The following is a 57,671-nucleotide window of genomic DNA, read 5'->3' on the forward strand; positions in this document are numbered from 1 at the left end:
ATTAGACCAAGACGACATCAACGACGCTCACGACGCAGCACCCAGCTTTGACGACGACAGCGAAGACTTCATGTCCTCACTAGGTGAACTCGGTGAAGCCGCCTCAATCATCACTCACGACGAACCAGAGACCGAATCATTTCCACAACCAGCACCAACAGAAGAAGCAGAGAGGAAGAAAACTATGGGTATACGCGAAAAACTCAAGGCCAAGAAAGACGGAACTTCTCACGACTCATCACCCGCACCAGCGAAAAAATCTTCAGCCAGAAGCGGGGGTGGCGGAATACTCACACCCTTGCTCCTGATTCTCTTATTGGGCGTTATGGCCTTCGGTGTCTGGAAGCTTCAACAATTGTCGGACACCCTCACTGCAATAATGCTCAGTTCAGGCAGCCCCGGAGCTTTCACAGGAACAGCGGAACCGGTCAATCCATCCTACGATTACGCAATAGACTTCATTCTGGACCCAAACATCACCGAACGCATGGCCGCAAGAGGACGTGAAGGCTGGCAGGTCGTCGGGTCAAGGCGCACTCAGGACAGCACTACGGGACAATACGGCTACGAGTTCATATTCATGCGCAGGACCCCGGGAAGGTGATTAGCAATGGCATTATTCGCAAAGTTACGTGAACGCCTAAAAGGTGTGCGAGAAAAATGGAGCGGAAGTATCGCTAGGTTATTCTCGTCCTCAAAGTTTGAGCCTGAGTTCTGGGACAACCTAGAGGAACAATTAATCATGGGTGATACCGGCCTCGATTTCGCTGAAGAGATTATTGACACCCTAAAGCGCGAGGCCAAGAACAAAGCCGTAAAGACTCCCGAACAATTACGGGAGATCTTCACCCGCAGGATTACCGACGAACTTAATTCTGTTCCGGGAATGGGGCAGGGCTTCTCACTCACTAACAAACCCCTAGTCCTCCTCATGATCGGCGTGAACGGCAGCGGCAAAACTACCAGTGCCGGAAAGCTCGCGATGATGTTCAAGCGTCAGGGGAAAAGCGTAATCCTCTCAGCCGCAGACACCTTCAGGGCCGCCGCAGTCGAACAGCTCAAGATTTGGGGAGAACGTTCGGGAGTCAGGGTAATAGCTCAGGGCCAGGGGAGCGACCCGGCCGCCGTAGCTTTCGATTCGTGGAAGGCCGCAGAGAGTTCACGCGCCGATGTCCTAATCGTTGACACAGCAGGAAGGCTCCACGACAAACATAATCTCATGGAGGAACTGCGAAAGATTCACAGGGTGCTGCTGCGTGAGACAGGAGAGGACAGACTCGAGACCGTGCTAGTTCTTGATTCTGTGCTCGGCCAAAACTCTATCGCTCAGGCGGAGACGTTCAACAGCATAATTCCCGTGTCGTCGATAATCCTCACCAAGTACGACAACACTGCCAAAGGCGGAGTAGTCATCTCGATTGCGCGGAAGCTGAGGATCCCCGTAAGGTACATAGGCTTGGGCGAAGGTGAAGATGACCTCGACACGTTCAGCCCGGAAGATTTCGCCAACGCTTTGATGAACAGTGAACAGTCCTGAGAATTTCCCGTCCCTCACACCAGAATCTACACTGCTCTACTTTCTGCGGACGCTTTTCGGTTCTACGGCTGAATATGCCGTGTACATCCCTGACTCCGGCGATGTGATTGTCCTCAACAAGGGGCAGCTGGTGTTTCTCGTTGAGAGGGGCTGTGCGGACGCGATGATAAAATCCCTGCCCCAGCTGGTACAGCGGAACATCGTTCAGCCCGTCAACCCCGAGACGCTGGATTACCCGCAGGAGTTACGGGCACTCTACGTCAGCAGCACAGGCTCATTCACCGCCAGCCTCGAGACCGCGCTGTACCCTGATGAGCCGCAGTATCCCGAGTGGTGGAATGCTCCCGTGCCGTTCGCGCTCTCCTCGAGGGGGCTGCTCCGCCTCAACGACACTGCCCGCGAAATGTTCGGCTCAGGCCTTGAGCACATGAACGCCTACGAGCTCCCTGACCGCGACGAATTTATCGTGAGGCTAGACGGTCTCAACGGCACGAGGTTCATCGCTTTCCGCAAGCTGAGGCCGAGCATCTTCACGGTCGACGACTGCACGGAGGATCTCACGGACGCGCAGGACATGACGTGGTGGGCGGCAGTGGGTCAGGCGTGGGTGAAGGAGATTGAGGCGCAGGGCGGAAAGTGGCAGAGGCTGAGCGAGCCGCCGGAGAAGGGGAAGACTTTTCGTGCGTGCGAGTGGCAGGGACAGCTTCAGGGTTATCTCAGCGTCGAAATGCCAAGCCGGAAACGCAGAAAGAAGCCCGAAGAACCTGCTCCTCCTCAGAAAGAAGAACCAGCACCTGAAGTTCCGCAAGAGCCTGAAGATTCCGCGCTGAAGAATCCTGATGACGTTATCGGGAGCATCGGCCCGCAGGCAATGGCACTCCTAGCCGCCGGACAAACCAGAGACAACGGAGGAACATACTTTCAGCTATGACACCTAAGGTTAAGAGGATAACGGGGATACTTTTTCCAAGTGATGAGCTTATGCGGTGGAGCATCGGCAGGCTCGCGGAGATTTGGGGAACGCCCGAGCTCGTGAGCAGTCCCGTGCCGTTCGACAAGACGGATTACTATCACGACATTGCTCCTGAACTGTCGAGAGTGTTCGTGTGTTTTCCCGGAATGCTGAACCCTGAAGGCCTCGCTGACTGGAAGCACCAAGCAATAGAGATTGAGGCGCAGAGCCGCCAGCCCATCAGAGCAGTGAACATTGACCCGGGATATATTGACGGAGCAAGGCTTGTTCTCGCTTCGACGAAAGACCACGCGCACAGGATTTATCTTCGGGACGGGATATTCGCGGAAGTTACGATGCGCTACAGGTTCGGCGGGTGGAAGAGCTTTGACTACACGTTCCCGGACTTCGCCAGCGGTGTCTATGATGAGTTTCTCTCAGGTGCAAGGAGGCTGTGGCTCAATGAACGCGATGCGTAAGGTGCTGGTGGTGGCGTTGGTGGCGATGTTGTCGTCGTGCGCGTGTGCTCTGGAACTTCCGGCAACTGTCGGTGAGTGGCGGTGCGTGAATGAACATGTCGTGCCGCTGGTTGCTGAGGCTGACGGGTCGGAGCTCGGGCGTGTGGTATACAGGGATTACGTGAGGGAAGCTCCTGCTGGAAGCCTTCAGGTGATTCTGACGGAGGGCACGGGGACAGGAAGCCTTTACGTGCCGGAGCAGAGACGCGGCGCAAAAGGAGTTATGCCAGCAGACGCAGGGTACAAGATTGTTGACATAGGAGGCCGCAAAGGTATACTCGAACAACCGCCCCATCTGCCGGCAGTACTGGCAGTCAGCTTCAGTGAAAGCACTGTCATCACGATTGAGGCCAGCGCGCTCGATGAAGAAGGCATCGCAGAATTTGCAGTGAATATAATCACAGTACTTCCTTAGCCCTCAGGATAATCTTGAAGACTATCTGACCCGTCAGAGCCTTCTGCGACACAGGAAGCCTGACATCAGTGAACATGTCGCTTCTCTTGAGGCCGTCTGTCATTGTGAGTATGGCCTTCTCACTTGAAGCCTTGCCGTCCAGTATCACCGTAACTCCAGTCATTGCGTTGCGCGAAAAGTCCGCCTCCTCGAGCTTCACTCCTACCGTAGTGTGAGACTCGATAGCGTTCATGATCTCAAGGACGGGAATATCACTCCTCAAGAAGTCCAGAATCTTCTCCGTGTCCCTCTTCTTGGACTCGAGGTCTGTGTTGGTTCTCTGAAGCCTGTCGCGCTGTGCAAGAAGGTCGCTGTTGGCGATGCGTTTGTCCTCAAGTGCCGTCTCGAGGTCAGCTATCCTCATCCACGCGAAGGAGATAGTTCCCGCCGACAGCATGATGAACCCCACCAGCAGTCCCCAGAACAGCAGCCTGTTCGGGTTGAAGGAATACCTCCGGCGTTCAAGCTCAACGTACTCTGAGGGTCTGAGGTCCAGCCTCTGCACGTCAGGTTCTCCCCTCAGCGCGAGACCCCGCGCCGCGAAAAACTCGTCAGTGATGTTGACGATCTCCATCCCAGAGTCGCTGCCTACCTGAAAGTTCAGTCCCTCGAGTATAAGCCTGCCCACCCTGTCGTGCCTGTACTGCGTCGCCATGAACTGCATCGTGTTAAGGATGTCCTGTGCTCCGTGAAGGTTGTTCGCCGCGCGGTAGAAGATTCCGTTTCCGTTGTAGAGCGCGACGATGCTTGAAGGGTCAGCGAAGAGGCTCAGACCCTCCCTAGCTTCCGGGATTGCGCGGAGCATCGAGAAATTCAGCGGTTCAAGCGCACCGGCAGGAAGACCGCACTTTCTGGCGACACCAAGCAGACGCTCGACCATCTCCCTCTTGGCCGAGACCGCCATAATTGTTATCTCCTCGCGCTCGTGAACATCCGCAGGGGTCATGACGCGTATTGTGTCGAAGACTGCATCAGGGCGCGGGTAGGGGAAATACTCCTCAAAGTTCAGGTCAATCGTTCCGCGAACGTCATCAATGCTCATGTTGGGCATGTTGAGGAGGCGTATTATCGTGTCTCCGCTGGGAAGGCCGATGACTACGGGCTCGCGCAGACGGCCTATGACCTTGTAGAGCTGGGCAAACGCAGTCTCGAGAATGCCGAAGTCCTTTATCGTGTTATTTATCACACAGCCTTCACCGAGCGGAACTGTCTCTTGGCGGAAGATTGTCTGCTCCTCGTCGATCTCGATGAAGCGCAGGCAGTCAGCGTGTATCGCCAGTCCTGCGGAGTTGCGCTGTATCGGGTTCTTCCTTATTGTCAGCGGCATGGCTCAATACCAGAACTCGTGAAATGACTTCACTTTTACGTCGGTGTCCGAACTGTGGACGAGCACCTGATACATCAGGGAGCGTCTGCCGTCATTCGCAGCATCCGTGTGGGGCTCGAAGACCCTGACGAGGTAGTACTTCCCATCGCTGGAAGCGGTCTTGACGGGCGGGAAAATCATCTTGTCGGGATTCTTGACGTTGTTGTCCCATTCTGTGCTGTGCTCCCTGCTTAAATCATCGTCGCTTAGCGTGTAAGCAAGATCGTAGATCACGGCCTTGATGTTGTGGGTGTACGTGGTGTTAGTTACGCTGCGCTTGTCCTCTGAAGCTATCCTCTGCTCGGCGAAAGATAAAACAACGCTGCTGACATTGCGGAAAGATGCCTCGTCCGACAAAACATCCAGCGGACGCAGTCCGTGCTTCTTAACGAGCTCCAGAGCATCACTCAGACGCTTGTCCATAGCAACACGCTGCTGAACTGCATCAACCTGCGCCGTGAGGTTGTCCTGCGAAGTCCGCGCGAAGAAAAACACCTGAGCCATTATCATCATCGCCGCAAGGAAGAACACCAGCACGTTTATCATCGACGCACCCGGCCTCTTCCTGAACTTCCCTGCCCAGTCAGCGGCACAGGTATCCTTGAACCTGCACACCTTGCACAAATCTTTATCCCTCAAAATTTCCGGCAGCCTCCTTAGTGTTATTGTGCTGAATGCCGAGTGAAACAGTCCCGGCAGTCCTGAACGTATCATGTCCTTCACGCTTGAAGGCGAGAACACGTCAGGTTCTTTGTCTCCGTCATCGAGGTAGATTATCTCGACGGAAGGAACAATGCCCGTTATTCTGGCTATCAGCCACGCGTAAACCAAACTCTGTGAGAGCGGAACAGCCAGGTCGCTCTTGCTGTAACCCTTGAACTCGAACAGCCGGGCTTCTGCCTTGTCGGGGTTGAACATCAGCGCGTCGTAGCACCCCCTAACTACGAGCCGGCCTTCTCCGGGAAAATCATACCAGCTTTGCAGCTTCGTTTCCGGCTGAAGGAATACCCTCCTCATGTTCTGTTCTGGGTTTCTGACTAATGAGGGTATCTCAGCAAAAAATTCTGCCATCGCTTTCACCCACACCGTTACGCCACGTGCCGCCGCCATTATCTGTTCTGCTGTGTAGTCCCCTGAGTGTTTCTCGACGAACGGCATGAAGATTTTTCCGCGCACGAACTCTTCAAGCTCTGCTCTGCCCCCCGCGACCGCACGGACTATTCCGGCGTGAAGTGGATTGCGGGAGTCCGAAGCGGCCTCGAAGAACATGCGGGCTATATTCTTGTGGAACATTGAGCCGTATGCGTGTCCGCTTCCCTTGATGCCGACCTTCCACGCGTCCTTCTCGCCCATGTGGATTTTGTAGCCCAGAAGGGCAGGGCATCTCTGGCACAATGCAAGGTCGCTGACGTTTATGCGTAACATCGTTTAGACCAGACCGATCATGATCTCGCCGCTCTTGGACGTGTAAGTCCTGAAACTGTCCCTGCTGTTCTTCAGGAAACCCATAAGCTCCGGGCGGGTTACGCGTATCTTTCTGCGTTCGAGGGCGTTAATAGCCTTGTCGGTTGTCAGCAGCTTCATCGGTGAAGACTTGATGATGCTCATCAGGTTGACCTTGAGGATGTCGGGCTCAATGACGGGCACTTGAGGCGGAACAGCAGGCTCTGTCTGCTTCGGCGCAACGTCGGAGAAGATGCCCGGCAGGAGCTCGAGGCTCGCGGCAAACTCATACAAATCATCAATAGTTGCCGCCCTGTTTCCCGACGACAGGTACAGATCCACATCACCGCCAGCTATCTGGTTCACCAACGCAGTAAGTGCGTACCAGTCAGCGCGTGTATTGTTGTCGAGGATCACGACTTTCCCGCCGAGAGGCTCGAAGATTTCTTGCTGCTCGACAAACTTCTTCCAGCTGGCTTTGTGCGTCCTTGACTCGGTGATGTAGAAGCATACTCCGTCGCTGTACTCCTTCAGGAACTGTACTCCCCTCTTTATCCCTGCCGCCGCAGTAGAATAGTTCTTGGCCGTTATGATGGGGAAGGCGTAGCGTTTGTCCATGAACGTACCTTTCAGCATGATGTATTTTCCGTCTCCAGGTGCCGTCTCGAAACCGTCGTGAGATTCCAGCCAAACCTTCAAGGCTGAAGCAAGGTGCACAGGGTTCGGAAGCCACGCAGCGGGCTTGTCGATGATTCTGGAACGTTCGGTGTCGTAGATGTTGCGAAGTGTCGAGATGATCTCTTCGTCGTCAGTAGTCGTGCCGGAGGTCATTATTATGTGGTCTGCCAGCTTTATGACCATTCGCGGAGAACAGTCGGACACGAGGACGTTATCCATGCGGCTCACAAGCCACTTGTACTTCTCCTCCACTCCTTCCGTGAACGACGCGGCTAACCTGCTTTTCACTAGCTGCCTTGCCTGAGCGGGAGAACAGCTCTTCATCGTCATCTTGTGGTGTTCCAGACGCTGGACAGCCGACGTGTCCAGTTCAGGCCTCAGCAGGTCGTTCCAGAGGTCGGCTCTGGAGAAACACAGCGGAATCATCCCCGAAATGTCATTCATCATGAAGCTGATAGTGTCGCCGAAAACATGGATTAATGCCTTGTCCCTTATCGGCTCAAACTGGTCGAAGCACACCACCATAGAGACCTTTGCGTAGGACAGCATGTACCCCAGAGACAGCATGAATTTCCGCGCTGTCCCCTCACATTCCGCGTCATCCATTGCATGAGGGTTTCTGAGCGGCAGGCCAAGACTCAGCGATTCTTCGTCATCGAGGCCGTCCCTCAGCCACTCGAAGAGCTGTAGCCTCGTCATATCGTCGGAAGTTCCCATGTACAGCAGAATGCACTTGAGAAAATCCTTGTTGATACCGCGCATGTCCTTCATGAGGTAAACCCTGCGATCCAGCTTCGTGAGGTCAGTGAAGCCGTCGTCCTCCCTGTGTTCGCGGTAAGAATCCATCATCCTGCTCAGCAGCATGTCGAACTGTGAATGTCCTCCGCTGTGAGCCTGTTCGAGGCTGAGGAGTATCTCGCTCCAAATATCTTGCGTGATCGTTTTTGGGCTGGTGAAGGCTTTTGCTGTCTTGACTGCCGCGAATATCATCGGCCTTGCATTGTCCCGGAGTCTTCGGAGTATTCGCGCCAGCATATGCGTTTTGCCTGCCCCGGGCTCTCCCAGAATCAGGCCTCCGATGGGCATTTCCGGGTCTCTGCGCTTGTGCAGCAACAACTGTTCTATCTCCTCTGACGTGCTGCTGTTGAGCTGTGCAAGGTCTGAGTTCTTGTTCTCGAACGGTGAAGGCGATGATGATGATATGAACGGGTTGTTCTCCCTGAGCTGTTCAAGTATCGCGGCACTATCTGACATTCCAGGTTACCGTCCCCATGAGGTAATTAAGCTCGTTCACGAAGGAGTCCTGAACCTCGTCAGGGGTCATCAGATGCTCATCGCCTATGTGCATCTGTATTATCTCCTTGTCGCGGAGAGTCTTCAGCATCTGGTCGAACACATCGCGCGGCCAGTTGAGCTTCCTTCTGAGGTCGCATATCCTCACGAAAACTCTGCCCCTGTCCAGTTCATCGAACGCTTCACGGAACTTCCCGCGCGTGTACTCTACCGACTGCTCAGGCAGTTCCTCCGAAGGCTCGTATATGTGTCTGTCGATCTCTGCCGAGAATATCTGCGGCTCAAGTTTCTCGTTGTACAGCGTCTTTATCTTCCCGGTTTCCTCAAGCTCATTGAGGATTGACCTTATGTCCGACCGCGCAAAGGGCTTGAGTACAGCCGCCAGAGCTTTGGGACTGACCGGCTTTGAGGGCGAGAGCTCCGCCAGCACGAGTTCTGCGGGGTCGCAGGGCGTCATCAGGAACTGCGTGCTCCCCTTCCTGCGCAGAACAAACCTGTCCTCAAGAATACCCTCCAGCTTCTTCATCAGTATCTTGACGGGAGTCTTGCTCTTGATGCCCAGCTTGTCCCTGAGATTTGCGCTCATCTGCGAAGCAAGTTTCGACATCGCAATAAACCCCTTGTTCTTGTCCAGTATCGCCTGAATCATGTCAGGTATATTCTTCACGTCATTCGGCATGACTGATCTTGCACCCCTTTACCGTTATTCTGTTAATCGTTGGGAATGGCTATAATTTTATCGCAGTATCATCATATTCACAAAGAAGGCAGGCTCCCCATAATGCATCACGAACCGGTAATGATAACTGAAGTCCTCTCGCTTATCGAAGCCCACCCCCACCAGCGCATACTCGACGGCACTCTCGGGCTCGGCGGCTACTCTCTGGCGTTCCTCGAACACTTCCCCTCATGCTCGGTGCTCGGTGTTGACCGCGACGCACAGGCACTGTCCTTCGCGCGCGAAAGACTCTCTGGTTACGCTGAGAGGTTCAGGGCACTTCACGCAGAGTTCGGGAGCCTCGCAAACTTTGAGGACTGCAGGGACAATGACGTGTATGTCTTCGATCTCGGTGTCTCGAACATGCAGCTGACCCTTCCCGAGCGCGGCTTCTCCTTCCAGAACGACGGCCCGCTGGACATGCGCATGAACCCTTCCTCAGCCTCACCCACCGCCGCAGAACTCCTCAGAGACAGCGACGCTGAGACGTTAGCGCGAATCTTCTGGACTTACGGCGAGGAGCGGCACGCACGCACAATCGCTCAGGCAATCAAGCACTCACGCACTCCCATCACCACAACAGCCGAACTCGTGAGCGTGATACGTTCCGCACTCCCTCAGCCCCTACAGCGGAAGATGGGCACTCACCCCGCACGCAGAGTCTTCCAGGCTCTGAGAATCTACGTCAACGACGAAGCAGGAGAGCTCGAACGCCTCATGAACACGCTCCCTTCTCTTTCCCGCAACGCGCTGGTAATCTTCGTGTCCTATCACTCGCTCGAGGACAGAGTCATCAAGCACACTTTCCGGCAGTGGCAGGCAGACGGCAAAGGCAGAATCATCACGCGTCATCCCCTGACTCCTTCAGACGAAGAGACCGCAGATAACTATAAGGCAAGGAGCGCAAAGCTAAGGGCATTTTGTCTAATTCATGACTAGGTATTTTCTGCAAAGTGTGCTATCATTCTTTCACACCAAAAAAAATTTCATAGAAACCGGGGGCGAAGGGAAGTGCATAAGACTAACACTAACAGCACCGCAAAAATCGGGACAGGCATTAAGTTTTTAGCGGCCTTCATTGTTTGCGTCGGTCTTGTGATCGGTCTCGGGATACTGCGATTTCATGCGGCACGTCTCGCGTATTATCTTGAGTCCATCAATCAGTCCATACAGAATTATTCAGACGAAGAAGTCATTTTGCGCCAGGAACTGTCCGCACTTGTTGCACCAATCAGAATCTACAGCTACTGCCGCGAGAGTCTCGGAATGCAGAAGGTTCTCAAGGCCGAAACCCTACCTGTACGTACACGCTCTACATCGCTTGCCGCCTCAAGAAAAACAACTCCGACCGTCCTTCAAGGCTGGCGGTCAGGGCTGGCTTGGCTGTTTGGACGTTAAACTCTCATGGCAAAGCAGAAATCTTCTCAAGGGGGCGGCAACCCCTGGTCATTGTTCGTACTATTCTTCACGATCATCAGCGTAACACTCGTAGCCCGGCACTGCTACCCTGAAACAAGAGTGCTTCAGCAATCACGGCATCAGTACTGGCGGAAAATCATCCTCAGGTCAACGCGCGGAATAATTCAGGACTCCAGAGGCAACGCACTCGTTATCTCCGAGACAAAGCCGATGTTCGCTGTAGACCCGAGCAAGCTGACTTCCGCAGACCTCGAAGGCCTGGCACAGATACTCTCACCTGACGTAATGGAAAAAGTTTACGCCGCGATGAAGACAACCTCGCAGTTCACGTGGATAGCCCGCAAACCTTCAGAGAGCGAGGCCGAAAAACTCTCCGAGCTCCGCAAGAACAGCCGCGCAATAATTCAGCAGGACGTACCCTACAGAAAATACACCAACAATGGATTGATGGCTCATGTCTTGGGCTTCTGCGACACAGACAACAAGGGTCAGGCAGGCATTGAGCAGGCGTGGGACTCTACGCTCTACAACCCTCCCGGCGAAAAGATAGTAGTCCGAAGGATGGGCAGTCAGACAGCGTCGCTCATGGAGCACACTCAGGAACGCCGGACAGTTACGCCGACAGTAACTTTGACGCTCGACAGCCGGATTCAGTACGTTGTGGAGAAGCACCTCTTCAAGGCCGCGCGGGACAACGGCGCGAAGTGGGCAGTGTGCATCTGCATGAACCCGATGACGGGAGAAGTCCTCTCGATGGCGAGCTACCCGACCTATGACCCGCAGAACCGCAAGACCATCACCGACGAAGCTCTCGTGAATGCCGCCATAAGCATGGGTTACGAGCCCGGCTCGACGTTCAAGCCGATATACATGGCGATAGCGTTGGACAGGGGCATTGTGAGAAGGGACGAGATGTTCTTCTGCCCGGCCAAGCTCAAGGTTGCCGACGGCTTCATCAGGGAGTCGGACGCACGCATAGCACTTGGCCAAGTCGACACAGCACAGCTCCTCGTGAAGTCCTCGAACGTCGGAATGGCACAGATAGGCATACGAGCAAACAACGTGAAGACCTACGAGAGCCTGTCTGCACTGGGTTTCGGGCACGAGACGGACATAGAGCTTCCCGGAGTCTCACGCGGGATTCTTCAGTACCCCGAGAGCTGGCGAGGAATTACCCCCGCGAACATCGCGATAGGTCAGGGGCTTGCTGTTACGCCCCTTCAGCTTGTTACGGCAATGGCGGCTGTCGTGAACGGCGGAAAGCTCATGAGCCCGTACATCGTCAAGGAAGCAGTGAACTCGCTCGGTGAAGTGGTCTACAGGGGAGAACCGAAAGTCATGCGCGAGGTTATGACTCCCGAGACTACGGAGTGGGTACGCAAGGCGATGCGCCGGGTAATCCTCGAAGGCACGGGCAAGAAGGCGGCGACGAAGCTCACGAACGTTGCAGGCAAGACAGGCACTGCGCAGGTTGCGGGCAAAAAGGGCTACGCGGCAGGAAAGTACGTCGGGTCGTTCATCGGTTTCTGGCCGTACGAAGACCCCAAGTACCTCATGCTTATTGCGATAGGCGAACCGTCAAGCGGAAGGTACTACGGCGGCGAGGTAGCTGCTCCCGTGTTCAAAGCAATAGTTGAAGAAATGGCGGAACTCGAATATTATTCATAGCACTAAATCTCCAGCGAAGGCAGGTTAATATTCTTTGAGTACAACATTCGGGGATGTCCTGAAATTCATACAGAGCCGGAATGAGAACACCAAAGCCTGTGTGAGGTCTCAGGACGATTTTTTTGTACAGATTGACGACGTAATTTCGGACAGCAGAGAGGTCAGGCCGGGCACTCTCTTTGCGTGCATAAAGGGCGAAACTTCCGACGGACACGACTACGTCAGAGCCGCAGAGAAAGCCGGAGCTACCGCTCTCCTCTGCGAGCGTGAAGTAGACTCGATTCTGCCGCAGATCGTGGTCTCGAAGGTGAGGGAGTATCTCGGCGACACAGCTTCGTTCGTCTACGCCAACCCGTCAGGAAAGCTCCTCATGGTCGGAGTTACGGGCACTAACGGCAAGACCACGACGACCTACATCATCAGGAGCATACTTCAGGCGGCTGGAATGAAGGTAGGCCTGCTCGGCACAATCATCGAGAGCGACGGAGTAACCGAGAAGGACGCTGACCGCACCACGCCTGAGAGCGCGATTGTTGAACGCCAGCTCGCCCGCATGGTCAGCAACGGATGTTCCGCCTGCGTGATGGAGACTTCATCGCACGGGCTGTATCTGGGAAGGTTGAAGGGTGCGCGCTATGATGTGCCTGTGTTCACGAACCTCTACCCTGAGCATCTGGACTTCCACAAGGACATGGAGCACTACTTTGACGCAAAAACTCTGCTGTTCACGACGTACGCAAAGCCGGGCTTTCTGGGGGCGGCGAATTACGATGACCCGTGGGGCAAAAGGATTCTCGCGCGGTTTCCTGAGAGAGTTCGCGGCTTCGGACTGACCAACGGAGCACAGTTCAGCGTTGTGGGCTCAACAGCAACGCTCGACGGCACGGACTTAGTGATTCAGCGTGAGGGTTTCGGGAGCATCTCGATCACCAGCCCGCTAGTCGGGGACTTCAACATCATGAACACTCTCTGTGCTGTTACGGCAATGACGAGCCGCGTCGATGCAGAAGCCATCATGGAAGGTGTCGCTAACGTCCCGCAGGTTCCAGGCCGCCTAGAGCGCATTGACCTGCCTAACGGAGCATGTGTGTTCGTGGACTTCGCGCACACGCCGTCGGCCTTGAGGAGCGTTCTCGGGACGATACGTAAGCTCTCGGGCAAGGACAGGCGTATCGTGTCGGTGTTCGGGCACGGAGGCGGACGCTACCAGCAGAACAGGCCGGAACTTGGCCGGGCGGCATCAGAGTTCGCGAACGAGATAATCATCACTTCCGACAACGCCCGCAGTGAAGACCCAGCCGACATCGCTAAGGCAATCGCGGAGGGCGCGAGCATTCCTTACAGAATAATCACCGACAGGCCCGAAGCCGTACGCGTCGGCCTCGAGAGCCTTAAGAAGGGGGACATTCTCGTCATTACGGGGAAAGGCCCGGAGAAGTTCATCACCATCAAGGACAAGAAGATACCGTTCAACGACGCTGAGGCAGTGAAGACGTGGAGGGACTCGCAATGAGCAACATGAAGCTGTGTGAGCTTTTTGAGGGAATAGATAGCACGCTGGAATTTCCGAATCACCTTGCGACTGACAGCAGGGACGTGCTTCCCGGCGGTGCGTTTGTTGCGCTGGAAGGCGAGAAGACTGACGGGCACAAGTACATTCCGCAGGCAATAGAGAGGGGAGCAGGGTTATTGATTGTCAGGAAGGGCAAAGCTCCCGAAGGCGTGAACATCCCGGTGATTGAGCTCGACAATCCCGAGCGCGACCTCGCCGCAACTGCCTCACGGAAGCTCAGAGCACGCAATCTTCACGACGTAATAGCGATAACCGGCAGTGTCGGCAAGACCACAACGCGCGCCGCCCTGCAGAAGGTTTTGTCGCCTCACTTCGTCCTTCACGCGCCGGAGAGGAGCTTCAACACCCTCATAGGCTGCACCGCAACGATAATGGCAATGCCGCTCGAGACGGAAATAGTGATTCTGGAGTTCGGGGCAAACAAGCCCGGAGAGATACGCGAGCTCACAGAGTATTTCCCGCCGACAATCGCAGTGCTTACCGCCGTTGCACCTGTTCACCTTGAAGGTTTCGGGAGCGTTGAAGGCGTGCTGAACGAGAAGCTGGAGATAGTTCACTCAACGTCAATCAGCAAGATAATCTACAACCACGACAACGAATATCTTGCGGAGGCTTTCCGTTACGTAGTGAAGTCAATGGGTGTCGGCGAATGGAGAGATTCTGATTTCGTTCTTGCCGTCGACAAATCGGAGTACACGCTTCCTGCGCTGTCGTTCGTGCTGGCTCACAGAGAATCGCAGGAGATTGCGCGCTTCACCGCCAACATCTGGGGCAAACACAACGCAATGCCTCTCGCCCTCGCCGCATCAGTCGGGCACGAGCTCGGGATTGACCTTCAGGAGTCGGCGGATGCTCTCTCTGAGTTCCAGGCACTCGAAGGCAGAGGAAGAGTATTCATCCTCGACAACGGGCACAAGTTCTTAGTTGATGACGCGTACAACGCAAACCCCGCCTCAATGCGCGCATCGCTTGAAACATTCAGCAAGGTAGTGTGCGCTGGGAAAGTTGCAGTGCTCGGCGAGATGCGGGAGCTCGGTGAAGATGCGGCCAAGTATCACGCAGAGCTTGCTCCGCTGTTCGAGGGTATTGACGGCGTGATTCTTGTCGGGGAAATCTGGCGCGAAGCATTCAGCGGGGATTCAGGGTACATTTTCGTCGATGACTGGCAGGAAGCCTTGAAGGCCGTCAACGAGATAACATCATCGCGCGAGATTCAGGGAGTGCTGGTGAAGGGCTCACACAGCATAGGCCTCGAAAACGTCGTGAGGGAATTATGTTCCTGAAGGGATTTATGTTCTTCGCGCTGAGCAACATTCTGCAGTACTTCTGGATAAAGTACCAGAGGCACGAGCACATCACCCAGCAGCAGAAATGGTACGGCGTGAACATAGACAACGAAATCAAGTCAAAGACTCCTTCGATGGGGGGAGTCGTTTTTTTGTGGCTGGGACTTCTCGCGCTCGTGCTCAATCACTCTCTCGACTCGCTGCTTTTCTGGTCGCTGCCGATACTCAGCGGGCTTATCGGGTTCATCGACGACTGGCTGAAATTCAGGACGCACACGAGCGAGGGTTTTTCCAGTCTGGCCAAGCTGAAGCTCCAGCTCCTCCTGTGCGGAGTGTGGGTTGTGCTGGTGTTCCTGCGCGGAAGAATGGGACTCTGGCCGGGAGTGTATGACGGCGGCGGGTGGATTGCGATGCCTCTGGCGTTCCTGATGACTGCCGGGACAATAAACGCAGTGAACATCACCGACGGACTTGACGGCCTCGCGGGCGGGAGCTTCCTCGTGTCGCTGGGAGTGATGCTGATTCTCCTGCCGACAGACGCGCTGAACGCTGATGTGATGATTGAGCTGTTCTTCATGGTCGCGGGCTTCCTGTTCTACAACACGCGGCCGGCAAAAACCTTCATGGGCGACACGGGCTCTCACTTTCTGGGCGGAGCACTGGCGGCGTTGTGCGTGATGAACGGGCGCAGTCTGGCGATAATTCCGGCGGGGTTCATCTTCAGCGTTGAGATGCTGAGCTCGGCGGTACAGATTTTCACGATACGCAAGCTCAACCGCAAAATCTTTCTCATGGCACCTCTGCACCACCATTACCAGAAGAAGGGCATGGACGAGACGGCGGTAACCTTGAGGTTCTGGCTCATACACGCTGTCGGGGCTGTGATGCTGTCGCTGGTGCTTATCGGGCTGTGAGGAAGTACATCCCTGAATAATTATGAATGCTTGTAGAAATTCAGGATTAGGCTTATCATTTACGTGTTCCATGACAATTTCTCATATAAATTATAACGAGGGGGAATATCTTTGCATAAGATACTCGAGAAACGCCAGCTCTCCTACGACAAAGAGAGAGACCAGAGCGTTTTCTACTACAAGGTCGAAGCACCCGAAATCGCCCGCAACCGCAAGGCGGGACAGTTCATCATCTTCCAGATTGACGAGGACTACGGCGAGCGCATACCTCTGACCATCGCCGACGCAAACGCCGAAGAAGGCTGGATCGCAATCGTCTTCCAGACTGTCGGGGCAACAACCCGCCGCTTCTCCATGACCTTCAACGAGGGAGACTATGTACCCGTACTCGTCGGGCCTCTGGGCAAACCCACCCACATCGAGAAGAAGGACGGCATCGTCGTCTGTGTAGGCGGCGGCATCGGCATCGCTCCTCTTCACCCGATAGTTCAGGCGAACCACGCAATCGGCAACAAGGTAGTTACAATCATCGGCGCACGCACAAAGGAGCTTCTGTTCTTCGAGGACGAGATGCGTGAGGCCAGCGATGAACTCATCGTCGTTACTGATGACGGAAGCTACGGGCGCAAAGCAGTCGTTACCGTACCTCTCACTGAGCTCTGCGAGAAGGAGAAGGTCAGCGAGATAGTCTCAATCGGCCCGGCAATAATGATGAAGTTCTGCGTTGCCGCCGCAAGACCTTTCGGCGTACCCATCACAACGTCGCTCAACACGATAATGATTGACGGCACGGGAATGTGCGGATGCTGCCGCGTCAAGGTCGGCGACCAGACAAAGTTTGTGTGCGTTGACGGCCCTGAGTTCGACGGCTACCAGGTCGATTTCGACAACATGATGCAGAGGATGACGGCCTTCAAGGACAAGGAACGCGAGGCAGACCACAAGTGCCGTGTAGGGCTTGATGCCGGAAAGGTAAGGGCATAACGATGAGCGAACACAAGACAACAGAGATTCTGCAGGAAGAAGCGGCCGGACTGTGGGCTGGCATAGAGGCCAAGAAGGCAGATGGCAAGTTTGTAGCTAAGGACAGAACAGCGATTCCTCAGCAGGAGATGCCCTCACAAGACCCTGTAGTCCGCGCAAAGAACATGTCAGAAGTTGCGCTCGGCTACACTGAGACTCAGGCGCGCGTTGAGGCCGAAAGGTGCATTCAGTGCGCAGCAGCTCCGTGCAAGAAGGGCTGTCCTGTGAGCGTACCGATTCCCGAGTTCATCAAGCACATTCAGGAAGGCGACTTCAAGGGCGCAGTTGACACCATCAAGAACACGAACCTTCTTCCCGCGATTTGCGGCCGTGTCTGCCCGCAGGAGAAGCAGTGCCAGAGCTTCTGCACCGTCGGAAAGATGCTGAAGTCCCCCGAGAAGGCAGTAGCAATCGGCAGGCTTGAACGTTTCGTAGCAGACTGGGAGAGAGCACATGACCTTATTTCCGTGCCCACGCCGAAGCCCGACACAGGGAAGAAAGTTGCTGTAATCGGTTCAGGCCCTGCAGGACTCACAGTAGCCGCAGACATCCGCCGTGAAGGCCACAGCGTAACAGTGTTTGAGGCGTTCCAGAAGACCGGCGGAGTCATGGTGTACGGTATTCCTGAGTTCCGTCTTCCGAAGGCAATCGTCGCCAAAGAAGTCGAGAACCTCAAGAAGATGGGCGTTGAGTTCAGGACGAGCTTCCTTGTCGGACGCACGGCAACCCTCGAGCAGCTGCTTGACGAGGGCGGATACGATGCGGCGTTCATCGGGACGGGTGCAGGACTGCCGAAGTTCATGCGCATTGAGGGCGAAAACCTCATCGGAGTATTCAGCGCGAACGAGTACCTGACGCGCTCGAACCTCATGAAGGCCTACGACAGAGACCACGCAGACACACCGCTTTACGACGCAAAGAGAGTTGCAGTGTTCGGCGGCGGAAATGTCGCAATGGACGGTGCACGTACAGCCTTAAGGCTCGGTGCGGAGAAGGTCTACTGCGTTTACAGAAGAACCCGCGCTGAGATGCCGGCACGTATCGAGGAAGTTGCACACGCATTTGAAGAGGGAGTAGATTTCCACTTCCTCGAGAACCCGACGAAGTTCATCGGCGACGACAAGGGCAGGCTTGTGGGCGTTGAGCTTCTGAGCTACGAGCTCGGCGAGCCTGATGCGTCCGGCAGAAGGAAGCCCGTAGCGATTCCGGGAACTGAGCACGTGCTCGACATTGATGCGGCAGTCATCGCTCTCGGCAACGACTCCAACCCTCTGATGGCGCAGACTACTCCAGGCCTCAACGTAACCAAGTACGGCAACATCATTGTTGACCCTGAGACGCAGAAGACCAGCATTGACAGGGTATGGGCAGGCGGAGACATCGTTCTCGGTGCGGCAACGGTCATCCTTGCGATGGGCGAGGGACGCAGAGCTGCGGCGAGCATGAACGCATACTTGGCCGGCAAGTAACGCATTAACGTAACTTCAGCGGAGGAGTCATTCACGGCTTCTCCGCTTTTGTGTCTAATGATGAAGAAATTAGCGTTATTGCTTGTGAGCATTCTCCTGCTTCAGGGGATTTCCCGCGCAGAAGAATATGACCCTCAGAACACGATGCTCGCGCTGAACATGGCGGTTGTGTCCGTCCACAGGATAATCACCACGCAGAGCCGTGCAGTCCTTGATGACGAGTACCAGAACATCATCAATAACCTAAGTCTCGGCAACATACGTTCAGACCCGGAAATCACGGAGCTTTACGAGAAGCTGCTGGACGTTGCGGGCAGAAAGAAGCTCCGCAGTGAGGAGGCAGAGTACCTCAGGAAGAACTACGACGCGGCGGCCAAGAAGTCGATCTCCGGCGCGCTGTCTGACTTCGGGAAGAGTTCTGTTGCGGCGATCCGCGAAGACGGGAGCATCGGAGCATTCTTCGGGAGCTTCAGCACTCTGCTGTCTGTCGGTGCGGCGAGCTATTTCAAGTACCAGACCGGCGGCGTGAACCTTAAAGGTTCTCTCGAGGACAACCTTTACCGCCTGAAGGCAGAAGACTTGGCCGACTTCAATGAACTTCAGAAGCAGCTGCTCTCGTCGTCGTGGAACTTGATGAACAAGTACAGCCTTCCCGATGAATACCGTCTCGTCCAGCGGTCAATGGATGATTTCAGCAAGGCCGTCGACGGGGACAATGAACCTGCGCAGAAACTGAGGATGCTTCAGGCACTCGAGGATGATTTCCGCGTGTATGCTCCGTACTGGTACTACAGGGCGAAGGCAGCTCATGACACCGGCGACGAGGAAGAAGCTCGGGTGTGCCTCGACGTGTTCGACGAAGTGTGGAGGCCGGTTCTGCGTAGAGACCCCTACATGCTGGAGGCGGCGAAGTTCAGGATAAATGACCTGGTGAAGGACGGACTGCCTTACGACGAGGAGAAGCGGCAGGTACTTCTTGGGTTCTGTGGCATCATGCGCGGAAACACAATGCGCGAGGACTGGGTCAACAACCTTTTTGCCGGAGCTGTATATTACGCTCTTGACGAGAAGGACGAGGGCATAAGGTGCTTGTCGGCGAACATCGATTTCGGCTACGAGGAGGAACTCAGCGGGGCAGTCCTGCAGTACATGAGGGCGGGTGTTCCTGCGGTGATGCTGTTCAGCGAGGCACTGCGTTTACTGAAGCTCAACGAACTTACCGCAGGCATGAGCAGTCCTGACCGGCAGAGAGTGTTCATGATTGCTGACTGCCTTGACGGAAAGGACGGAGCACCTGAGAGGCTCGCGCTTGTGGCCAAGACTCCGGCGGAACTCCACGCGCTTAGGGTAAGTCTCCTCAGAAGCCCGGAAAACTTCGCGGAAGTATCTTTGCTTGCGGAGAATCAGCCTCTGTCAGGCGATGAACTCTCGAGAGACTATGCCGTGATTCTTCCCGCGCTGAAAGTTTACTCGGACGACGGCAATGCGCTGGCAATGGTCATGCTCGCAGATATGTACCTTTACGGCTGGGGAGTTGATGAGTATCCTGAACTCGCAAAGTCGTTGTACTTCAAGGCTGCAGAGAAAGGTGAGCTGTACGCGCAGTCGATGTATGTCAGTATGCTGATACTGGACAGGAAGCGTGAAGCAGTTGTTGAGGTGCCTGAACCGTCAGCGGACAAGAAGCCGCAGAAAGACAGGAAGCCGCTGTTGAGGTTCTGGCCGTTCAAGAGGCAGTGAAGGGAGAAGCGTAATGCGAGTAGGAATAATGACGTGGTTCACGTACCACAACTACGGCACTGCTCTGCAGGTTACGGCACTCACGAGCAGGGTGAAGGCTCTGGGGCATGAACCGTCGGTGATTAACTACAAGCCCGACAGCCGCATGAAGAGCATAAAGCGTGAGGGGCTGTTCCGTTTTCTGGCGGTGAGGATTGTTCGGAGAATTGCAGGACTGTTCCGGCCAAGACACAGGAACTATGCTCCCGCAGAACGTGAGGAGAAGTTCCTCAGCTTTCTCGGTGAGAACATATCCCTTACGGAGAAATGCGACACAATGCAGGAGCTCGAGGATGTCGCAAAGAACTTTGACGCTGTGATTTGCGGAAGCGATCAGATATGGTCTCCGCTAGGCTTGGACGCACATTACTACCTTGACTTTGTTCACGACAGGGCGAAGAAGGCGGCGTATGCTCCGAGCATCGACACTAACCACGTGAGGAGTGAGGCTGTCAGACAGCGGGTGATTGCGCTTGCCGGAGATATAGCGTATCTTTCCGTACGTGAGAAGGCTTCCGCAGAGACGCTATCCTTGTGGCTGAACAGAAAGGTTGAGGCTGTGCTAGACCCTGCGCTTCTGCTCAAGGCCAGTGAGTGGGAGAAATATACGTATACGAACCTGCAGATATTACCGACGGGGGGGGGGGGCTACTGCCTCGTTTACATGCTCACACCAAACGACAGCTACTACGAAGAGAGCAGAAGGATTGCCGGAGTGCTCGGCCTAGAGGTGAAAGTTATCCCTGTCTTCGTGGAGGATCTGCACCGTGAAGGCTGCATAACGTCTCCCGTAGGCCCGGCAGAGTTTCTAGCTCTGTTCAGAGATGCAGCGTTTGTCTGCACGGACTCCTTTCACGGAATGGTCTTCTCCATAATTTTTCACGTGAACTTCGTCGAGTTCGAACGCTTCGCACATGATGACCCCATCAACCAGAACTTCAGAATCTACAACATCGCAGAACTGCTGTCGCTTGAGAGCCGGATCTTCAGCGGCAGAGTTCCCGACGAAACGCTGAGGTCAGCGATTGATTTCCGTGAAGTTGACCGCAAACTCGACAAACTCCGCGAGGATTCGTTGTGCTGGTTGAAGATAACACTTGATACAATTAGCAGCATCCATTCAGACAAGGAAGTGTAGCATTATGGAACTGGCAAAGAAATTCAGCAGACAGAAACCGTCGGGAATGGTGAGAGTCTTTCAGGCCATCGAGAAGATGACTGACGTGCTCAACCTCAGCATCGGCGAACCCGACTTCGTAACCGAGCCCGACATAGTAGACGCGGCGGCACGTGCGGCTAAGGAAGGCTTCACGCACTACCCTCCGCTACAAGGCTACCTTGACGTTCGCGAGGCAGCCTGCGCGTACTGGGAGAGACATCACGGCTTCAAGGCTTCTCCTGATGAGGTATATATCTCGGTCGGCGGACTTCACATCCCGTGGCTGGCGTTCGGCGCGCTCCTGAACCCGGGAGATGAGGTTATGCTCATCGAGCCGTACTTCACGCCCTACGAGGCACAGATTCGCGGGAACGGAGGAGTCCCTGTGTGCATCAAAACGCGCGAAGAGAACAACTTTGCGCCCAGCATCGACGAGCTCCGTGCGGCGGCAACACCTCGAACCCGCGCAATAGTCCTCAACTATCCCGGCAACCCTTCGGGACGTGTGGCATCGCTTAAGCAGCTCGAGGAAATTGCCGAATTTGTGATTGAACATGATTTATTTGTGCTGAGTGATGAGATTTATGAGTCTATGGTGTTCGGAGGCGAGCACGTATGCTTTGCCAACATTCCCGGCATGAAGGAACGCACTCTTCTTGCGGCGGGAGTCTCTAAGAGCCACTGCATGACCGGCTGGCGCATCGGCTACATGTTCGCCCCGCAGAACGTCATCAGCACAATGTGTGTTCTGTCGTCGTTCCAGACTTACGGCGTGAACACGTTATCGCAGAAGGCGGCGGCTTACGCTATGAACACTCAGGACGACAAAGTCAAAGCCCGCGCGGCAGTTTTCGGCGAACGCATGAAGATGGTGGAGCGCAGGTTAAACGCGATGAAGGGGGTGAAGTGCCACCCGGCAGAAGGAGCATTCTACTTATTCCCTGACATTTCGGGGACGGGGCTGAGCAGCGAGGAATTTGTGTGGCAGCTCCTCAATGAAGCACATGTAGCAGTTCTGCCCGGAAGTGCGTTCGGACAGACGGGAGAAGGGTATCTGCGCATAGCTTGTACCCAGTCTATGGAGACTCTCAGCGAGTCGATGGACAAGATGGAAGAATTTTGCAGGAGGTTTTAGCAAGTGAAGAACAGCAAGTTTTTATGTTTAATGGCACTGGCACTTATTGTGCTCGTATCGTCAGGAGGCTGCGGAGGCGGAAGCAGCAGCTCATTCGTCGACAATAACAGTCCTGATACACAGAGCCAGGACGTTACGCCTGCACCAACCAGCCCGGACGTAACGACACCTACGGTTGACGTTGAGGATCCTGAGACGGTATCGACGATACTTTCCGGCCTGAACGCACCGAACGGAACGGAGGTCATGGCTCTTCCCGAAAGTGCTTCCGGCAGTAAGAGGACGCTTAATGACCTCAGCGACGAGGAGAAGGCCGCAATTCCGGCGAACGAGACAGCGGCAGCAGCTCTGCCGACCATGAGCGTGGACAAAGATGCTGTGTACGTGTTCGGCGTTGCTCTGAACAACCTTAACGCAGGGGATGCGATTTACCTGCACATGATTTCGAAAGCTAATGCGGCGGCTTCAGAGTTTTCGGCGGCTGATGCAGAGGACGGCTCGTACATCTTCCTTGACGACGACGGGAAGACTGTAACGACAGTCCCGGCGAACAAGCACGTTAATGCTGCAGTGTACATGACGGCGGGGAAGACTTACGCGCCGGTCATCACGAAGGCTTCGGCCTCATCCGTAACTCCTGAGGTGTCGCCGGACAACCCTTCTCCGACTCCTGTACCGACACCGACTAGTCCGGATGTTGCTCCAGAGAGCGGCGATACTCCAGCACCCACGAGCCCGGATGTTACTCCCCAGAGCGGCGATGTCCCGCCCACACCTCCAGAGAGCGGCGACAATCCAGCACCCACGAGCCCGGATGTTACTCCCCAGAGCGGCGACGTACCGCCCACACCGCCTACGGACAGCGATGACGCTACGCCTTCAACGGACAGCGAGGACGTTACTCCGTCGGTAGACAGCGATGACGCTACACCTTCAACGGACAGTGAGGACGTTACTTCGTACACAGCGACAGAAGAAGGGAAGCACGCAATCGAACTCACGAGCGGGACGGCAAGCTACAGTGATGTTACGGTAACGAAGACCGGCGACGCAACAGGCCAGAGCGACGGCGAGAGCGGCTACGACTGGACGGGCTCGAACGCGGCAGTATTCGCGAGCGGCGGAAGTACCCTGACGATTGAGGACGCGACGATCACCAGCAATGCAACCGGCGGAAATGCAGTCTTCGCGTACGGCGGCAACCTCAGCGGGAGCGGCTCGGGCGACGGAACGAAAATCACCATCTCCAACTCAACCATCACGACCAGCAAGAACAATTCCGGCGGCATCATGGTTACCGGCGGAGGAACAATCGAGGCCAGCAACCTCACCATCACGACGCAGAGCGGTTCATCTGCAGCCATCAGGTCAGACAGAGGCGGCGGCACAATCACTGTTACGGGCGGAACGTACACCGCGAACGGCCAGGGCTCGCCTGCGATTTACTCGACTGCTGACATCACCGGCAATGACGTTACGCTTGTTTCAGGCATCGCGCAGGTCGTCGTGATTGAGGGCGGAAACTCCGTAACCCTCGACAACGCGACTCTTACCGCGAACCACACAAGCCTTAACGGCAACGACAGCTACTATCAGGCAGTATTGATTTACCAGTCGATGTCGGGGGATGCTTCGGACGGCTCGAGCTCCTTCACGATGACAGGCGGAAGCATAACGAACGCGAACGGAGACATCTTCCACGTAACCAACACCACGACGACTATAACCCTCTCCGAGAGCATCAACATCGTCAACAACGATTCATCAGGTTACTTCCTTAGGGCATCGTCCGGCAGTTGGGGAAGCTCCGGGAGCAACGGCGGAAAAGTTACGCTTAATGCTGACGGCCAGGACATCAACGGAAATATGTTAGTGGACAGTGTCTCTACGCTCGCACTGAACCTGAAGAACAGCTCGGACTTCGAGGGAGCAGTCAACTCCTCAGGACAGGCAGGAACTGTCAGCGTAGTGCTCGATGCAACATCGACGTGGACGCTTACGGGCAACTCCTACGTTACCAGCCTGACGAACAACGGCACAATCAACACAGGGAGCTATACACTTTACGTCAACGGCACAGCTTACACGGAGTGATTCGGGGCGTAAAATATAGGCATTTCCCAAATTCTTAACATGGAGGTAAGTGTTCATGGTAGGCTTTGACTATTCCAACGCCGCAAGGTTCGTCCGAGATCATGAGGTCGAGAGCATGAAGGTTATTGCTCAGAATGCAGCAGAGAGGCTCAAGTCCCGGCAGGGTGAGGGCAATGACTTTCTGGGCTGGATTGACCTTCCGGTGAACTATGACCGTGAGGAGTTCGCGCGCATAAAGATGGCGGCCAAGAGGATACAGAGCGACTCTGACGTTCTTCTTGTGGCAGGCATCGGCGGATCTTATCTCGGCGCACGCGCGGCAATCGAGTTCCTGAGGCACGGCTTCTACAACGAGCAGAGCAAGGAAGCCCGCAAAACTCCGCAGATCTACTACATCGGCAACAGCATGAACGGCACGTACATTCAGGATGTGATAGACTTGCTCGAGGGCAAGGACTTCAGCATCAACGTAATCTCCAAGTCCGGCACGACGACCGAGACGGCAATAGCGTTCCGTGTGTTCAGGGAACTGCTCATCAAGAAGTACGGCCAAGAAGGCGCGGCGAAAAGAATCTACGCAACGACGGACAAGGCGCGCGGTGCTCTGAAGACCCTTGCTGATACAGAGGGCTATGAATGCTTCGTGATTCCCGACGACGTAGGCGGCAGGTTCTCGGTGCTTACGGCTGTGGGACTTCTGCCCATCGCAGTGAGCGGTGCGGACATTGACGCGCTGATGGCGGGTGCTGCGGCGGCACGTGAAGTTGCTCTGAACCAGCCCTTCGAGAGCAACCCTGCGCTTCAGTACGCGGCTCTGAGGAACATAATGCTTCGCAAGGGCAAGAACGTCGAGATTCTGGCGAACTACGAGCCCGCAATGCACTACATCTCCGAGTGGTGGAAGCAGCTTTACGGCGAGAGCGAAGGCAAGGATCAGCACGGAATTTTCCCGGCGAGCGTTGACCTCACGACCGACCTGCACTCTATGGGGCAGTTCATACAGGACGGAGCGCGCATAATGTTCGAGACCGTGCTCAACATCCAGACCCCCCGCAAAGATTTCGTGCTCAAGGCGCAGGATAACGACCTTGACGGACTGAACTACCTCGCGGGAAAGAATATGAGCTACGTGAACCAGTGCGCAATGAAAGGAACAATCGCGGCGCATGTTGACGGAGGAGTCGCGAACTTCATGGTGAACATGTCGGCTCAGGACGAGCATTCGCTTGGGGAGCTGTTCTACTTCTTCGAGTTTGCATGCGGAGTCAGCGGGTACATTCTGGGGATAAATCCCTTCAACCAGCCCGGCGTGGAGTTCTACAAGGCCAATATGTTCAAGCTGCTCGGCAAGCCCGGCAAGTAACCTCCTAACGTAAACACAATTCCCCTGCTCAACAAGGCGGGGGATATTTTTATGGCAGGTTTTCGTGTATGATTATGTCTGCGGAAAGAGTGCGGGGCGGTATATTTTCATTCTATGCTGCTTCCCTTTTTCCGCCGCCCCAAGTTACTTGTCGTTGTTGAGGAGGCTATAGACTGCTTCAGGCTGCTGGTTCGCGACGGAGATAATCATGTCTTGTCCCTTGCTGAGTATCTGGAACTCTATGAACCTCATTGTTGACTTGGCCTCGTCCGCATCGGTTATCCTGCTTCGGGACTGCGTGAGGTTTCCGCCGCTCTGTGCAAGGTTCGTCGCTGTGTGCTGGAGCGAGTCGCTGTAGGAGACAATCTGCGTCCTCTGCCTCACAACGTCTTCTATTGCTTTGTCGATTATCCCTATCGAACGTTCCGCAGTCTCACGCGTGAGAACATTGATGCCGCTAACTCCGAGCCCTTCCGACGAGACATCCCCGAACTGCACAGCGAAAGTCTCTGCCTGGTTCGTCCCGACCTGGAAGATTATCCCGCTGTTCTTCATGGTCATGAATGCGTTGTACGCGTCCCTGCCCGTCAAGGTGTACTGCTCAGCTTCGCCGTCCCACAGCGCAGAAGTTCCCGCCATCGGGTCAAACTCTACGCTGATGTTCTCGCCGATAACTCCGTGAAGGACATTGCCCGTAATCTTCACGTCAGAGGCAAGTGCTGCGCCCGAGTCCGCGTCGTACACCGAGACAGTGTAGGTGCTCTCTGTAGCTTCCTGTACGGTGTTGAGGCCGAGCGCGTTTATCAGGCTGTCGTCGCCGGAGAGGAACAGTTCTCCGTTCCTGCCGGGCACTGCACTGCGAAGGACAAGGCTGGCTTTGAGGGAGTAAGTCTCTCCGTCATCGTCAGACATCACCTCGAGGTCAGAGATCGTCCCGAAGTTCCCCGCGTCGTCAACGTACGCCATCTGTCCGAGTGATTCTGACACCGCCGAGTTAATCTTGTCCGCAACATCGTACAGAGTGTCGTTGCCGTAAATCGTGAGGTCTGCCGTCCTGCCGTTGCCCTGTACAATCTTCAGCGTCTGAGGCTCCTCCACGATGAACGCATCACCCTGCGTGTCGGAGTAGAACTGCCCGATGTCCCGCAGAGTGTTCAGGCTCTCCGCGAAAACCTGAAACGACTCCTCGTCGCTGTCCTGCTGCTCTATCTTCGTGAGCTTGCCGACCTCGAAGATATTGCTCCTCTGAACCTGAGCTTTGCCCGGCTCTGCACGAACCTCTATCCTGTAGCTCCCCTCAGGCTTCCCCAGAATCGACGCTCCTCCGCGAACTGTCGCCCTCAGAGTGCTGTCGTTGGCTGACCACATCAGCCCAGATGTCCCGTCAAGCAGCTTCTTCGTGTTGAACTGCGTTATCTCTGCCACCATGTCCAGCTTGCCCTTGATGGCCTGGACTTCCTCGTCAATGTGCTGCCTCTCGCGCGAAGTCAGCGTGTCGTTGGCCGACTGTACGGAGAGCTCGCGCATTCTCTGCAGGAGTTCGTTGGAGTCGCCTAAGGCACCTTCGGCGGTCTGGAGGAGGCTGATTCCGTCTTGGGCATTCTTTACGGCCATAGAGTAACCCGCTATCTGCGAGCGCATCTTTTCGGAGATTGCGATACCTGATGCGTCATCGGCGGCAGAGTTTATGCGCAGTCCTGTAGCTAAGGGCTGTATTGACTTGTGAAGCATTGCCTCCGTAGCCCTCGCTGTGTTCAGTGCGGATAATGCCGTAATGTTGTGATTTATTATCATGATATTCATTCCCCTATTGTAAAGATGCCGTATACTTGCAATAAGTATCGGGGATAAGCGCAAAAAAATAAACAGGAAGATACAGATTTTTTATGTTCTTCCGCCGTTCCACAAGTCTTCAAGCCGCACGAAAGTATAGCCTCTCCTTTGCAGTCCTTCTACGATTTCCGGCAGAGCGTCTACTGTGTTGGGCATTCCCGAATGCATGAGCACGACATCTCCCGGCCGTGCACTCCCGAGAACGAGGCGCACAATCTCTTCTTTGGGACGGCCGGTGTAGTCTGCGGTGTTGAGGCTCCACAGTCCGAGCTTAAGGTTCTTGCGGCGCATTGCGTTGAAGATCCGCAGATTCCAGCCTCCTCCGGGCGGACGGAGAAAACGCGTCTTCCTGATGCCGAGCTCCTCGAGAACGTCGTCGCACCTCTTGGCCTGAAGCGCAATGTGGTCAACAGACGGGTCTTGGTACAGTCGCGGGTGGGTGTAGGTGTGGTTGGCGAGTTCGTGCCCGGCGTTGTGCAGGAGGAGCGTAACCCTGCCGAAACGCTGTGCGAATTTCCCGACGACGAAGAAGGTGGCTTTGACGTTGTAGGGTTCTAGTGCGGCGATAATCTCCTGCATTCCTGTTTCACGCGGGCCGTCGTCGAAGGTCAGGACGATTTCTCGGACGAACGGGTCTCCTGATGCGATGCCGTATTTGTGCCGTTCGCTGGAGAGAGGGCCCCACTCGATGAAGAGGAAAACAGCCAGCGATAAGAGCAATAATCTCCGAAGCATAAAATTCTCCTGTCCAAAATTTATGATGAAGTGATTATAGCAGAGGAGCAAAAAATTACCCCCCAGCCTTCAAGACTGAGGGGCAGAGAAAATCTCCGTTACTTCATGAACGGCACAAGCAGTCCTTCATCCCAGCCCACAGGCCTGAAGAATCCGCCGTACAGTTTTGCTAAATGCGCCTTCATTGCCTCGCTCTGGTACGCGTCGACAACTTTGGTGTACGTTGCTAGTTTCTCCGGGTCCTCAAGGTCAGCAGTACGTGCCGCGATTAAGTTCCAGTACTCCTGCTCGCGCGCCTGATCCGCGTAAACTGCATCGCTCGCCTTCAGTCCGTAGTCCAGCGCGTAAGTGTCGTTGATTACGCCCGCCGCAATGTCCGGCAGTGCTGAAGGTATCGTGTTCGCCGCGAGCTCCTGAATCGTAATCTTCTTGCTGTAGCTGGCGATGTCCTCCTTCGTCGGGTTGAAGCCCGCTCCCTCGCGCAGAGTGATAAGCCCGCTCGTGGCCAAGACCTTGATTGCGCGTCCGCCGTTCGTCGGGTCATTGGGGATTGCGATTACGTCGCCGTCCTTGATCTCGTCTAGGCTCTTAATCTTGATTGAGTACAGGTTCAGCGGAACAACGAACGTGTTGGCAATGTTCGTGAGCTTGTAGCCCCTGCTCTCCAGCTCGTCGGCAAAGTATATCCTGTGCTGGAATCCGTTGAGGTCAATATCCCCGTCAGCAAGTGCACGGTTCGGCGTAACGTAGTCCGTGAACTGTATCACCTCAAGGGTAATGCCCTCCTTCGCGAGAGCTTCCTTGACGGGTGCCCACATCTCATCGTAGACGCTGCCGGTAACCCCCAGCCTCACCGTAACCGCCGCCGATGCACTGAGTGCCAGAGCCAGCACAAGCGCGAACGCCACAACTAACTTCTTCGTCATAACAACATACTTCCTTTCACGAAAATATCTATCTACAAACCGAAGGCTGAAACCCTCAGTGTGTATTCTTCCTCGCAAAGTACTCCCCTAACCACTGCACAACGCTGACTCCAGCGACAAGCACGCCCACAACTACCCACGTAATGTCCTGCATGTTCCTGTCATGCCCGTAACGTATCGCGAAGTCTCCGAGCCCTCCTGCACCTACAGCACCGGCCATAGCGGTTAATCCCAGAAGGCTTATGATTGTGATTGTGATTGCACGGATTATCGGCGCAAGGCTCTCGCGCAGATACACCCTGAATATCACCTCGAACGGGCTCGATCCCATCGACAGCGCAGCCTCAACAAGCCCCTTGTCTGTCTGTGCAAGCGCGCTCTCAACCTGACGCGAGAAGAACGGCGTTGCTCCGAACACCAGAGGTACGATAACACCTCTCACGTAAATTGCTGTGCCCATTATTGCACGCGACAACGGCATTAATGCGGTAAGCAGTATGATGAACGGTATCGACCTGAACAGGTTAATGATCTTGTCGAGCACCTGATACACAGGACGGTTCTCCATTATGCCGCCGGGTTTCGTTACGGTCAAGATTATTCCGAACACCAGCCCGAACACGAAGATGATTGCTCCCGACCAGACTTCCATCAAGAGAGTATCTCCGCAGGCCTTCCAGAACTCGGGAAGCCTCCTCATGAGATTCGGAAGCCATCTGCTAAGCTCCTGCATCCTGAATCACCTCCACACGTATATTCTTGCTCCTGTAGTACTCTATTGCACGGTTGATGTTCTCTCTCGGCCCGCTGAAGATTACGACCGTCCCGCCGACCATTGAGCCCGCGACAATCTCGACATCCGCAAGCACAATGTTTATCACCACGTCGAACGCCCTCGACGCGTAGGAGATCAGCGGCTCCGACACGTCCGCGTAAACGTAAACCAGCCGTGCCATGAGTTCGCCGGGCTTGAGCTGGACTATCGGGGACTCGTCGCGTATCAGCGTCTCAATCTTCGAGAGGTTGGAGGTTGTGCGCACAAAGTTTCGGGTAACGGGATGCTTCGGCGAGGAGAAAATCTCGAACACGTCGCCGCTCTCTATAACTTTCCCTGCATCCATCACGGCAGCTTTCAGGCAAATGTTCTTGACGACTTCCATCTCGTGCGTAATCACAACGATTGTCAGGCCAAGTTTGCGGTTCAGATCCTTCAAGAGCTGGAGGATTGCGCCGGTGGTCTGCGGGTCTAACGCGCTTGTAGCTTCGTCGCAGAGGAGTATTCCCGGGTCATTGGCGAGTGCACGTGCGATTGCGACTCTCTGCTTCTGCCCGCCGGAAAGCTCTGACGGGTAAGCGTTCTCCTTGTCGGGAATGTCTACCAGTGCCAGAAGCTCCCGTACCCGTGCCTTCATTGCGTCCTTAGTCATTCCGCGCAGGGGGTAAGCTACGTTCTGCATGACCGTGCGCGACGGCATAAGGTTGAACTGCTGGAATATCATTCCGATTTTCGTGCGTGCCTTGTAGAGTTCCTTCGGCTTCAGCTTCGTCATCTCTACGCCGTCAATCCTCACGCTCCCGGAGTCCGGCCGTTCGAGGAGGTTGATGCACCGCACAAGCGTAGACTTCCCTGCGCCGGAGAAGCCGATTATCCCGAAGATGTCTCCGTCGTTAATCGTCAGCGATACGTCATTGACCGCGTGAATGGCTGTATCCTTCCTGTCGGCGTTGAAGCTCTTAACAATGTGTTCAAGTTCAATCAATCGTTCTCATTCCTCCTGCATATAACAAAAGCGGGAAGCCGTTTCGTGTACGTACTCCCCGCGTCATTATCTCTTCAGCGAACAGCACGACAAACTATGTGCCTTCACACATCATCATGCTGGTAATAATTATGCTGTCAGAAAAATTATTGTTAGCCATAGTGCGGAAATTATATGCCCCGCAAAGCCTGAGTGTCAAGATTTGTCTTTCTTCGCCTCCCGGTACATCCTGAACAGCTCCGCCGCAATATCCTCCTCGCTCCTGTCCTTCGCCCACCCGTACGCCGCACACACCGCCGCATCATTCGCACGGTGCGCCTCACGCAGGGCCAGCGGCATCGCGTTGTCCGTGTACAGCTCCGCAAAACTGCACTCAGGGTTCAGGGCCCGCGCGTCCAGAATCGCCTGCGCAGTCCGCTCTATCCTCGCGCGCTGCTTCTTCGTCGGTGAAGGCCAGCAGAACGTGTTGTACACCACTCTTGTACTGTACCTGTAACCTATTCCCAGCCTTCCGCAGACTCTCCTGACCCACGCCATATGTACCCTGCTCGTCAGGACTCCGAAATGATACAGCGTTGCATCAGGTATCATGTACAAAGTGTTACCTGGTATTACTTCAGCAGGAAGCCAGCCGAAGGGAATATAGCTCCTCTTATCCGATGACACCTGAGGAATTGCAAGATAGTTTTTCGTGGCGTAACGTATCTCACTGAACAGCGCGGGTGTCTCTGCCTGCTTCCTCGTTGCGGCTCTTGCGCTCTCAAGCCTGAACTGTTTAACCCTCTCTATCCTCTCCATTACGCGCGGACATTTCGTGATGATACTCGGGCTTGCATCAACCAGCCACAAGCAGTATCTCGGCACTCTCTGTATGAAGTCAACTCCCATCATGAACGGACGAATCAATTTCTCGGCGAGCGGGTCAGTCCTCAAAAGCTCGTCTCTCTCTTCAGCAGTCATGAGGAGATTTCCATCATCACGCGGAAGGCCTCCTATTAACGTTCTCGGGGTATCCTCCCTCATCGGCTCGGGCTGGGGCTCCGCAAACTCGTTAGGCCCGGGCACAAGGTAGAAGTTTATGTTGTCCACAAGCCGCACTTTCCCGCCGGTAATCAGCTTCTTCTTCACGCCCGGCTTCTCTCCCCAGCTGAACCCTATCACTACGCAGTGAACCTGTGCCTTCTCCTCCGCCTCGCTGTCCCACTTGAAGGCCGTGTGCGCAAAGTCGATGAATATCCTGAACCCGAAGTGCAGGGGCTTGAAGACTGTGCTGACAAGTTCGCCCTGAGTGATTGAGTTCGTCGAGACGAAGGCCGCCCGCGCCTTTGTGCCGCACAGGAACTCCGAAGCCTTGTAGTACCAGCACGCAACGTAATCGAGTTTCCCCGCCAGCTTTCCGTCCTTGTAGAGCGAGGCAATCTCCTGCTTCTGTTCCTTCGACTGTGAAGGGTAGCCCAGATACGGAGGGTTGCCGATAACGCAGAGATTTTCGTCAGGCGTGATGACTTCGCGCCAGTCTGTGAGGACGGAATTTGCCTCAATGATGCGGTTGTAGGTTTTGAGGGGCAGGATGTCTTCGTAGAGCTGAACGATGGATTTGGTCTCGTTGAACATCTGAGTTTCGGCGATCCACAGGGCAGTACGCGCGACGTGGACGGCGAAATCATTAATCTCTATCCCGTAGAATTGCGAGATGGAGACCTGCACGGGGGTTTCTTCCTGCGAGAACGCAAAGGAGATCTGTCCGCGCGTAAGTTCCTGAATGATTCTGTTCTCGAGGCGGCGCAGTGAAAGATACGTTTCTGTGAGGAAGTTTCCTGAGCCGCAGGCCGGGTCGAAGAATCTCAGAGTGCCGAGCTTCTTCTGGAACTTCCGCAGGTTCTGCGTTCTGGACTTGTCGGGAGGAGCTGAGGTTATCTCCTCAAACTCAGCGTTGAGGCCGTCCATGAAGAGCGGGTCAATCACCTTGTGGATGTTCTCTATCGACGTGTAATGCATCCCTCCGCTGTGGCGGGTCTTGGGGTTGAGGGTTGACTCGAAGACTGCACCGAAAATCGTCGGGGAAATTCCCGCCCAGTTGAAGCCCTCGCTCATCTCCTCGAGGATTATCCTTAACGGCTCTCCGTCGAGCTGGGGTATCTCTATGTCCGCTTCCTCGAACAGCCCGCCGTTGACGTACGGGAACGCCTGAAGGTCTGCCTCGAGGTACGGGTCTCTGTTCTCCGGCTTCCTGCTCAGGACGGCGAAGAGCTCCCGCAGTGAGTTCCGTGCTGAGTTTCTGCGTGAGGCTAAGTAGTCGTGAAACTGTTTCGGCGCGAAGAGTCCCGAGTCCTCAGCGTAGAGCAGGAAGACGACTCTGACGCAGAAGATGTTTAGGCTCCGCTGTGATGCTTTGCCGTCGGGGTCAACGTAGCGCGTGAGGAGTGAGTCATAGAGTTTTCCGACGAGTTCGCCGGCTTTCACGGAGACTTCGAGCTCGCGGATTTCTTTGGGGCTTGAGGCTTTGCTGTCTACGAGGAATGCCAGCTTGTTTGCTTCGCGGCCAAGATTCTCGAGCAGTATGATTTCCGGCTCTGCTCTGGGTGTCTCCATGTCGTGGACTCTGAACTCCCGGAAGTTGCAGACCACGATGAACCTTCCGCGCTGTGATGCCGGTAACCAGTCGTAATATCTCTTGGCCTGCCCGAACGGAGTAATTACCGTGCCGTCTGACTGCGTCTGTGGCTTGTCGAGGTCAATGCTCCGCGATTTCTGCTCGATTATGATTCGTGTTGAGGGTATGTAGCCGTCGATGAAGCTGACGTGAGAGAGCTCCACCCTCTTCTGAAACTCTATCATTTCGCCGGGGTTCTGAGTGTCCGACAGACAGCCGAGCAGTTCGAGCCAGAAAGTCTGCGTATCGCTCAACTCGTCGCCTCTGTCCTTCCAGCGCATGATGAAATCATTGATGTTGTTAGTCATGGCAAGAAAAAAAGCGGCATCCCGCAAAGGACACCGCAGAAAATTATTGCTGTCTCTAGCCTATCTCGGCAATGAGCTTCTCGACTGCCTCGCGTGCATCGTCAGGAAGCCTGTCGATTCCGCCGCGCTCAGTCTCTCTGCTCTTGATGAAGTTCAGCCTGTCCTGGAATCTCTTCTTGAGCTGAGTCCTGTACTCGTCGTTCTTCAGGTCAGCGTCGAAGCCCGGAATCGCCATCGTCTTGATGCCGGTCAGGTTGCCGAACGGAGTCCACTGCGCCGTGCCCTCAACGATGCGCTCAATGATCATGAGGGTGTTCTCCTTGCCTACGGGCTTGCCCATGAAGCTGCCGGTGTTGAGGATGTAGCAGTCAACGCCGTCGGAGATGAGAGCCTTGAACCTCTCGTAGTCCATGCTGAGCGGGTAAGTCCTGAACGGGTTGGCGTAGGGTTCGCAGACCAGTGCGTCAGGGTCAACGCCGGGTGCGAGGTTCTCTGCGCTGGTTCTCTTTGTCGCGAGCGTTGCGCCGAGAACGGAAGCCAGCGACGGGCCTTCGAGTTTCAGCACGGGCGGGAGCGTCGGGTCTCTCATGAGCCAGAAGATGGCGTTCAGAGGCTCGTTAATCCTGTCGACTCTGTTAGGCGACCACAGGCGGGACTTGATTGCGCGTCCGTTTCCGTTGCGTACGTCCTCAGTTACGGCTATGAGTTTGCCGTCAGGAGTCCTGATGCATCCGCAGTTCTGGAGCGTCAGAATGTACTTGTTGTCCGGGCAGCCGATGGGGTAATCTGCGACCTTGTCGAAGTACGTCGGCTCGAGGGCGATTGCGTACTTGTCCTTTACGTTGACGACGAACGCATCATCATGAAGCACCATGACATCATATTTGCCGTCATGCTTTGCGTGTGTGATTGTCGACTTGCCGGAGCCTGACAGACCGAACGCCGCGACAACGAACTTCCTGCCGCTTCCGTCCTTGAGGGTGTACCTCTTAAGTCCACCGTGGCATGATGCGTAGCCGTTGCGTGCCGCGATGCCCCATGCGAGGGTCAGAGTGCCCTTCTTCATTTCGCCGAAGTAGCGCAGTCCGAGAACTATTGCGCAGTTCTCTTCGGGCGAGAAGAAAGCGATTCCCAGCGGGAACTGCTTCTGAAGCTCGGGGTCTCCGTGCGGCCAGTCGGGGTCTGCGACAAAGAAGATGTCTCCGTCGTGGTCGGAAATCTGGCGCGATGCCGCGTAACGCGGTGCGTAGGCTTCGTTTGCGTACTGGAAGTTAATCATCCAGTTGTACAGGTTGTTCTCGTAGCCTTCAGGAACGATGCAGTGTGCGGAGGTCATGAAGTCTTCGTCAAGCCCTACGTATGCATCAGCCTGATAGAGCTTGCGATAGCGCATGTTGAAGATTGCCTCGCGGATAATCTTGCAGTACTTGGCCACGTCGACATCAGGATAGCCGACGATTCTTCTTGCGGCTGCGGTGCGTCCGAAGATTCCGCCGTCGTTGAATAGGAGGACATTCGCGCCCATCGGGAGTCCCTGCGCTTCAGGCTGGAAGACGGGCATTCCCGTAAGCTCGATTGTGCCGGGCGAGTTCTTTGCGAGGTTGTAGGCCTCGTGGAGGTCCTGTACATGATGGACGTTGTTGCTGTAGAAGAGGGTCTCGATTGTCGTTCTGGGCTGAGCGTGATAAACCTTCTTGAAGTTTTCAGGATCATAGTAACCGATTGTTGACATGCTGAAAATTTCTGCCCCTTTCGTGAAAGATTGTGTTGGAATGCCGTAATTATAGCACTATACAGATTACTTGAGGCGGTTCTCCGTGCCGTGAATGAGCCTTACGATGTTAGTGCGATGACGGAACACGCACAGTGCACCCAGAATTGCCGCAATAATCGTAAACTCTTTCGGTGCACCCAGCATCGCGAAGAAGACCGAGATACACACCGTCGACACCATCGACGCAACGGACACGTACCGCGTCAGCTTCATCAGGGCGAACCAGATTGCCCCGCAGAGCAGGACGACAGCGAAAGACTCATACGGCCAGATGAAGAACAGTGTCCCGTACGTCGTAGCTATGCCCTTGCCGCCCTTGAACTTCAGCCACACGGGGTAGTTGTGCCCTATCACGACAGCCAGAGCCGCAACCGCCATGATGATATTCTGCTGTTCAGCAGGCACAAGGTGCACGGCAAGCAGCAACGCGAACGCTCCCTTGAGCATGTCGACGACTGCAGTGAAACGTGCCCAGCCGAAACCCATTGCACGTCCTACGTTGGTTGCACCGATTGCTCCGCTGCCGATTGTGCGGATGTCTAGGCCGTCGCGTTTGCCTGTCTCGTCGCGGTGAAAGAGTTTGGTGATTACGTAGCCGGTCGGAAATGAGCCGATGAGGTACGAAGCTATTGCCCATAGAATTATTGCGCGCATAATATTCATTCCCCCTACGGAAAAATTATTGTCCGCTTATCCTGTCTGAACCCCTCTTGATGTTCAGACTCACTAGGTCTTTGTCCTTGAGGCTGTCCCACTTGAAGTTCAGCACCAGCAGGAACAGTGCAGAAAACGGGTCAACCCTCCAGTTCTCATTCTCCCTGAAAGCGTCATGCACTGCTTTAAGCTGGTTAAGGCCTTTGCCGTCAGCCTCCATTTCCTCGAGGAAGCTCCTTACTTCAGAGAGCGTATCAATTCCTGCCGCCCGCAGAATGTTGCACAGGTGCAGGAAACTTTCTCTCAGGTAATCAGCGTCCGGCGTGAACTCCGGGAAGCCTGCCTCCTGAGCAAGAGCATTCCACCGGCCAAGAAGGGACTCGTCGTCGCGGAAGAGCATATACAGTTCTTCATCGGTGAAGAGTTTTTCTGCTTCTGGAGGTTCGGGCTTTCGGGAGGGTGTGTTTGCTGACGGAGGAACCAGCAGTGCTTCATCCTTGATGACTCTGCGGAGGTTCAGGAAGCCTTCATCAGCTTCTTCGAGCAGTGAAGACAGTCTCACGAGCTGTCGTGTCAGCTTCTTTTCGGAGATGCTTCCGACGGTCTGATTAACTCTCGGGAAAATAGTTGCCCACGCTTCCTGCAGGATTGTGCGGAGCTCGAGCCTGAAGCTGAGAGTCTTATACTTGGCCCATTCCCTGAGCCTTGAACGCGTATCCGACAGAGCGAGGATGTACACAACAGCGGGATAGCCGAACCTGAAGGGGTCTTCGAGCTGGCTGGACGGCACTGAACGCGACGCGTCAATCTCGAACTCAGACTTTATGAGTGCTTCAACCTTGAGAACATCTTCCGGGAAGCGCAGCAGCACTCTCACGCGCACAAGGTCAACCCCCGTCAAGTCCTTCTCCTCGAGGGTTGAGAGTATGCGAAGGAGTTCGGCGGGTTTTTCTGCCCAGCCTTCGATGGCGTAGAACTCTACTCCTTCGAGTTCGACGAGGTCTTGAATGAGGTTGCGGATTCGTGCCGCAAATTCTTCGTAGAGCTTGAGGCTTTCGATGTACCGTAACCCGATTTCGTTAATCCTGCGCTTGTCCATGCGGAAATTTTATCACAGCCCGAGCATTTCACGGCATAGAGCGTCTATCTCCCCCGAGCACTCAGGGACAGGTCGGGGCATGACAGGTTCACACCATTCATCTGTGATGCACGGGACACCTGACTGTGAGGCGAACTCGCTGACTTTGGGGTCGTAGGGCATCATGGCGAGCGGAGTCCTGAAGATTCGGGAGAGCACGCCGAAGTGAAGCCGCATTCCGACAGCGCACGAAGCCTTTGACCACACATCTGCTGCCTCACTGAAGCTCCTTACCCGCACAATCTCCGTGAGGCTGAGCCCCTTCATCGCGTCAATGTCTTCATCAGAGAGAGCGACACCGACAACCCTGCCTTTGAGGTTCGGAGCAATTATCCGCGTGAACGTGTCGAGGTCAGCGCACGGTCTGAGGTTCACGAGCGTGCAGGCCGCCGCGTGTGGTTGAACATCAGCAGGGAGGCTCAGCACGAGGTCATGCCCCCTGATGACATTACGGCAGCCCAAAGACTTCGCGAGACTGTACGACTTCTCGTCGCGTACGTGCACGGCCTCACACAGTCTCAGCGCATCTCCCGCAAGCATTCTCGACACTCTTGACTTCAGCGGCCCGACGGACTGGCCAAGTGCCCACACCCTGCACACCAGCAACTTCGCGAGCCGTACAATCCCCCAGTACCACACGCATGATTTCACGCTCGTAGTGTCCTGAAAGAGCCCTCCGCCCCCCAGCAGAAGAGTATCACTCTCACGCAGAGCCCTCACAACTTCACGGAACTTCCACCTGTTCACTGAGCAAGCGTCTTCTGGAGATGCAGAGAGCACAACGACATCTTCACGCCTCAGCCCGCAACGCCTGAACATCTCAAGGCACGCCCGCAGTAACAGTTCATCGCCGAGATTCCCGAAGCCGTAATAGCCCAAGACTGCGGCTCTGTACCTCCTCATGAGAACAGAGGCCTCACCAGCCGCAAGAACGGCACAACAACGAACTTCACCAGAGCAACGACTGCCAGTCCGACGAGGATACCCGTCCACAAACCGTTAGCCTCACGCAGAAGAATCAGCGTCAAAGGCGTGTGGAAGTGGCAGAAGCTGTTGACGACCGACGAGAACCCTGCCGCCACTCCGACCCTCAACAACTCCCTGTACTGTTTCAGCATTCCGTGTTTCGCCAGGTAGCACCACAACAGCAGGCACGGATACCCCACAAAGACTTCCTTAGTTCTTGGCCGCGCAACAAGATAACGTTCAAGGATCAGGCGTATCTTCTCCTCAAAGACCGGCGTTGAAGATACATTGCCGCTCCTGAAAACCATCAGGCCTACGCACCCGAGCACAATCATCATCAGAATCAATTCTCCCCACACAGGCGGACGTGAGAGGAACTCGAGCACGGACTCAGGGTGGATTCTGTTCTTGAGGTCATGAAGAAGCACAAGCACGGGCGGCAGTATCAGCGTCAGCCTCACTCCCGAGAACGTCGACAGCCTCAGCATATACCGCGCGACGCTGAAGAACGACGCAAGCGCAAGGCTTCCGGCAACCGCAAACACGAACGCAGGGATTACAGCCCTCTTCCTGCCGGTGTCCATCGCAAGCAGTGATGCTTCCGTCGCGATTAACGGAGCAGCAAGAGCACCCGCAAGCCGCGCAACAACCGCAACCTTCCACACGCACACGGCAAGCGCAACGCTTCCTGCGGCGAACACCAGCGCGCCCTTCTTCATGCTCATTCGTGAAAGGTATCTCCACGCGCAGAACATCAGCACAGCCGACAGTGCCCACGCCGTGAAGATGCTCGTGTGAAGATTATTGCGGGCAAAGACGGGCTCAGGCCAAGCAACCGAGAACCCGTGAGACCTCAGACTTTCCGCGAGAAGCCTGACCTCTTCCGCAAAATCCGCAAACTTGAAGTCCGACGTGTTGGCGGGAGCTGTCCTGAGCATCAGAAGCCTTATCGAGCGTTCGAGTGCCGCGCGCAGCATCCTGTCTCTGAGGGCGGACCGCGTGATTCTGCGTGAAGTCATCTCGTCGTTCGTTACGCTGTGGAGAGGAAGGAGAAGAGGAGAGGCTTGGGCGTTGAGCTGAGGTTCTCCGAGCTGGCGCGAGAACTCCACTGCCGCGACGGGAATCCCGAGCTCCTTCGACACACCTGCGAGCTTGCTGACATCAGGATAGCCGGAGACGTATTCCCCCGACGGAGTGAAGACGCTCACTGGGTACAACGAATTAACCTCACGGAGCATCAATGCCGCTCTGTCGGCCAAGTGCCCGGGGGACGGTGCAGGCCTGTAGAAGATCGGAAGCCCCGCCCTCTTGGCCGCTTCGAGGCCGTCAATGTCAGGAATCATTCCCGAGTTCCTGAGCATGTTCGACGGAAGAGTTAGGAACACCGGCCCGGTTTTGTCGTCAGAGATTGCGAACCTGAGACGTAACCACTTATTGAGGAGCTCATAATGTCCGCTCTGAGGAGTGATAGTGATGGCAGAACCTTCTGTGCCGGTCGCGGGGTCTTTCTCCGTCTTCATCTCTGCCGGGCCTATTCCGTGAAGAAGGTGATCCCCGATGAGTTCGCTCACCATGAGGCCAGTAAGCCCGTTGCTCTTGAGGATGGCGATTGCTTCGTCGACGGGAAGCCCTGAGCTTTTCGCGAGAGTGTAGATTTCGCGGTAATCCGACAAGATAGCTACGCTGTTGTTGCTGTGTTCGAGGACTGCGCGAGGCCACAACCCCCACGCCGAACATGCCAGTACTGCGAGCACAAAAGCTCCTGCGAGAAATTTACGTGTCATACCGATATATATTCTCTCCTTAAATGTTTGTGATTAAGGCTGAATTATAACCGGCTTTCCCGTTTCACGCTTGAAGTTTGGTGTCTCGAGTGTGAGTTCATAGAGCTGTGATGCACGGAACTCCACGTCCGCGAAGTACCTTCCTCTTTCTCCCTCAACTTCCGCCAGCCTCGTGATAGCTTTCTTGCCGCGCAGAATCTCCCTGCCTCTTCCGTTGAAGCCCAGAACCCGCGCGTAAGGCACTCCCCCGCTAACCGCCGCCGATGCCTCCTCTCTGTTCAGGCCGAGAAGGATATACACCAGCCGCCGCCTGATGTGAGCCCGCGTGTACCTTGCGCAGACACATCGTCCTATAAAGTCATCGAGATTCCCCGCGTCCTTCCAGTGCTTCAGGAACAAGCCCTCTATCCCCTCGCTGATGCCGTAAATCCTCCGCAAGTCCTCAGCCCTGCTCCGCAGCATAACTCCCTGAACCAGCGGCCACAGTCTCCCTTCGTCCGAGCGTTCAGCCACAGCAAGAAGCCTCTTCGAGAACTCAGGGAGCATCTCCAGACTTCCAGCACGAACAGCCTTGCTCGAGAAATTCCCTTCACGCTTAACCTTCATGACCTTCAAGCCGTAACCCTCCCTCTGAATCTCCCGTATGTAGGAGAGTGCAAGCATGTTGTTGGGCTTGGCGATGAAGTCTCCTGCTCCCGGCACGGCGGCATCAAGAGCGATGGCATGAGCCTTAGGGTACGACGCTCCCCGAGACATCTCCCGTCTCAGAGCCTCCGTGAATGCTTCCGTGCCTTCTGCATCAACGAGCTTCATGATGTCGGCTTCAGGGTTCTCCATCCCGAAGGCTATTGTGTCCGCGAACTCCGACAGCAGAGCGACAGCTCCACTCGCGAAGTCCTGTCCCGCCGAACACGCGAACAGGAAGGGAAGTTCCAGCACGAGGTCAGCTCCGGCCAAGAGTGCCATCTTCGCACGTACGAACTTGCTGACGATCGAGGGGCTGCCTCTCTGGGTGAAGTTCGAGGACAGTACGACGACGCAGGAGTCCCCGTGAGCTTTCGCCTGCGAGATCAGCGAGTGGTGGCCTTTGTGCAGAGGGTTGAACTCCGCGATAATGCCAGCCGTAATTGTTACCGCCTCCTTTGTGATGCGTTGTAGTATATACTCCGTCCCTTAAGGCATAAGCTGTTTCCTCCGAAAAATTATATGTGTATGCTGCTGGGATTCCTGATACCCGCAGAGGAAGGCGAAAGTTGCGTTTCCTGCTTTTTCGCGTGTATAATCTCAGCACAATGGCGTACCTATAGGCTGCCTGCAAGAGAGGAGGCGCGTTGTGAGCGGTGTCAGGCAACGGCATTTTGTAGGTACTGAAATGATAGTTAGACATTAGGAGGAATGATGATACTTTGAAGAGTTTTTTGCGCATGATGGCGGTGTCCTGTGCCATCTTGGCGGTGAGTGCACTGCCCGCACTGGCAGCAGACCCGAGCATTACCGTAACGGCTGAGGATGAAGCGAGCACATCCCAGAGCGTCAGGATAGCTGACAACATCATCGATGGTACTGATGCACCGTTCCAGGATGTACTGTTCACGCTCGAAGACGAGGACGGCTACCTTGATGAGTACTTCGAGGATGCTGACGATACGTCCTACGATTGGACGATAACAACCAACGGCACTGACGGGCTTCCCGAAGGCTTGGAGGTAGCAGATTCGGATGATAGTTCACTTACCATTACAGGAACACCGACCAAAGCCGGAAAATACGCTATAACCGCTGTTTTGACCCGTTCAGGTGAAGGTGAAGATTTTAGCGGTGCACCTCTGACGTACTCAGCGGACTACACCGTCAATGTAACAGCCCTCAAAGTTACCTTGTCGGAAGATGCTTCGGACTGCGCGGTAGCTTACACTGGTTACCCTTACAGAGCCGTTATCGTCGCGGAAGGTGCTTCGGGCGATGTCAAGTGGACAGTTGCGTCAGCTGACGAGACAGGAGACATGAACGGGGCAAACAAGGGCGGCTCGTGGAGCTGGGCGAAGATCACCGAAGACGGGGCAACGCTCATCATCGAGGGCGTTCTTCCTGACTCTGAGGACAGCATATATTTCGGCATAAGCGCGGCCGACGACTTTGCTGAGATGGGGATAGAGGCGGCTGAAGACTACGATAACAGCTTCACTTCCATCACCATGATAGCCTACGACGATAAAACAGAGGGTGTGGAAAAAACCAACGTCTTGGCCGTGAACATCTCTGCTCCTGACGCTGAACACGTTACCCTTGACCAGCTGCCGAAGTCGTATGACGTAACAGACGGCGCGGGAGCCATAACCGCAGATTACTCCGCAACGATAAAGTTCCCTGACGGAGCGTTTGTGAGCAAAGATGATATGCCTGTGGAAAGCAGGATACATATGCCCCGCTGGCTGGTTTACACGCTGACGAAAGACGCGGCAGGAGCGGTCAAGGAGATGAAGATAACCTTCAACGCTTCCATGAGCGGAGACATCGCCGCAGGAGACTCCAGCGCGGTGCGCATCGATGTAGCTGATGACAACACGTATGAAGGCGACGTAGATACGGTGGCTGCAATAGGGTGGCCTGTGGTCTACATGCCTGAGGCATTCTCGGTAACTGCCAGCAAAACCAGCATGTCCATAAGGAGCGGTGCTTCTGACACAGTAACCTTGTCGTCGTCAAACAACTACGGCGGAGTGAGCTACACTCTGGAGGTCAGCGGAGATACTCCAGCCTCTTCCGAAGAGGATGAAGAAGAGACACCTTGGGCCACAGTAAGCGGCAACACGGCAATATTCAGTCCTGACAAGGAAGGCGACTTCGAGGTTATCCTTACAGCGAGAGACAGCCTGTACAGGAAGGAAAACATCACGTTCAACGTCAAGGTGCTCGAGCCGTTCACCGTCAGTATGGACATTGGACATGTGGTCGCGGATGTCAACGGAACAAAGACAATCGCGATCGATGTAACAGGTGCTACGGGCGCGGTTACGTACGACCTGACTGTCAGCGAGGACTCCGAAGCAGAATGGGCTCAGATCGAGGGAGACAGCATAGTGCTTACCCCCGATAAGACAGGCACGTTCACCCTGAACCTGACCATCACGGACGGCAATGAAAGAACCGTAACCCGAGTGTTCACCGTCAAGGTACTCACGCCGTTCACGCTCAGTGCGGACACCACAGCCCTGAGCATGGATGCCGGCGACACGAGATCCGTTGCGCTCTCGTCTGCAGGCGCGGAAGGCACAGTACGCTACACAACAAATCTTGACTGGGCAACTGTAAGCGAAGACACCCTGATACTGACACCGGCAGCGTCAGGAGACTTCACCGTAACAGTTACCGGCACGGACGGCGAGGCAAGGACTCAGTCCCTGTCCGTCAGCGTAAAGGTGCTTCCCGTGTTCGTGCTCAGTGCTGACGCTACGGCCATAACAGCGGAGCTTAACCAGGAGACAACGTTCAAGTACTTCACGGAAGGCGCGGTAGGAAGCGTGGATTATTCCGTTGAGCTCAGCGGAGACAGCAGCGCGCTGACGTTCACATCCGGCGACTGCGAAATAACGTTCACCCCCAGTGCTATGAGCGATTTCGTCTTCATCATAACAGCGAGCGACAATGCTTCGAGAAGCCGGACTCTCTCGGTTGACGTGAAGGTCATTCACACGTTCACCATCACGGCAAGCCCTGACGCGGTTACGATGATGGCCGGAGACACCGAGACCGTAACGCTCTCGGCAGACAACGCAGTAGGGCTCGTGCGCTACTCTGCTCCTGACGGAATTAACTGGATCACCATCAGCGGGGACACAGCTACCCTTGCTCCGACAGGCGAATACAACGGCAGAGTAACTTTCACCGCTAAGGACTCGCTCGACGTAACAAGCTCCGTAGATGTCAGCGTAACCGTATCAGTCTTCAAGGTAACCGCCGACAGGTCGACAGTAAGCTTGGCCGCAGGTTCGACTGCGACAATAACGATGAGCAGCAACGGGCAGGGAGTAACCTACACCACCAGCCACAGCTGGGCAACGGTCAACGGCAGCACGATAACGCTCGCGCCCACAGAGGCGGGGAGTTACACGCTGACGATAACCGGCACGGACAGCAAGCAGCGCACTGACACGGCCAGCGTCGCAGTAACTGTAACGAGCGGGACCAGCACGGACAGCGATGACCAGCCCGGCGCAGTCGCCCCGCAGAGCCTTCAGCCAGAGAGGAGCACGATGGATGTGTCTGACGAGGACGTAGAGGCGAACGTCAAGGAGACCATCGGCAACGTGCCCGAGAACGCGACGTTAGAACACCTGCCTTCAGGCGCGGCAGGAACTGCAAGGACTGTTACAGAAGTCATCAATGAGCTCAGCGGTGATGTACTTGCGGACGAGGAGGTCATCGCGGTGCTCGGGGTCATTAGCGTGGATAAGCCTGCGGTTTATGTGTTCATGGTCGACCTCTCGGGGATCGCCAACCTCAAGCCGGGTGCACCGCTGATTCTGCACATGCTGAGAGCAACGATAAGGTCAGGCAGTGCGGAAGTCTCTGCGGCGGCTGAGGAAGATACCAACTGCACGCTCGTCGACGATGAGGGCAACGAGGTTACCACAGTACCCGAGAACAAGCGCGTGAACATCGCGGCGTACATGGAGACCGGCAAGACCTACGAGCCTATACTCACGACGGCTTCATCCTCTTCGTACTCAAACAATGATCCCGGCTCTCCGGGCGGCGGATGCGATGCAGGCTTCGGTGCGCTTGCGCTGGCGGCGGCATCGTTGTTCATCTGCAAGAAGCGTTCATAAGTCATACCGGCTCAGTTCGAGCAAACAAGCCCCGTAGGAGAAGTCCTGCGGGGTTTCTTCATGAAATGTGATATATTTCTCCCGTCAAAATTTTTCTTGCACAAAGGATATTGTTCATGATTGCTATTGTTGATTACGGAGTGGGAAATCTCTTCTCGCTCGCAAGTTCTTTTGCGGCTATCGGGAGAGACGTTAAGGTTACCTCTGACCCCGAAGATCTCAAGCGTGCCGAGCGCATAATTCTTCCCGGTGTAGGGGCATTCGGTGATGCCGCGCGCAAACTCTTCACCTCCGGCCTAGCTGAACCTCTCATCGCTGAGGCAGGGCACGGCAAGCCCGTTCTTGGCATCTGTCTGGGGATGCAGCTGCTCTTCACGAAAAGCTACGAGTTCGGCGAGCACGATGGTCTTGGCCTGATACCCGGCGACGTACAACCTATAAGCACAGTAATTCCCTCAGGCCTGAAGATTCCGCAGATGGGCTGGAACAGTCTCCGCTTCACCAACCCTTCAGGCATATTCTCGCGCTCGCATGAAGGCGATTATGTCTACTTCGTGCACTCGTACTCTGCTTTTTGCGACGGCGAATACATTACCGCAACGACAAACTACGGCGCAGACCTCACGGCGGCTGTCCAGAAGGGCAACGTCTACGGCGTGCAGTTCCACCCTGAGAAGAGCGGCAACGTCGGGCTAGAGATGCTCCGTGCATTCTGCGAGGTCAAGGCATGATTATCCTTCCGGCAATAGACCTGTTCGGCGGGCAGGCAGTCAGGCTACTCAAAGGCGATTACGCGAAGATGACCGTCTACGACCCCGAGCCGGTGAACACTGCGCTGAAGTTCCGTGCTGAGGGTGCGGAGTGGATACACGTTGTTGACCTTGAGGGCGCGAAGTCAGGCGAACCAGCGAACCTCGACGCATTGATGAGCATTCGCCGGGCCTGCGGGCTGAAGTGCGAGGTCGGCGGAGGCATCAGAGACATGCGCACGATTGAACGCTACGTGTCCGCTGGTGTCGAGCGCGTGATTCTCGGGACTTCTGCGGCGACGAAAGAAGGTTTCGCGGCGGAAGCTGTGAGGGAGTTCGGGAGCGAACGTGTCGCTGTCGGTGTCGACATCCGGGACGGCAAAGTAGCAGTGAAGGGCTGGCAGGAGAGTTCCGGGCTTGAGGCGTTTGCGTTCTGCCGGAACATGGAGGCCGCAGGAGTGAAGTACATAATCTGCACGGATATTTCTCGCGACGGCGCAATGAACGGCACGAACAGGGAGCTTTACGCGTCCATGAGCAAAACTCTCGGCGTGAACATCATAGCTTCCGGCGGGGTAAGTTCGCTCGAGGACGTTAAGGCACTTGCCGGTCTTGGCCTGTACGGGGCGATTATCGGGAAAGCATATTATACCGGCGCGGTGAAAATCTCTGAGGCAATAGAAGCAGGAAGGGTGAAGCAATGATTACGAAGCGTATAATCCCGTGCCTTGACGTAAGGGACGGCAGAGTCGTGAAGGGCGTGAACTTTCAGGGTCTGAACGACGTAAATTCTCCTGTGGAGCTGGCGAAGTTCTACAGCAGCTGCGGGGCTGACGAGCTGGTGTTCTACGACATCACGGCTTCGTCGGACGGCCGCAAAATATTCACGGACATTCTGCGTGAGACGGCGCGCAACGTGTTCATTCCCCTGACTGTCGGCGGAGGAATCTCCAGCGTCGCGGACTTCGAGCGCGTACTGTCCTGCGGTGCGGACAAAGTCAGCGTCAACACCGGCGCAATCCGCAACCCGTCGCTTATCCCTGAGGCAGCGAGGCTCTACGGTTCGCAGTGCGTGGTGATTTCTGCGGACGTGAAGAGAGTAGACGGAGCGTTTCACGTTTTTGCGCGCGGAGGCAGGGACGACACAGGCATAGAGGCTGTAGGATGGATCAAGCGTTGTGTTGAGGCAGGAGCAGGCGAAGTCGTGCTGAACTCGATAGACACTGACGGCGTGAAGGGAGGCTTTGACCTCGAGATGCTGCGGGCGGTGTGCGATGTCGTGAGCGTTCCCGTGATAGCGTCTGGCGGGGCAGGGAGTATTCAGGACTTCATCACGCTGTTCGAGGCTGTCCCGAAAGTTGATGCGGGGCTTGCGGCCTCAATCTTCCACTTCGGCGAGGTCGCCATCTCTGACCTCAAAGCCGAAATGCACAAGCACAACATTCCCGTGAGGCTGTAAACATGATTAGCATTGATGACGTAAAGTTCGACGACAAGGGACTAGTTCCGGCTGTCGTTGTGGATGATGAGTCGGGAGATGTCCTGATGGTTGCGTGGATGAACCGCGAGAGCCTCAGCCTCTCCGTAGAGAAACGCTTAGCGTGTTTCTGGAGTCGTTCGCGGCAGGAACTGTGGACGAAGGGCGAGACCAGCGGAAACTACCTGCACATCAAGGAGATTGTTGCTGACTGCGACAGAGATACCCTGCTGGTGTACGTTCACCCGGACGGCCCGGCGTGCCATCTCGGCAACACTTCATGCTTCGTTGATGACCTGCTCGAACGCGAGGGCACGAAGCACGAGAGGTTCACTCTTTGCGGGCTTATGGAGCTCATCAAGGGCAGGAAGTCAGAACCAGTAGAGGGCTCGTACACGTCTTACCTGTTCGCGAAGGGGCTCGACAAGATTCTGAAGAAGGTCGGCGAGGAGAGCACAGAGGTAGTTATTGCGGCCAAGAACGACAAGAAGGAGGCAGTGTACGAGATTTCTGACCTCGTCTATCACCTGATGGTTCTCATGGCAGAAATGGATATCGACATCAAGGATATTATCCTAGAGCTTGCTTCACGGCACGTAATCGACAAGAAGATTAAGCAGGAGCGAATGACATCGTGATACTCTCAGACTTCCACGTGCACACGACTTTCTGCGACGGCAGGGACAGCCCGGAAGACATCGTGCAGGAAGCAATAAGGCGGGGCATGAAGAAGCTGGGTTTCTCCGGGCACTCTTACACGCCGTTTGACGAAGAACCGTGCATGTCCCCCGAAGGAACGCAGGCCTACATAGAGGAGATTCGCCGTCTCAAGGACAAGTACAGCGGGCAGATAGAGATTCTCTGCGGGACTGAGTGCGACTACTACTCGGAGATTGACGCGGAGAGATACGACTATGTCATAGGCTCGGTGCATTACGTGTTCTTGAACGGTAGGTATTTTTGTGTCGAGCACACACCTGAACTCATGGAGGCTTTTATTCATGAATGCCATGATGACCCTTACGAGGCGGCGGAAAAGTACTTTGCCCTTGTTGCTGATGTTGTGCGCAGGACAAACGCCAGCATAATCGGACACTTCGACGTTCTCGCGAAGCTCAACGCCGGAAGCAGGTTCTTCGACGAGAACAACCCGCGCTACGTTGATGCCGCTCTCTCCGCCGCTGATGCCCTCCTCAAGACAGGCCGTCCGTTCGAGATTAACACTGGTGCTGTGTCAAAAGGTTACCGTGATTTCCCCTACCCCTCATTACGAATCCTGAAGTACATTGCAGAACACGGAGGCAGTGTGATTCTCTCCAGCGACTCGCACAGAAAAGAAACCCTGATGTACGGCTTCCAGAAGTACGAGGAACTTGCGCGGTCTCTTGGCCTGAAAGTGTGTGAGCTGTGATTTACTTCGTCGGTGCAGGGCCGGGAGCTGCTGACTTAATCACGGTGCGAGGTGCTGAACTTCTCAGTAAGGCGGGCGTGATCGTGTATGCCGGTTCGCTGGTGAACCCTGAGCTGGTCAGCACGTATGCTCCGCCTTCATGCGAACTTCACGACAGCGCGTCAATGACCCTCAGCGAGATTGTTGCTGTGCTTGCCGACGGCCACAGGCGCAACATCCTGACTGTTCGGCTTCACTCTGGAGACCCTGCTCTGTACGGAGCAGTACGCGAGCAGTTCGAGGCCTTGCGGGAGAGGGAAATACCTTTCGAGGTTGTGCCGGGAGTGAGCTCGCTCTTTGCGGCTTCGGCGGCTCTGAAGACCGAGTACATGATACCCGGCCAAGTCCAGACGCTGATAGTCTCGCGCGTTGAGGGACGTACGGCGGCGGGTGATTCTGCGTCGATAGCTCTGTTCCTCTCCGCCGGAATGACGGAGAAAGCGTGTCAGGAACTTATTGAGCGTGGTTACAGCCCGAAGACTCCTGCGGCTGTGGTGTACCGTGCGTCTTGGCCGGACGAGAGAATCATTCGCGGAACGCTGGCAACCCTCCCAGAGCTCGCGGAGGGCATCACCAAAAGCGCAATAATCCTCGCCGGTGATTTCCTGAATGACGGCATACATTCTGCTTCACGTCTCTACGACGAAACTTTCAGCCATGAATACAGAGATAGCCGCCTTCACTGAACGAGGCATAACGCTAGCATTACGGCTCGCTGAGTTTCTCGGAGGCAGGGTGAACGTGCCCGAGAGATTTGCGCGCGAAGGTGTCAGAGTGATTGACGGGACGCTGAGCGAATGGGCGGGCAGCATCTTTTACAACACTTCCGCATTAATCTTCGTGGGAGCTTGCGGGATTGCCGTCAGAGCCATTGCCCCGCACGTGAGGGACAAACTCTCTGACCCGGCGGTGGTCGTAGTTGATGAGGCAGGAAAGTTCGTGATACCTGTTTTGTCGGGACACGTCGGCGGAGCTAACGAACTCGCGCGGAAGGTTGCGGGCTTCCTTGACGCTCAGGCAGTAATCACTACGGCAACTGACATCAACAATCTTCCTGCAGTTGATGAATGGGCAGTGAAGAATGATTATGTTATCGAGAACCCTGAAGCAGTGAAGAAGGTATCCGGCGCGCTCCTTGATGGACAGAGCGTCGGCGTGGCTGTAACGTGCGATGATGTACCCGCTCCGTTCCCGGTAACTTTGTGGCTCAGGCCGAAAGTTCTTGTGCTCGGTGCAGGCTGCAACAAAGGAACAGACGTATTGGAGTTCGAGCGTTGCGCTGAGGAGTTTTTGCGCGGAGCAGGAGTGTCGGTGTTAAGCCTGAAGGCATTAGCGTCAATTGACCTCAAGAAGGATGAACCGGCAATGATTGCGTTTGCCGAGAGACACGGCGTGCCGTTCCTGACGTTCGGTGCGGAGGAGCTTCAGGCACTGGAAGGGAGCTTCACGGTCTCAGAGAGAGTGAGGCACTTCACGGGGACGGACAACGTCTGCGAACGCGCGGCGGTTCTGGCGGCGGGTGAAGGGGCTGCGCTGCTGCGTAGCAAATGCGTTTACGGCGGGATTACGTTTGCGCTGTCGAGAGGAGGCGTTGACGGTGCTGTTTCTTCCTGAGGAGATAGAGCGTGAGAGCATGCGCATAATTCAGGAGGCAATCGGCGAATATTCCGGCCCAGCCGAAAACCTCCCCGTCATAAGGCGGGTAATTCACGCAACGGCAGACTTCGACTTTCTGCAGACGCTGTACTTCTCCGAGAACGTCGTCTCTCTCGCACGCAAATCCCTGAAGTCCGGCACTCCCATAATAACGGACACCAACATGCTTGCGTCCGGCATCTCGAGAAAGCTCGGCACAAAGATTGTCTGCTACATCTCGGAAGCCTCTACGCGCCAAGAAGCCCTCTCCCGCCGTATCACCCGCGCTATCGTGAACATTGAACGTGCAGTCAGCGAGTACCCTCAGGCGATATACGCGCTCGGCAACGCTCCCACAGGGTTAATCCGTCTGTGCGAGCTCGTACGCGAAGGCAGGGCTTCTCCTGCTCTGGTTGTGGGTGTTCCCGTCGGGTTCGTGAACGTCATCGAGGCCAAGAACATGCTCGCGTCCCTCACTGATACCCCGCGCATCATCGCTCGGGGCAGGAAGGGAGGAACAACCGTCGCGTGTGCAATCCTCAACGCACTGATCTACGGACTGGAATAACCACAGGGACTTGTGCCGCAGGAGCTGCGAAGGCCTGTGCTCTCTTCCTGGCAGGACTCGGTGAGCCCGAAACCGTGCGGGTCAGCAATCCTAACGGTCATGTGTTCACGCTGAGGACTTTCCGCGAGGGCGAGTGCTTCGGTGTCGTGAAGTACTCCGGCTCGGACAAGGGAGATGTTACCGACGGCGTGAGAGTTCTTGTGTGCGTAGAACGTTCAGGCGGAGAGGGGGGAATAGAGTTCGCGGCTGGCGAGGGCGTTGGAACTGTAACTCTTCCCGGCCTGAAAGTGAACGTCGGCGAACCGGCAATCAACCCCGTTCCCCGCGAGATGATTGCGTGTGCTGTACGCGAGGTGCTTCCTGCTCTTGCTTTGCGTGTAACCGTCTCTATTCCCGGCGGCCAAGATCTCGCACGACGTACCTTCAACCCGCGACTCGGCATCGTCGGGGGATTGTCCGTTCTTGGGACTACCGGCATCGTCAAGCCCATGAACGAACGCGCCTTACTGGACTCCCTGACGCTCGAACTGGAGATGATTCATGCTCTGGGCTTCGCGGAGGTGTACATAGTCTTTGCAGGGACAGGCGAGAAGTTCACGCGCAGACTCTTCAATGTTCAGGGCAGGAACATCATACAGTGCGCAAACTACCTAGGCTACGTACTCGACGAATGCGTAAGGCTGGGCTTCACGCGCGCGACTTTGTGCGGGCACACAGGCAAACTCCTGAAAGTTGCGGCGGGGAGCTTCAACACACACAGCAAAGTTTCGGGCGGAGGCATCGAGGCACTCTGCACACAGCTGGCAGTTCTCGGTGCATCTCGCGAACTCGTCGAAAGGGTCTATCACGCCAACACAACACGTGAAGCCGTTGACATTGTCAGGGCTGAAAATTTCCCCGAAGTGTGGAACGTTCTAGCGCGCATCGCTTCGGCCAAGTGCACGGAGAGAGCAGGTTTCCCCGTGAGAACAGTGTTCATCGACGGAGAAGGGCAGGTGCTGGGCAGTGCGTGAAATCATCGTCGCCGGAGCAGGAACAGGAACATTAACCCCCGACGTACAGGACGTGCTTTCGACGGCCGATGCTGTGTGCGCGTCAGAGAGGTTTGCGGCTCTCGTTCCTCCTGTTAAGAAGTTTATCCCTCTCAAAAAGTTTGCTGATGCGTTCAGTGAGATAGAGAAAGAGGCGGGACGTGTGGTCATCCTCGTGTCTGGCGACCCGGGACTGTTCAGCCTGCTTCCGCTGGTGAAGCGGCGTTTCGGCAACGTTACTGTTCTGCCGGGAATAAGCTCAATGCAGGTTCTGTGTGCTCATGCCGGAGAGGCCTGGAGCGACGCAGTCATCCTCTCAGCTCACGGCCGGCCTCTCAACTGCGGAACTTTCCTCAACACCGTAGAACGCAGTCGGCTCGTGGTTCTCTTCTGCGACGGCGAAAACTCCCCCAGCAAGGTCTGCGGTGCTCTCCGTGCCGTTGATGGCGTTGATGTCCTCATCGGCGAACGTCTCGGCTGTGATGATGAGGCTGTCTTTTCGGGCAAACCCCGCGACTTCGTGAAGCATTGCGCGCCTGACCTCTCGCTGATGCTCATACGCAACCCTTCGCCCTTCGTGCTGGAGAACATTCACCCGCGAGACGCTGAGTTCCTGCGTTCGGACGGTGTGGTGATGACGCAGGAAGCAGTGAGGAGCGTGATACTTGGCCGCCTCAACCTCAAGCCTGATGCAGTTTTCTGGGACATCGGGGCAGGAACAGGCAGCATCAGTGTGTGTGTAGGGCTGGAATGTTCGCAGAGTGAGATTCACGCCGTCGAGTGCAAGCCTGAAGCCGCAAGGTTAATCGCACAGAATGCCGCGAAATTCCGTCTCCACAACATAATTATTCACGAAGGAAGAGCTCTCGAGGTTGTCGGAGGGCTTCCGTCTCCTTCTCACGTGTTCATCGGCGGTAGCGGCGGAGAGCTGCCCGGAATACTTCAGCATGTCTCACAGCTTCACGCGCGCGTCGTAGTGGCCTGCGTAACCCTCGAGACGCTAACCACAGCCCACAGCATCATGAAGACTTGGCCGGACTTCGAGGCACTGCAGGTCGCCGTCTCCGCCTCAAAGCCGCTCACAAATGCGTCTACGCTCATGCATCCTCACAGCCCCGTAACGATTCTATCTGCCTCCTTTGCGCTATAATATCCCCCGAAATTTTTTTGACGGAGGATTATTGTCATGAAGAAACTTGCAGTTATTCTCATGCTGTTATCACTGACAGCGGGCGTATGTTTTGCTGAGGGACTGGGCATCTCCAAGCCCGAAGAGTTCGTGAACTACAAGATAGGCACGCAGCGCGGAACGATCGCCGAAGGCATCGCCAAGAACATGCTGGGCGACAAGGCGAAGGCTCAGCTCACGACCTACGAGAAGGCTACGGACGTGATTCAGGCTCTCAAGGTCGGGAAGATTCAGGGTGCAATCATGGACGAGGCACCTGCCAAGCAGTTCGTGAAGAATGACCCGGAGACCCTCACGATTCTTCCTGAGGCACTGACTGTCGAGCAGTACGCGATAGGCTTCAAGCAGGGCAACGCGGAGCTTCGCGAGGCAGTGAACAAGGCACTTGCGGAGATAAAGGCTGACGGTTCGCTGGAGGCGATAATGCTGAAGTACAAGGAAGACCCCACAGCGGCCAAGCCTGAGGATATTGACCTTCACAAGGGAGCAGAGGGCGGAAAGCTGTATCTTGGGACAGAGTCGGGCTTCCCTCCCTATGACATCAAGGTAGGCGACGGTTACACGGGAATCGACATCGAGATGTGCGCGCTGATTGCCGGCAAGCTCAACAAGGAGCTGGTGATTATCGCTTACCCGTTCGACTCGCTGTTCATGGCGGTGAACTCCGGCAAGGTCGACATGATTTGCGCGGGCATCACGGTCAACGAGGAGCGCAAACTCTTCACGGACTTTTCTGACCCGTACGAGGACGCGAAACAGGTTGCGGTTGTCTTGACGCAAGACTACAAGGCAGAGTAAGAGTGTGAATCACTCATCCCCTCAGCTTTCGGGCTGGGGGGAATTTTTGTGTGGTATAGTTAGGGCGAAGGAGGACTGATTCATGAAGATTGATCTGATAACGTTGCAGGCGGTGAACAATTACGGCTCGGTCTTGCAGACGTTTGCGACGCAGGAATTTTTCCGTGAGCACGGCTGTGAAGTAAGGATACTCAACTACAAGAAGGATGCCTCTATTTCTGACGGCAATCCGTTTAAGGCGGCTGTGAAGTTTCCGTTCAGGCTGGTTACTCAGTGTCTGCAGCCGTTCGACGCTTTCAGGAGGGAGCACCTGAACATTACGGGGAAGCTGCGCACCTCGATGAAGGACTTTGCGGACTACGAGAGCGATGCTGATGCGTTCTGCACTGGCAGCGACCAAGTCTGGAACTCGTGGTGGAACAGAGGAATCCTGCCGGAACTATACTTGGCTTTTGCGCCGGAAGGAAGCTACAAGTTTGCGTTCTCTGCGAGCTTCGGCAAGACGGAGATTGATGCGGAGGAAGTTGCTGAGACGCAGAAGTGGATTGACGGCTACCGGCACATTTCGGTGCGTGAAGACTCTGCGGCCAAGATTCTGGAGGAGCAGTATCACTACAGCAGGGCGGTACATGTTCCTGACCCTACTCTGTGCCTAAGCGGAAATGCTTGGCGCGGATACGTGAAAACTACTAACGGGGGGGGGGGCTACGGAATCTGAGCCCTACATCTTCATCTACTGCATCTATGCACAAGGTGAAGCGGCAAGAAAGTTCGATGCTTATGCCTCAGAACTCTCACGCAAAACAGGTCTGAAAGTCATCCGCCTTTACGCAACAAGCGGTCAAGTGGTAAAGAGATTTTTCCGCAAAGAAACACGCATTCTCCTTCCTCCGGTTTTCGACTTCATCTCACTCATCGACAACGCACGTTACGTCCTAACCGACTCGTTTAACGGCACGGCCTTCTCCCTCAACCTCAACACCGAACCCATATGCATCTTCACGCAGAGGGGGACGCGTTCCTCCTCCACTCTCTCGGCGAGACACCGTACACCGCCTTGAACGCCCTCGAGAAATGAAGCTGGTTCTCATACCCCACAGAAGTACCTATCTCCTTCACCGCCAAGTTCGTCGAAACCAGCAGTTCCGCCGCCTTAATCATCCTGTAGTTCATCAGGAATCTCTGCGGAGATTTGCCCGTCGCCTCGCGGAATATCTTTCCGAAATAGCTCCTGTTCAGTCCGAGTGCGTCCGAAATCTCCTCTATCGTTATGTCCCGCTGGCTGTTGCCCTCGATGTACGCTATTGCTTCCTTGATGTAGAAATCCCGAAGCCTGCTGTCCGTCGTCTTCCCCGTGTTGAGGCTTGAACGTGTCAGCAGATCCATGAACAGATACAGATGCCCAATCAGCTCAAGGTGCGAGGCTTCCGAGTGCGCGACAATGTACAGCATCTCATCTTTGAGCCTGTCGCGAAGTTCCGGCGAGTTCGTGCGGTACACAGGCTCTTCATGGGAGAACCCCGCCGCATCAAGTGCCTGCTTCACCCTCAGCCCGTCGAACTCCAGCCACGCATACTCCCACGGGTTGGACCTGTCCGCTACGTACATGCTTATCTGTCCCGGAAAAAGCATGAAGCCTTCCCCAGCGTGAACCTTGAACGAGTGAGGCACTCCCTTAGAGTCGTCGGCGTGAAGTTCTCCTCTGCCGCTCAAGATGAAGTGAAACAGGTAGTGATTGCGTTTTGCAGGGCCGAAGGAGTGGCACGGGTCGCATATTTCGCTCCCGAACTGGTATAATCCCAAGTCAACATAGCTGTGATTCGGAAATATCGCAAATTTCACTGTGCCCACCGTTTTTATACCTCCTTCCTGCTAGACAATAATAGAATTAGGATATATTTCTGTCAACAAACTGCAATTTGTGAAGGCCGTAACCTGACATAAAATGCAGACATTCATTTTTTCCCAACACACAAAATTTCACACAAAGGAGACCTTCTGAATCATGGCAGGTTTATCGCTTCAGCATATCTGGAAGAAGTACCCCAACGGTTACGAGGCAGTCAAGGACTTCAACCTTGAGATAGCCGACAAGGAATTCATCATCTTTGTCGGTCCGTCAGGCTGCGGGAAGTCAACGACCCTGAGGATGATTGCAGGGCTTGAGGACATCTCGTCGGGCACGCTCAAAATCGGCGACCGCATCGTCAATGACGTTGAGTCGAAGGACAGGGATATAGCGATGGTGTTCCAGAACTACGCGCTCTATCCTCACATGACAGTGTATGACAACATGGCGTTTGCCCTGATGCTCAAGAAGACCCCGAAGGCCGAGATCGACAAGGCAGTACACGAGGCCGCACGAATCCTCGAGCTCGATAAGGTCTTAGACCGTCGTCCGTCCCAACTCTCCGGCGGACAGAGACAGCGCGTCGCAATGGGTCGTGCAATCGTCCGCAGTCCGCAGGTGTTCCTGATGGATGAGCCGCTCTCCAACCTCGACGCAAAGCTCCGTGTTCAGATGCGCGCAGAGATCGCCAAGCTGCACGACAGGCTCGGCGCAACAATCATCTACGTTACCCACGACCAGACCGAAGCAATGACGCTCGGAACAAGAATCGTCGTCATGAAGGACGGCATCGTCCAGCAGGTCGCCAGCTCCACAGAACTCTACAACAGGCCGGACAATCTTTTCGTCGCTGGTTTCATCGGGTCGCCGCAGATGAATTTTATTGATGCAAGGTTTGACGGCAACGACCTTATAGCCGGAGGAACGAGCTTTGAGCTTCCCAGAGACAAAGTCGATGTGCTCAGGGAGAAAGGCTACGTAGGGAAGACCGTAGTCATGGGAGTCCGTCCCGAGAACGTCTACGATGCGAAGGCAAAAGCACTCTGCAAGCTCACTGCTCCTTTCAGCGCAAAGATAACCGTATTCGAGCTTCTCGGTGCTGAAGTCCAGCTGTACTTCGACTTTGCCGGTGCATCGATGTCCGCGAAAGTAGATCAGGGAAGCAGGGCGGCAGTCGGCGACACAATGAGCTTTGCCTTCGACACGGACAAGATTCACGTGTTCGACAAAGAGACTGAACAGGCAATCATTCACTAGGAGGCATAACATGAGACGCTTAGCATCAGGACTGGTGCTCCTGCTGTGCCTTGCGGGCATGGCATGGTCTGCACCTGTCGAGATTGAGTTAGTGCAGTACAAGCAGGAAGCTCACGAAATTTTCACCCAGCTCGAGGAGAAGTTCAACGCAACGCACACGGATATACACGTGCGGTTCTTGTCCCCCGCTGACGCAACAACAATCATGAAGACGAGATTCATCCGCGAGAATTACCCGGACATTATCGGCATCGGCGGAGATATGGACTTCTCGAACTTTCAGGACGCGGGACTCTTGGCCGACGTGTCGGATTATGCCGGACTCTCGAAGATTAAGCCCGCGTACATCGACATCATCAACGGCTTGAAGTTCCTTCCCGAGCCCGGAACTTACGGAGTGCCCTTCATGGCGAACGCCGCAGGAATCCTCTACAACCGCGACATGTTCAACGAGCACGGCTGGAAGA

General features: G+C 55.3%; 50 protein-coding genes (1 of these 50 running past the window's edge). 33 read left to right on the forward strand and 17 right to left on the reverse strand.

Features of this window, described 5'->3' with window-relative positions; translation table 11 throughout:
• The 5 genes from IJT02_05665 to IJT02_05685 all read left to right on the forward strand — a co-directional run.
• Positions 1-604: hypothetical protein (locus tag IJT02_05665; protein MBQ7544414.1), on the forward strand; the 604-nt coding region annotated here is incomplete at its 5' end.
• 6 nt (positions 605-610) lie between these two features.
• The gene (gene ftsY / locus IJT02_05670) at positions 611-1,537 is read left to right on the forward strand and encodes a signal recognition particle-docking protein FtsY (protein MBQ7544415.1); all 927 of its coding nucleotides are present in this window, start codon (positions 611-613) and stop codon (positions 1,535-1,537) included.
• On the forward strand, positions 1,524-2,468 hold the full coding sequence (locus tag IJT02_05675; protein ID MBQ7544416.1) for a hypothetical protein: 945 nt from the start codon (positions 1,524-1,526) through the stop codon (positions 2,466-2,468). The genes ftsY and IJT02_05675 overlap by 14 nt, the downstream gene beginning before the upstream one ends.
• Positions 2,465-2,968, forward strand: coding sequence for a DUF4416 family protein (locus IJT02_05680; protein MBQ7544417.1), 504 nt, complete (start codon positions 2,465-2,467; stop codon positions 2,966-2,968). The genes IJT02_05675 and IJT02_05680 overlap by 4 nt, the downstream gene beginning before the upstream one ends.
• Positions 2,952-3,422 (forward strand): hypothetical protein, encoded by a 471-nt coding sequence (locus IJT02_05685; protein MBQ7544418.1) that lies wholly within the window; start codon positions 2,952-2,954, stop codon positions 3,420-3,422. Before IJT02_05680 ends, IJT02_05685 begins: the two co-directional genes overlap by 17 nt.
• Here IJT02_05685 and pilM read toward each other — a convergent pair.
• Genes pilM through IJT02_05705 form a run of 4 tightly spaced genes read right to left on the reverse strand, consistent with a single transcriptional unit; the run spans position 3,406 to position 8,920 of the window.
• On the reverse strand, positions 3,406-4,788 hold the full coding sequence (pilM, locus tag IJT02_05690) for a pilus assembly protein PilM (protein MBQ7544419.1): 1,383 nt from the start codon (positions 4,786-4,788) through the stop codon (positions 3,406-3,408). The two genes, IJT02_05685 and pilM, sit on opposite strands and share 17 nt — an antisense overlap.
• 3 nt (positions 4,789-4,791) lie before the next feature.
• The gene (locus IJT02_05695) at positions 4,792-6,252 is read right to left on the reverse strand and encodes a hypothetical protein (protein MBQ7544420.1); all 1,461 of its coding nucleotides are present in this window, start codon (positions 6,250-6,252) and stop codon (positions 4,792-4,794) included.
• Between the two features lie 3 nt (positions 6,253-6,255).
• The gene (locus IJT02_05700) at positions 6,256-8,202 is read right to left on the reverse strand and encodes an ATP-binding protein (protein ID MBQ7544421.1); all 1,947 of its coding nucleotides are present in this window, start codon (positions 8,200-8,202) and stop codon (positions 6,256-6,258) included.
• Positions 8,192-8,920 (reverse strand): hypothetical protein, encoded by a 729-nt coding sequence (locus tag IJT02_05705; GenBank protein ID MBQ7544422.1) that lies wholly within the window; start codon positions 8,918-8,920, stop codon positions 8,192-8,194. The genes IJT02_05700 and IJT02_05705 overlap by 11 nt, the downstream gene beginning before the upstream one ends.
• 99 nt (positions 8,921-9,019) lie before the next feature.
• Here IJT02_05705 and rsmH point away from each other — a divergent pair, with 99 nt between their 5' ends.
• The 13 genes from rsmH (at position 9,020) to IJT02_05770 (ending at position 25,841) form a co-directional block, all read left to right on the forward strand.
• Positions 9,020-9,898: a 16S rRNA (cytosine(1402)-N(4))-methyltransferase RsmH gene (gene rsmH, locus IJT02_05710; protein ID MBQ7544423.1), complete on the forward strand. Its 879-nt coding sequence runs from the start codon at positions 9,020-9,022 to the stop codon at positions 9,896-9,898.
• 72 nt (positions 9,899-9,970) lie between these two features.
• Entirely contained in the window at positions 9,971-10,357 is a 387-nt protein-coding gene (locus IJT02_05715; GenBank protein MBQ7544424.1) for a hypothetical protein, read from the forward strand.
• Between the two features lie 51 nt (positions 10,358-10,408).
• Entirely contained in the window at positions 10,409-12,046 is a 1,638-nt protein-coding gene (locus IJT02_05720; GenBank protein MBQ7544425.1) for a penicillin-binding protein 2, read from the forward strand.
• A 34-nt stretch (positions 12,047-12,080) separates the two neighbouring features.
• Positions 12,081-13,559 (forward strand): UDP-N-acetylmuramoyl-L-alanyl-D-glutamate--2,6-diaminopimelate ligase, encoded by a 1,479-nt coding sequence (locus IJT02_05725; GenBank protein MBQ7544426.1) that lies wholly within the window; start codon positions 12,081-12,083, stop codon positions 13,557-13,559.
• Entirely contained in the window at positions 13,556-14,902 is a 1,347-nt protein-coding gene (locus tag IJT02_05730) for a UDP-N-acetylmuramoyl-tripeptide--D-alanyl-D-alanine ligase (protein MBQ7544427.1), read from the forward strand. The genes IJT02_05725 and IJT02_05730 overlap by 4 nt, the downstream gene beginning before the upstream one ends.
• Positions 14,893-15,819 carry a phospho-N-acetylmuramoyl-pentapeptide-transferase gene (locus tag IJT02_05735; protein MBQ7544428.1) on the forward strand — a complete coding sequence of 309 codons (927 nt, stop codon included), beginning with the start codon at positions 14,893-14,895 and terminating at the stop codon, positions 15,817-15,819. The genes IJT02_05730 and IJT02_05735 overlap by 10 nt, the downstream gene beginning before the upstream one ends.
• A 111-nt stretch (positions 15,820-15,930) precedes the next feature.
• Entirely contained in the window at positions 15,931-16,803 is an 873-nt protein-coding gene (locus IJT02_05740) for a sulfide/dihydroorotate dehydrogenase-like FAD/NAD-binding protein (GenBank protein ID MBQ7544429.1), read from the forward strand.
• Between the two features lie 128 nt (positions 16,804-16,931).
• A complete protein-coding gene (gene gltA, locus IJT02_05745; GenBank protein MBQ7544430.1) occupies positions 16,932-18,311 on the forward strand; it encodes an NADPH-dependent glutamate synthase in 1,380 nt (459 codons plus the stop codon).
• 57 nt (positions 18,312-18,368) lie between these two features.
• A complete protein-coding gene (locus tag IJT02_05750) occupies positions 18,369-20,051 on the forward strand; it encodes an SEL1-like repeat protein (GenBank protein MBQ7544431.1) in 1,683 nt (560 codons plus the stop codon).
• Positions 20,052-20,064: 13 nt separating this feature from the next.
• Positions 20,065-21,228, forward strand: a complete 1,164-nt coding sequence (locus IJT02_05755; protein ID MBQ7544432.1) for a polysaccharide pyruvyl transferase family protein — start codon at positions 20,065-20,067, stop codon at positions 21,226-21,228.
• Positions 21,229-21,232: 4 nt separating this feature from the next.
• Positions 21,233-22,384, forward strand: coding sequence for a pyridoxal phosphate-dependent aminotransferase (locus tag IJT02_05760; protein MBQ7544433.1), 1,152 nt, complete (start codon positions 21,233-21,235; stop codon positions 22,382-22,384).
• Positions 22,385-22,387: 3 nt separating this feature from the next.
• Positions 22,388-24,478: a hypothetical protein gene (locus IJT02_05765; protein MBQ7544434.1), complete on the forward strand. Its 2,091-nt coding sequence runs from the start codon at positions 22,388-22,390 to the stop codon at positions 24,476-24,478.
• 49 nt (positions 24,479-24,527) lie between these two features.
• The gene (locus IJT02_05770) at positions 24,528-25,841 is read left to right on the forward strand and encodes a glucose-6-phosphate isomerase (protein MBQ7544435.1); all 1,314 of its coding nucleotides are present in this window, start codon (positions 24,528-24,530) and stop codon (positions 25,839-25,841) included.
• 144 nt (positions 25,842-25,985) lie between these two features.
• Here the strand turns inward: IJT02_05770 and IJT02_05775 are convergent, their stop codons facing one another.
• The 12 genes from IJT02_05775 to IJT02_05830 form a co-directional block, all read right to left on the reverse strand.
• Positions 25,986-27,635, reverse strand: coding sequence for a hypothetical protein (locus IJT02_05775; GenBank protein ID MBQ7544436.1), 1,650 nt, complete (start codon positions 27,633-27,635; stop codon positions 25,986-25,988).
• Positions 27,636-27,725: 90 nt separating this feature from the next.
• Positions 27,726-28,409, reverse strand: a complete 684-nt coding sequence (locus tag IJT02_05780) for a polysaccharide deacetylase family protein (GenBank protein ID MBQ7544437.1) — start codon at positions 28,407-28,409, stop codon at positions 27,726-27,728.
• Positions 28,410-28,507: 98 nt separating this feature from the next.
• Complete coding sequence (locus tag IJT02_05785) at positions 28,508-29,335, reverse strand: MetQ/NlpA family ABC transporter substrate-binding protein (protein ID MBQ7544438.1); 828 nt, start codon at positions 29,333-29,335, stop codon at positions 28,508-28,510.
• A 55-nt stretch (positions 29,336-29,390) separates the two neighbouring features.
• Entirely contained in the window at positions 29,391-30,035 is a 645-nt protein-coding gene (locus IJT02_05790) for an ABC transporter permease (GenBank protein ID MBQ7544439.1), read from the reverse strand.
• Between the two features lie 19 nt (positions 30,036-30,054).
• Positions 30,055-31,095, reverse strand: a complete 1,041-nt coding sequence (locus IJT02_05795; GenBank protein MBQ7544440.1) for a methionine ABC transporter ATP-binding protein — start codon at positions 31,093-31,095, stop codon at positions 30,055-30,057.
• A gap of 195 nt (positions 31,096-31,290) precedes the next feature.
• On the reverse strand, positions 31,291-34,056 hold the full coding sequence (locus IJT02_05800; GenBank protein MBQ7544441.1) for a class I SAM-dependent DNA methyltransferase: 2,766 nt from the start codon (positions 34,054-34,056) through the stop codon (positions 31,291-31,293).
• Positions 34,057-34,111: 55 nt separating this feature from the next.
• Positions 34,112-35,788, reverse strand: a complete 1,677-nt coding sequence (locus tag IJT02_05805) for a phosphoenolpyruvate carboxykinase (ATP) (GenBank protein MBQ7544442.1) — start codon at positions 35,786-35,788, stop codon at positions 34,112-34,114.
• 66 nt (positions 35,789-35,854) lie between these two features.
• Complete coding sequence (plsY, locus tag IJT02_05810) at positions 35,855-36,484, reverse strand: glycerol-3-phosphate 1-O-acyltransferase PlsY (GenBank protein MBQ7544443.1); 630 nt, start codon at positions 36,482-36,484, stop codon at positions 35,855-35,857.
• 25 nt (positions 36,485-36,509) lie between these two features.
• Positions 36,510-37,583 (reverse strand): RelA/SpoT domain-containing protein, encoded by a 1,074-nt coding sequence (locus tag IJT02_05815; GenBank protein ID MBQ7544444.1) that lies wholly within the window; start codon positions 37,581-37,583, stop codon positions 36,510-36,512.
• A 12-nt stretch (positions 37,584-37,595) separates the two neighbouring features.
• Complete coding sequence (locus IJT02_05820) at positions 37,596-38,525, reverse strand: polysaccharide pyruvyl transferase family protein (GenBank protein MBQ7544445.1); 930 nt, start codon at positions 38,523-38,525, stop codon at positions 37,596-37,598.
• Complete coding sequence (locus IJT02_05825; GenBank protein MBQ7544446.1) at positions 38,522-40,372, reverse strand: hypothetical protein; 1,851 nt, start codon at positions 40,370-40,372, stop codon at positions 38,522-38,524. Before IJT02_05825 ends, IJT02_05820 begins: the two co-directional genes overlap by 4 nt.
• Positions 40,373-40,405: 33 nt before the next feature.
• Positions 40,406-41,533 carry a nucleotidyltransferase family protein gene (locus tag IJT02_05830; GenBank protein MBQ7544447.1) on the reverse strand — a complete coding sequence of 376 codons (1,128 nt, stop codon included), beginning with the start codon at positions 41,531-41,533 and terminating at the stop codon, positions 40,406-40,408.
• Positions 41,534-41,778: 245 nt separating this feature from the next.
• Here IJT02_05830 and IJT02_05835 point away from each other — a divergent pair, with 245 nt between their 5' ends.
• The 13 genes from IJT02_05835 to IJT02_05895 all read left to right on the forward strand — a co-directional run bounded on the left by IJT02_05835 (position 41,779) and on the right by IJT02_05895 (position 54,816).
• Complete coding sequence (locus IJT02_05835) at positions 41,779-45,201, forward strand: putative Ig domain-containing protein (protein ID MBQ7544448.1); 3,423 nt, start codon at positions 41,779-41,781, stop codon at positions 45,199-45,201.
• Positions 45,202-45,317: 116 nt separating this feature from the next.
• Positions 45,318-45,932: an imidazole glycerol phosphate synthase subunit HisH gene (gene hisH / locus IJT02_05840; GenBank protein MBQ7544449.1), complete on the forward strand. Its 615-nt coding sequence runs from the start codon at positions 45,318-45,320 to the stop codon at positions 45,930-45,932.
• Positions 45,929-46,654, forward strand: coding sequence for a 1-(5-phosphoribosyl)-5-[(5-phosphoribosylamino)methylideneamino]imidazole-4-carboxamide isomerase (gene hisA, locus IJT02_05845; protein MBQ7544450.1), 726 nt, complete (start codon positions 45,929-45,931; stop codon positions 46,652-46,654). The genes hisH and hisA overlap by 4 nt, the downstream gene beginning before the upstream one ends.
• Entirely contained in the window at positions 46,651-47,409 is a 759-nt protein-coding gene (gene hisF, locus IJT02_05850) for an imidazole glycerol phosphate synthase subunit HisF (protein ID MBQ7544451.1), read from the forward strand. Before hisA ends, hisF begins: the two co-directional genes overlap by 4 nt.
• Before the next feature lie 2 nt (positions 47,410-47,411).
• The gene (locus tag IJT02_05855; GenBank protein MBQ7544452.1) at positions 47,412-48,065 is read left to right on the forward strand and encodes a bifunctional phosphoribosyl-AMP cyclohydrolase/phosphoribosyl-ATP diphosphatase HisIE; all 654 of its coding nucleotides are present in this window, start codon (positions 47,412-47,414) and stop codon (positions 48,063-48,065) included.
• Positions 48,062-48,838: a histidinol-phosphatase gene (locus IJT02_05860; GenBank protein MBQ7544453.1), complete on the forward strand. Its 777-nt coding sequence runs from the start codon at positions 48,062-48,064 to the stop codon at positions 48,836-48,838. Before IJT02_05855 ends, IJT02_05860 begins: the two co-directional genes overlap by 4 nt.
• Positions 48,835-49,563: a precorrin-4 C(11)-methyltransferase gene (gene cobM, locus IJT02_05865; protein ID MBQ7544454.1), complete on the forward strand. Its 729-nt coding sequence runs from the start codon at positions 48,835-48,837 to the stop codon at positions 49,561-49,563. The genes IJT02_05860 and cobM overlap by 4 nt, the downstream gene beginning before the upstream one ends.
• The gene (locus tag IJT02_05870) at positions 49,535-50,491 is read left to right on the forward strand and encodes a cobalt-precorrin 5A hydrolase (GenBank protein MBQ7544455.1); all 957 of its coding nucleotides are present in this window, start codon (positions 49,535-49,537) and stop codon (positions 50,489-50,491) included. The genes cobM and IJT02_05870 overlap by 29 nt, the downstream gene beginning before the upstream one ends.
• Before the next feature lie 19 nt (positions 50,492-50,510).
• A complete protein-coding gene (locus IJT02_05875) occupies positions 50,511-51,080 on the forward strand; it encodes a precorrin-8X methylmutase (GenBank protein MBQ7544456.1) in 570 nt (189 codons plus the stop codon).
• Positions 51,041-52,093 carry a cobalamin biosynthesis protein CbiD gene (gene cbiD / locus IJT02_05880; GenBank protein MBQ7544457.1) on the forward strand — a complete coding sequence of 351 codons (1,053 nt, stop codon included), beginning with the start codon at positions 51,041-51,043 and terminating at the stop codon, positions 52,091-52,093. The genes IJT02_05875 and cbiD overlap by 40 nt, the downstream gene beginning before the upstream one ends.
• Entirely contained in the window at positions 52,086-53,261 is a 1,176-nt protein-coding gene (gene cbiE, locus IJT02_05885) for a precorrin-6y C5,15-methyltransferase (decarboxylating) subunit CbiE (GenBank protein ID MBQ7544458.1), read from the forward strand. Before cbiD ends, cbiE begins: the two co-directional genes overlap by 8 nt.
• Before the next feature lie 36 nt (positions 53,262-53,297).
• On the forward strand, positions 53,298-54,098 hold the full coding sequence (locus tag IJT02_05890; GenBank protein MBQ7544459.1) for a transporter substrate-binding domain-containing protein: 801 nt from the start codon (positions 53,298-53,300) through the stop codon (positions 54,096-54,098).
• Between the two features lie 82 nt (positions 54,099-54,180).
• Positions 54,181-54,816, forward strand: a complete 636-nt coding sequence (locus tag IJT02_05895; protein MBQ7544460.1) for a polysaccharide pyruvyl transferase family protein — start codon at positions 54,181-54,183, stop codon at positions 54,814-54,816.
• A gap of 281 nt (positions 54,817-55,097) precedes the next feature.
• Here the strand turns inward: IJT02_05895 and IJT02_05900 are convergent, their stop codons facing one another.
• Positions 55,098-55,949 carry an AraC family transcriptional regulator gene (locus IJT02_05900; protein MBQ7544461.1) on the reverse strand — a complete coding sequence of 284 codons (852 nt, stop codon included), beginning with the start codon at positions 55,947-55,949 and terminating at the stop codon, positions 55,098-55,100.
• A gap of 154 nt (positions 55,950-56,103) precedes the next feature.
• On the opposite strand from IJT02_05900, the gene ugpC reads away from it, so the two are divergent.
• Positions 56,104-57,204 (forward strand): sn-glycerol-3-phosphate ABC transporter ATP-binding protein UgpC, encoded by a 1,101-nt coding sequence (ugpC, locus tag IJT02_05905; protein MBQ7544462.1) that lies wholly within the window; start codon positions 56,104-56,106, stop codon positions 57,202-57,204.
• A 10-nt stretch (positions 57,205-57,214) separates the two neighbouring features.
• Positions 57,215-57,671 carry the 5' portion of a carbohydrate ABC transporter substrate-binding protein gene (locus IJT02_05910; GenBank protein ID MBQ7544463.1) on the forward strand. The gene runs 785 nt beyond the window's last position, so the window shows 457 of its 1,242 coding nt (coding positions 1-457); the start codon lies at positions 57,215-57,217; the stop codon falls past the right edge of the window.

This window comes from Synergistaceae bacterium, assembly GCA_017450125.1.
GTDB lineage: Bacteria > Synergistota > Synergistia > Synergistales > Aminobacteriaceae > JAFUXM01.

What these genes read in the sequence shown, in the direction of transcription:
- ftsY (MBQ7544415.1), top strand. Translation starts at nt 611, where the DNA reads ATGGCATTATTCGCAAAGTTACGTGAACGCCTAAAAGGTGTGCGAGAA.
- IJT02_05680 (MBQ7544417.1), top strand. Translation starts at nt 2,465, where the DNA reads ATGACACCTAAGGTTAAGAGGATAACGGGGATACTTTTTCCAAGTGAT.
- IJT02_05685 (MBQ7544418.1), top strand. Translation starts at nt 2,952, where the DNA reads ATGAACGCGATGCGTAAGGTGCTGGTGGTGGCGTTGGTGGCGATGTTG.
- pilM (MBQ7544419.1), bottom strand. Translation starts at nt 4,788, where the DNA reads ATGCCGCTGACAATAAGGAAGAACCCGATACAGCGCAACTCCGCAGGA.
- IJT02_05695 (MBQ7544420.1), bottom strand. Translation starts at nt 6,252, where the DNA reads ATGTTACGCATAAACGTCAGCGACCTTGCATTGTGCCAGAGATGCCCT.
- IJT02_05700 (MBQ7544421.1), bottom strand. Translation starts at nt 8,202, where the DNA reads ATGTCAGATAGTGCCGCGATACTTGAACAGCTCAGGGAGAACAACCCG.
- IJT02_05705 (MBQ7544422.1), bottom strand. Translation starts at nt 8,920, where the DNA reads ATGCCGAATGACGTGAAGAATATACCTGACATGATTCAGGCGATACTG.
- IJT02_05730 (MBQ7544427.1), top strand. Translation starts at nt 13,556, where the DNA reads ATGAGCAACATGAAGCTGTGTGAGCTTTTTGAGGGAATAGATAGCACG.
- IJT02_05735 (MBQ7544428.1), top strand. Translation starts at nt 14,893, where the DNA reads ATGTTCCTGAAGGGATTTATGTTCTTCGCGCTGAGCAACATTCTGCAG.
- gltA (MBQ7544430.1), top strand. Translation starts at nt 16,932, where the DNA reads ATGCCCTCACAAGACCCTGTAGTCCGCGCAAAGAACATGTCAGAAGTT.
- IJT02_05750 (MBQ7544431.1), top strand. Translation starts at nt 18,369, where the DNA reads ATGATGAAGAAATTAGCGTTATTGCTTGTGAGCATTCTCCTGCTTCAG.
- IJT02_05755 (MBQ7544432.1), top strand. Translation starts at nt 20,065, where the DNA reads ATGCGAGTAGGAATAATGACGTGGTTCACGTACCACAACTACGGCACT.
- IJT02_05760 (MBQ7544433.1), top strand. Translation starts at nt 21,233, where the DNA reads ATGGAACTGGCAAAGAAATTCAGCAGACAGAAACCGTCGGGAATGGTG.
- IJT02_05775 (MBQ7544436.1), bottom strand. Translation starts at nt 27,635, where the DNA reads ATGATAATAAATCACAACATTACGGCATTATCCGCACTGAACACAGCG.
- IJT02_05780 (MBQ7544437.1), bottom strand. Translation starts at nt 28,409, where the DNA reads ATGCTTCGGAGATTATTGCTCTTATCGCTGGCTGTTTTCCTCTTCATC.
- IJT02_05785 (MBQ7544438.1), bottom strand. Translation starts at nt 29,335, where the DNA reads ATGACGAAGAAGTTAGTTGTGGCGTTCGCGCTTGTGCTGGCTCTGGCA.
- IJT02_05790 (MBQ7544439.1), bottom strand. Translation starts at nt 30,035, where the DNA reads ATGAGGAGGCTTCCCGAGTTCTGGAAGGCCTGCGGAGATACTCTCTTG.
- IJT02_05800 (MBQ7544441.1), bottom strand. Translation starts at nt 34,056, where the DNA reads ATGACTAACAACATCAATGATTTCATCATGCGCTGGAAGGACAGAGGC.
- IJT02_05805 (MBQ7544442.1), bottom strand. Translation starts at nt 35,788, where the DNA reads ATGTCAACAATCGGTTACTATGATCCTGAAAACTTCAAGAAGGTTTAT.
- plsY (MBQ7544443.1), bottom strand. Translation starts at nt 36,484, where the DNA reads ATGCGCGCAATAATTCTATGGGCAATAGCTTCGTACCTCATCGGCTCA.
- IJT02_05815 (MBQ7544444.1), bottom strand. Translation starts at nt 37,583, where the DNA reads ATGGACAAGCGCAGGATTAACGAAATCGGGTTACGGTACATCGAAAGC.
- IJT02_05820 (MBQ7544445.1), bottom strand. Translation starts at nt 38,525, where the DNA reads ATGAGGAGGTACAGAGCCGCAGTCTTGGGCTATTACGGCTTCGGGAAT.
- IJT02_05825 (MBQ7544446.1), bottom strand. Translation starts at nt 40,372, where the DNA reads ATGACACGTAAATTTCTCGCAGGAGCTTTTGTGCTCGCAGTACTGGCA.
- hisH (MBQ7544449.1), top strand. Translation starts at nt 45,318, where the DNA reads ATGATTGCTATTGTTGATTACGGAGTGGGAAATCTCTTCTCGCTCGCA.
- hisA (MBQ7544450.1), top strand. Translation starts at nt 45,929, where the DNA reads ATGATTATCCTTCCGGCAATAGACCTGTTCGGCGGGCAGGCAGTCAGG.
- hisF (MBQ7544451.1), top strand. Translation starts at nt 46,651, where the DNA reads ATGATTACGAAGCGTATAATCCCGTGCCTTGACGTAAGGGACGGCAGA.
- IJT02_05855 (MBQ7544452.1), top strand. Translation starts at nt 47,412, where the DNA reads ATGATTAGCATTGATGACGTAAAGTTCGACGACAAGGGACTAGTTCCG.
- IJT02_05870 (MBQ7544455.1), top strand. Translation starts at nt 49,535, where the DNA reads ATGAATACAGAGATAGCCGCCTTCACTGAACGAGGCATAACGCTAGCA.
- IJT02_05875 (MBQ7544456.1), top strand. Translation starts at nt 50,511, where the DNA reads ATGCGCATAATTCAGGAGGCAATCGGCGAATATTCCGGCCCAGCCGAA.
- IJT02_05890 (MBQ7544459.1), top strand. Translation starts at nt 53,298, where the DNA reads ATGAAGAAACTTGCAGTTATTCTCATGCTGTTATCACTGACAGCGGGC.
- IJT02_05895 (MBQ7544460.1), top strand. Translation starts at nt 54,181, where the DNA reads ATGAAGATTGATCTGATAACGTTGCAGGCGGTGAACAATTACGGCTCG.
- ugpC (MBQ7544462.1), top strand. Translation starts at nt 56,104, where the DNA reads ATGGCAGGTTTATCGCTTCAGCATATCTGGAAGAAGTACCCCAACGGT.